Below are 44086 nucleotides of genomic sequence, written 5' to 3'. Positions count from 1 at the left end.
ACCCTGACCTCTAAATTTCTGGTTAAACCCAGTAGGGTTGGCGCTTCTCGAAAATGCATAACCACCATTTACACCAACTACCGGATAACGCTGTCCCTTTACCTCTTTTAAACTAAGTTCAGCCACCTTTTTATTAATAAAAGCATTCTGTAGATCAGGATTCAACTGTAACGTTTGCTCCTGCAACAGGGTATAATTCAGTTTGTAATCAATGTCCATATCCTCTTCCGCAGTAAATTTAGTATCAATAGCCCTGGCCATAACCTGATTAAGCGTAATCATTGATGTTTGCAAAAGGTTTTTTTGCTGTAAATAGGCAGATGTATCGGTATTGTAGTCAACCTGAGCAGCTAAAACATCAAGTTTCGAACCCTTACCCAGCTGCAGTTTGTTATCAGCAATGGTTAATCTAAATCTCGAAATATCCAATGCACTGTCATTGGCAACAACAAGCTGTTGCTGTTTTACCACTGCATAATATGAATTAATTACATCAGCAATTGTAGTTAATATAGCGGCTTTTGCATTTACCTCGCCCTGTTTTTGCAACTCCTTTAATTTATCATAAGTAGCAAACATCTTAAAGCCGTCAAAAATGGTCCAATCCAGCGCAACACCGTAGTTCATGCTTGTATTCCTAACACCATCGGCAACTCTCTCAGCACCAGTAGAAGTGGTTTGTACTGTATTTTGTCTACTCCCGTCCGTTGCAAAACTCCCTGTAACCCCAGGTAAAAAACCGGCATTGCCAATATTGGTGTTGTTCTTTGCAATCTGCAAATCATTGTTAACCAATTTTATGTCGTAATTATTTTGCAGAGCGATGGTAATTGCCTGTTGAAGCGTTAGTTTCTCCTGGGCAGCTGCATTTTGTACAAAGGCTGCAAGAAGTATGATCAAAATAAAATTAAGCTTTTTCATGTTTCTCTTTGTAAATGGCCACTTATACATTTTCCGTTTTCAACGCAGCTATTAAAGACTCTTTTAGTTCTGAATTTTCCTTGTGTTCTTTAGACCAGAACGAATAAATAGCAGGGATAACAAACAGCGTAAGAATCAGCGCGAATATAGTACCACCAACAATCACAATACCCATACCCATCCTGCTTTTTGCAGCGGCACCTAATGCCATTGCAATAGGAAGCGCACCAATGGCAATAGCCAAACTGGTCATCAAAATAGGTCTTAACCTCGATACTGAAGCCTCTCTGATTGCATCATGAACGCTCTTGCCCTTTTCTTTAAGCTGATTGGCAAATTCAACAATCAAAATACCATTCTTAGTTACCAGTCCGATCAGCATAATGGTGCCAATCTGGCTAAATATATTCCAGCTTTGGCCAAACAACCAGAGGGATAAAAATGCACCGGCTACAGCCATCGGTACCGTTAATATAATGATAATAGGGTCTTTAAAACTTTCGAACTGTGCTGCAAGAATGAGGTAAACCAACAATAACGCAAGGCCAAAGGCAAAAGAAGTATTAGATGAACTCTCTCTAAAATCTCTCGACTCACCGCCTAAATCTGTAGAAAACGTTTCGTCAAGTATTTTAGCCGATATCCTGTCCATTGCATCCAGACCTTCTCCAATACTTTTGCCCGGAGCCAACCCCGCCGAAACAGTTGCTGCGGTAAAGCGGTTATTTCGGAATAGCTGTGGCGGACTGCTCTCTTCTTTACTCGAAACCAGGTTGTCAATCTGAATCAACTCACCTTTATCGTTTCTAACATATACAGAACTAAGATCAAGTGGATCTTTCCTGTCGCCAACCTCAAACTGACCAATAACCTGATACTGCTTTCCGTTCATAAAGAAGTAAGAAAAGCGCTGACCGCTTAAGCCCAATTGTAAAGCAGAACCAATATCTGCAACAGAAACCCCCAGGTTTTTGGCCTTAGCCCTGTCAATAGTTAAGTCAATTTCGGGCTTATTAAACTTCAAATTCACATCAGAAGTTGTAAAAGTAGGATCCTTAGCCACCTCATCCATAAACAAAGGCACTTTTTCTCTTAGCTTTTCAAAATTCTGAGCCTGTATAATGTAATTGATAGGCAAACCACCCCTACGGCCAACCGAAATAGTAGGCTGTTGCGTTACAACCACTTTTCCTTCAGTATATTTTCTGGTAATCTTGGTTAAAGCATTAGTAATATCAGCCTGAGAACGTTGCCTTTCTCCCGGGTCACTTAAGCCCATTCTTACGAACCCGCTATTTGTAGATGCCGAACCACCAAAGCCCGGCGAGGTAACCGTAATAGCCACTTTCTTTTCAGGCACAGAATCCTGAACCATTTGGGAAACCTTACCCACAAAATCATCAGTATAGGCAAAAGAAGAGCCTTCAGGTAGAGTAAGGTTCATGTTAATCGCGCTTCTGTCGTCGTAAGGAGCGGTTTCTTTAGGCAATATCTTCCAAAACAAAACAATAAGACCCAAACAAACCAAAATAATAGGAATTGCCAACCACCTTCTGTCCAAAAACTTGTTTAGTTTTTCTTCGTACCAATCATTCATGGCCACAAAGTATGGCTCCGTCATGTCGTAGAATTTGGATTTTTTGTGCCCGCTTTTTTTCATCAGGTAAGCATTTAGCATCGGTGTTAAAGTAAGCGATACAAATGCCGATATGAGCACGGCGGCCCCAATTACCACCCCAAACTCCCTAAACAGCCGGCCTACAAAGCCCTGCAAAAATATAACCGGTAAAAACACTGCAGCTAAGGTTACTGAAATTGAAATAACAGCAAAAAAGATCTCGTTAGAACCTTTAATTGCGGCCTCAAAAGGGGAGTAGCCCTCTTCTACCTTTTTAAAGATATTTTCTGTAACCACAATACCATCATCAACCACCAAACCCGTTGCCAGTACAATTGCCAGCAGCGACAATACATTAATCGAGAACCCAAAAATGTACATGATAAAAAACGTAAACACCAGCGATACCGGAATATCTATCAGCGGCCTCATTGCAATTGCCCAATCCCTAAAGAATAGGTAAATGATCAGAATAACCAGAATCAGCGACAAGATAATCGTTTCCGCAACCTCAGTAACAGAGCTCTGGATAAACCTGGTTGTATCCAACGAAACATTAAGTTTTATATCCTGTGGAATATCTTTTTGCAGCTGCTCAAACCGCTTGTAAAACTCTTTAGAAATGTCAAGGTAGTTAGCTCCCGGCTGCGGAACCAAGCCAACAGCAACCATAGGCTTTCCAGATTCCCTTAAAACAGTTTCTTCGTTTTCAGAACCCAGAACCGCGTAGCCAACATCTTTTAACTGCACTACATTGTCCGAATCATTTTTCAGAATCAGGTTGTTAAATTCATCTTCGTCAGTTAATTTACCTAAGGTTTTTATCACCAGTTCCGTACTTGCACCCGTAATTTTACCAGATGGCAACTCTACGTTTTCCCTGTCTAACGCAGTAACAATATCTTGCGATGTTAAGCCATAGGCAGCCAGTTTATTAGGGTCTATACGAATACGCATGGCATATTTCCTTTGCCCCTGTATCTGTATACTACTAACCCCGGTTATGGTTTGCAGCCTATCAGAAATCACGTTTTCAGCGTAATCACTTAGCTGCATTACATTCCGCTTATCGCTTTGCACCGTCATCGTAATTACCGCATCAGAGTTAGCATCAGCCTTACTTACAACCGGATTGCCATCGATATCTTTAGGCAAACTTCTTGCCGCCTGCGAAACCTTATCGCGCACATCATTGGCTGCATCGTCTATATTTTTATCCAGATTAAACTCTATGGTAATATTACTACTACCCTGATTACTTGATGAAGAAATATTCCTGATCCCGTCAATCCCATTAATAGATTTTTCAAGCGGTTCAGTGATCTGCGATTCAATAATATCAGAGTTGGCACCCGGATAAGAAGTTCGCACAGAAACCACCGTAGGGTCAATATTAGGGAACTCCCTAACTCCTAAAAAGTTATAGCCGATAACCCCAAACAAAAGGATCATCAGGTTCATTACAATGGCCAAAACCGGCCTTTTTATACTCGTGGTTGAAATACTCATCCTGTCGCTCTTAGTTTTTAGTAACTGTTACATGTACCGGCGTCCCTGTTTTAAGAGCCATGGCACCTGTGGTTAAAACTGTATCTCCAACTTTTAGTCCCGAAGTAATCACGATAGCTTTTGCCGTACGCGTACCCGCCTCAACAGAAATCTGCTGTGCCTGTCCGCCCTTACTTACAAATACCGTTTTCCCATCAAGTACAGGAATTATAGCCTCATTAGGAATTAAAATAGCATCGTTTAAAGTGGTAAGCGCTAATTTAATCCTTGCAAAAGCACCCGGCAGCAACTCGTTATTCGGGTTAGCCGCCAATGCTTTAATCTGTAATGTTCTTGTTTGTGAATTTATTCCCGGTTCAATAGCAAATACCTTTCCGATGTAAGATTTTGCAGATCCATCTGTTCTAAATGAGATCTCAGAGTGTAATTTGATCTGGCCTACATACTTTTCAGGAACCGCGAAGTTTATTTTAATAGGATCTATGCTAAGCAGGTTTGCAATAACACTGGCAGGGGTAATATACTCTCCAACCGAAATAGAGCGCAACCCAATTTTCCCGCTAAAAGGGGCATATATAGATGTTTTTGCCAATTGTGCACGGACCAATTGCGTTTGCGATTTAAGCGACTGCAAATCTGCAAGCGAGGTATCATACTCTTCCTGACTAATTGCTCCCTTTTGCAAAAGCTGTTTTGCCCGGGCTTCGTTAGTAGCCGATAATCGTTCTTTAGTAAGTGCGTCTTGTAACTGAGCCTGTATATCCCTGTCGTTAATTTTTACCAGCAGCGTACCTTTACTTACGTTAGTACCTTCCTTAAAATTAATTGCGGTAACCAATCCAGATACCTCACTTTTTAAAGTAACAGCCTCGTTGGCCTCAACAGCCCCTGTTATTTCAAGATCATTGTTAAAAGCAGCAGCATTTACTACTACGCCATTCACATTCATTGTTGGCGCGCCGCCTTTGGCTCCCTTGCCTCCGCCTTTTCCGCCACCTGAATTTTCGATCGCCTTATTGGCCGAAATCCTGTAATAAATAAAATAAAGAAACCCTAAAACAATTAGGGCATAAACGATATACTTGAGCTTCATATTGGCTGTGTTGACTTTGTTAGCGTACAAAAATATTCAAATATGGCGCCTCACAAGGCTTGTATTAAGGATGTTACAGCTCCATTAACGTAATATTTTACTTACGAGCATATTAAACGGTAGGTAAAATATACACTATTTTAAGCACTTTTATCTAAGTTTGGCACAGCAAAAACAACTAACTTATATTAATAAAGAATTTTTGATGAAAACATCATTAGCAGGATTAATCGTATTACTATCAATAAGTATGACAGCTAAGTCGCAGGTAAAGATTGGGTTCGAGGTAAATTTCACTGAACCACAGGCACATTACGTTGAAATGGAAATGAACATTTCAGGATTAACTAAGGATTATGTAGACGTTAAAATGCCTGTATGGGCACCAGGATCATACTTGGTTCGCGAATTTGCAAAAAATGTAGAGGGCTTTTCGGCTACTGCAAACGATAAGCCTGTTAAGTTCGAGAAAGTAAGAAAAAACGCCTGGAGAATTTATTCCGCTAAAGCAAAAAACATAAAAATCAAATACCGCGTGTATGCTTTTGAAGTATCTGTACGTACCTCTTTTGTTGATGAAAGTCATGCTTTTTTATCAAGCACCGGAATATTTATTTATCCTGATGGCATGCTAAACTTACCAAGCACTGTTAAAGTGAACCCGTTTAAAGGTTGGGAAAAGGTATCTACAGGCTTAGAGCCGGTAAGCGGAAAACCGTTTACTTATACGGCATCGAACTTCGATCTTTTGTTCGATAGCCCTATTGAAGTAGGTAACCAGGATGTTTTTGAATTCACTGCATCTGGTGTTAAACATGAAGTGGCTATGTATGGAGGTGGTAATTACGACAAGGAAAAGCTACAGGTTGATATGGCTAAGGTTGTTGAGCAGGGAACCGCTATTTATGGCGAGAACCCGAATAAACACTATACTTTTATAGTACACAACCGCTCCGTTGGAGGTGGTGGTCTGGAGCATTTAAATTCTACCGTACTTGGCGCATCCAGAGATAAATATGCTGATCCAAAAGGATATAAAGATTTTTTAAATCTTGTTGCACACGAGTATTATCACCTTTGGAACGTAAAACGCTTACGTCCGGTAGCCCTGGGTCCATTTGACTACGATAATGAAAATTACACTACAAACCTTTGGGTTGCCGAAGGTTTTACATCGTACTATGAGAATAAACTAACGCATCGTGCTGGCTTTTTTACTGTTGATGAGACCGCACAGGCGCTAGCAACAGCTATTGCCAATGTGGTAAACACACCGGGCGCAAAAGTTCAGTCGGCCGCCGAAGCGAGTTACGATGCATGGATTAAAGCATATCGTCCTAATGAAAACTCTAACAACGCCACCATTTCTTATTACAGTAAAGGTGAGGTTGTTGGTATGCTTATGGACATTGAAATTGCCCATGCTACTAAAGGAGCCAAGAGTTTGGATGATGTAATGAAAAGCATGTACCATGAGTACTATAAAAAATTAGGCAGAGGTTATACTGATGCTGAATTTAAGGCTATGGTAGAGAAAATTAGCGGCATCAGCTTTACTGATTTCTGGGCCAGATATGTAAATGGAACGGATGCTATTGAGTACAAAAAATACTTTGGCTATGCGGGTATTAGTGTTGTAGACGAAAATGAAGGTAAAATTATTCCGTATTTAGGTGTGGCATCTAAAAAGGTGGAGGGTGATATTATTGTATCGGCTGTTTCGCGTAATTCTGCTGCCTGGGATGGTGGCTTAAATGTGAATGATCAGATTGTAACTGTTGATGGCGTGCCTGTTGAGGTTGCTATTGAGAAAATGCCGGTAGTTACCAGTAAAAATGTTGGCGATGTGATTACCGTTACTATTAGAAGAGATGGTTTGGTAAGGGATATTAAACTTACCTTAAAGGCTAATCCGAATGTTAAATTGATAACTACGGTTAATGAGAATCCAAGCGAAGGAGAAAAGGCTGTAAGAAATCGTTGGCTTTTGGGAAAGAAAGGTTAAAAAACACTTACTATTCAGCGTCTGGAATAAATGCGCTGAAAAAGCGCAATGATTCCTAGACCTCTTCTTAGCAAGCATTTTTTAAGGGAATTGGGCGCATAATATGGAGCACATCCCCGTCCTCGACGACAGGAGAGATCTCTTGATTATGTGAATCGTTTCGTCGCTACTTCTTGGTCGAGAGACTCCTGTTTAATTACATATAAAAGCAAGGGCTGCGAATTCATATTCGCAGCCCTTGCTTTTATATGTAATTGCTTAATAGTGTACTAGTTAAAAAAAGTTAAATGATCTTTGTCATTTAAGTAAATGTTTATCTTGTGGATTATTAACCAATTATAACCAGAAATTATGCGCTCATTCTCTTGTTATCTTATAATGATCTTTTATTTGTTTGCTATGTGTCTAACTGCATTTGGCCAGAGCAAAGACCGTTCAATACCTTCAACAAAGCTGTCTATTGAAGCGCAAAAGAACATCACGATAACAGGCAATATTAAGCAGTTTGCTAAAAACGAAGGTTTAGCAGATCAATATGCATTTCAATACATAGATCTGATTACAGGCAAGGATGTCATTATACCAATTAGCAAAGATAGCATGGGGAATTACAGTGTTACTTTCCCTGTTAATGGTTATCAGGAAATACAGCTCACTCAAGGAGTTAAGTCTGGAGATGATATCCGCTTCGGTTTGTATTTCACGGGGCGTTTTTTTGCAAAGCCGGGAGATGTGATGGACTTCGATTTTAAGCGATTAGAGGATTATACATCTAAGCAAACGTTTAAAGGGAACATGGCTAATGCCAATAACCAGCAAGACGAATATTATAATTCATTGAGAGAAGCACAAGGTTCAACTGATCTCTTTTCTTTTGATTCCCTGGATTCCTTAAAGCCAGGCGGTTATATTCAATTTAAACAATCATTAACGGCACAATTGAAAAAAGTACTTGACTTTAACGCTAAATATTTCAGTGCTCTTAATGCCGATCCATTCCTGAAAGCACAATCGGATCTTGAATCAAAATATTTTGTAGCTAGCCATCTATTGATGGCATTACTTAAGACAAAAGAAAAAGACCCAAACCTATTACAATTTCTCGATTCAATAGGAGCTCCATTAAACAATCAGAAAGCTTTCGGAAACTTTAGGTATAAGAGTTTTTTAAATAGTTATTATCAATTTTTGGAAAGGGAAACATTTGCATCTGGTAAGGAGGTCACTATTCTGTTTACAGATTTGGTCAGGTACCTCCTAAAAGAACATATTGAGTTTTCGGAGGATGAAAAAGCACTTTGCCGGAAAATCCTTGATACAGTGAACAAGGCCTCAGAGGCAGATAGACAGTATTTTATAAACACATATTCAACCAGATTTGACCAGGAATACCTGATGACATTTAAAACAAAGGCGACTTTTGATCAGATAGCATCTAATAAAAATCGTTTTGTAAAGGATGTATTTCTGACAAGATTTCTGAGGGAAAGATTGGATAAGAATCAATTAGTAAATATCAACTCATTAATCTCCAATTATAAATCAATAGTTAGTGACAATCCGGTGAAGAAGCTGTTTTTAAAGGATTATCAACTGGCGTATGACAGGCTTTATAAAAGCAAGCTCTCTGCTAAGTCTGTTTTAAATGATGCCAAAAAGCTGCCCCCTGATGCGCTGGTTAAAACGATTCTTGAGAAATATAAGGGAAAAGTAGTTTACCTGGATGTTTGGGCAACCTGGTGTGTTCCCTGTCTTTCAGAAATGGCCAATTCGAAAAAACTCCGCAATCAGTTCATCGATAAAGACGTTATTTTCTTGTATTTATGCATCAGCTCACCAACTGAAAGCACGTGGCAAAATTTGATTGCCGGTCATAACATAGAAGGAGAGCATTATTTCCTGAATAATGCACAAAGCGCCGAATTGGGTAGAGAGTTCAATATTAGTTTCATTCCCAGGTATTTGATTATCGATAAAGAGGGGAAGGTTGCTAATGCTGAAGGCCCCTCTAGTGCTAAAACGGTAGCGGAAATTGGGGCGCTGTTACTTAAATAGAATGAGGTATATATAAAACAAGGGCTGCGAATTCATATTCGCAGCCCTTGCTGTTTTTCAATAAGGAAGATGTGTAGTTTTATCTAGAACGCGTAACGTAATGAAATGCCGAAACGCGCTGCGGTAAATTCTGTTCCTTGATTAAGGGTAAACATTGGGCGCCAGTCAAATGCAAAGTCAATTGGTGCATTTGGGATTTTAAAATCTAAACCAGCGGTAGGTCTAAGTTGAACTGCAGTTGAGTGTTTTCCAAACAAGAAATTCGGACCAACACCTAAGTACCAGTCTAATCCTCTTGCACCTGCAATTGGAGCCTGATATTGAAATTCTGCACCTAAACCAACAACGTTTCCGTCAAAAAAGATAAGGTTGGCATCAACTGCACCGTTTCTAGAGAAGAAGTGTTTTACATTAAAACCAACACCGGTTGAACCGTCGCCAGCGTCAATACGCATACCTAGTGCAGTTTTATAACTTTGAGCATTAGCCACATTTGATGTTAATGCTAGCAATGCAGTGCAACAAAATAGAGTAAAGATTAATTTTTTCATAATGTCATGTTTAGCTCAGGAAAAGAAAATTTGGAGAAATCTATCAGATGATCTTGAATGATTTATATCATACTCCGACATCGCGAACGAGCAGAGAGATAACAGTGCGGTCTGAATTGGGAAGAATGTTGAGAGCTGCTCTAATCATGAATTGTTCTTTATCCGCCTCCTAAAAATGACCCAAATCACACTGCAATTGTAAAATAATATTGATTATTTTTAGTTAAGTTTGGAAAACAAGGGGCGTAGAGGGAGAATATATGGGCATATCCTTTGTGAACCAAATTCCTATAATATAAATATTAAGCGAAGTACCATGGCTGTAACGATAACAAGAGTATTCGACTTGCTTCAATACAATTTAGAGAAATTTCCAAAGGAAGAATTTGTTAGTGGTAAAATAAACGGAAAGTGGGTAAAATACAGTACCCAAAAGTTTTGTGAGACTGTGGATGCATTGAGCCGCGGATTAATTGGTATCGGGTTGGGAAAAGAATCCAGAGTGGCAGTGATTTCGCCAAACAGACCTGAGTGGAACATCACCGATTTCGCTATTATGCAAATAGGCGCCTATCAGATACCACTTTACCCAACGCTTGCAGAACACGATATCAAATTTATTCTTGAAAATGCAGCCGTTACGGTTGTGTTTGCAGCCGATGAAGCCCTTTATAAAAAATTAAAAAACGTATGTGCAGAACTGGCTACTGATATAAAAGTATATACGTTTAATGACGTGCCGGGTGCCAATAATTGGTCTGCATTGTTAGATGATGGTGCAAAACAAACTCATAATCTTGATGAGTATCGAAATCAAATAAAACCAGAAGATATTTTAACTCTTATTTATACTTCGGGAACAACCGGAACGCCCAAAGGAGTGATGCTTACGCACGATAACCTGGTTAAAAATTTCGAGAACTCCGCGGTGCTTTTGCCAGAAGGAATTACAACGGGTTTGAGCTTCCTGCCCCTGTCTCATATTTTTGAGCGAATGGTTGTTTACCTGTACATGTATACCAACACATCTGTTTATTATGCCGAGAGTATGGATACCATTGTGGCCGATATTCAGTTTGTAAAACCTACGGTTTTCTCTACCGTTCCAAGATTATTGGAAAAGGTATACGAAAAGATCATGGAAAAGGGTAAAGCGCTTACCGGTATTAAAAGGGGAATCTTCTTTTGGTCGGTAGCCCTGGCAGAGAAGTATGAAATTGAAAGCGGTTGGTTCTATAATTTTAAATTAAGCATTGCCAGAAAACTCGTATTTAAAAAATGGCAGGAAGCCTTGGGGGGCAACATTATCGTTATTGTTTCGGGCGGTGCGGCATTAAATCCGCGATTGGCAAGAATCTTTTGGGCTGCGGATATGCCAGTATTTGAAGGTTACGGATTAACGGAAACATCACCGGTAATTACAGTAAACCACTTTGGTAATACCATGTTTGGTACTGTGGGGCCCGCAATTAAAGGGGTAGAAGTAAAGATTGCCGAAGACGGAGAAGTTTTGGCGCGTGGCCACGACATTATGAAAGGCTATTATATGCGCGATGACCTGACTGCCGAAACTATAGATAAAGATGGTTGGTTCCATACCGGAGATATTGGCGAGCTTGTGGGTGGCAAGTTTTTGAAAATCACAGACCGTAAAAAAGAGATATTTAAAACTGCAGGCGGCAAGTATGTGGCACCTCAAATGATAGAAAATAAATTTAAGGAAACACCTTTGGTGGAGCAGGTGATGGTATTGGGCGAAAATCGTAAGTTTCCATCTGCCTTAATTGTTCCTAATTTTGTGGCGTTAAAGGCCTGGGCAGCGAAAAAGGGAATTGGCTATACCACCGATGCTGAAATGGCAAAGGATCCGAACGTAGTAGAAAAGTTCCAGCAAATTGTAGAGCTGTCTGGTAAAGAATTTGGTAAGTGGGAGCAGGTTAAGCGCTTCGCCTTGCTGGCAAAACAATGGAGTATTGATGGTGGTGAGCTTACTCCTAAGCTTAGTTTGAAAAGGAAAGTTATTCTGGAAAAGAATAAAGATATTATAGAAAAAATTTATGCCGACGCAGAGAATTACAAAGAAGAGAAACACGCATAGGAACATTGTATTAGCTTTAATTACAGGGTTAATGCTATCTGGGTGTGTTGGAGGACAGCTTGGAAAGCATAACAGCAACGAGTATAGAAACGGAATGGTGGTTTCTGCAAGTCCGCTTGCCTCTAAGGTTGGCCTGGGTATTTTAAAAAAAGGTGGTAACGCGGTTGATGCTGCGGTTGCCGTACAGTTTGCCCTGGCAGTAGTTTATCCGAATGCCGGTAATCTTGGTGGCGGGGGTTTTATGGTTTATCGCGCTGCTTCTGGAGAAACCAATAGTTTAGATTTTAGAGAAAAAGCAGCGGCATTGTCATCAAGAGACATGTATTTGGATTCTGCCGGTAATGCCATTACCGATAAAAGTTTATACGGCCACCTGGCTGCCGGTGTTCCCGGCTCTGTAGCCGGAATGGTCGAAGCACATCAAAAATATGGTAAACTGAAATGGGCTGATTTAATTGAGCCATCTATAGAATTGGCAAGAAACGGTTTTAAAGTAAGTGCCAGACAAGCCAGAGAGCTTAACGGATTAAAGGAAACGTTTACCGAGTTCAATCCAGATGGTACCGCATTTTTGAAAGCAGGCGATTGGACAGAAGGTGATGTTTTACAGCAGCAAGAGCTGGCCAATACTTTGGAGCAGATTAGAGATCATGGTCGCGCCGGGTTTTATGAAGGTGCTGTTGCCGATAGTTTAATAGCCGAAATGCAACGCGGACAAGGCATTATCTCTAAAGAAGACCTTAAAAACTACAAGGCAGTTTGGCGTAAGCCCACCATAGGTAACTACAAAGAATATAAAATTATTACAATGCCTCCGCCATCAAGTGGTGGCATTGCTTTGTTGCAGTTGCTTAAATCGGTAGAGACTTATCCTTTAAAAAGATGGGGTTTAAATGCTGATTCCACAGTTCAATTGGTGGTTGAGGCCGAACGCAGGGTATATGCCGATAGGGCTGCCTATCTTGGAGATCCTGATTTTTTTAAAGTGCCGGAACAGCAGCTTTTAGATAATGCTTACATCAAAAACAGGATGAGCAATTTTAGCTGGAACAAGGCTACCCCAAGTGCACAAGTTAAAGAAGGGAATTTAAATGGCAGGGAGCATGAGGAAACCACACACTTCTCTATTGTAGACAGGGATGGAAATGCGGTATCTATAACTACCACATTAAACGGGTCGTATGGTGCGGCTGTAGTTGTAAAAGGAGCGGGTTTCTTGTTGAACAACGAAATGGACGATTTCTCCGTAAAGCCCGGAACACCTAATATGTATGGGTTAGTTGGTGGCGAAGCCAATGCCATTGCACCAGGCAAGCGGATGCTAAGCTCTATGACCCCAACTATTATCGAAAAAGATGGTAAACTATTTATGGTTGTAGGCACACCTGGTGGTTCTACTATTATTACTTCGGTTTTTCAAACGATATTAAATGTAATAGAGTTTGATAAAAGTATGCAACAGGCGGTATCGGCTAAAAAGTTTCATCACCAATGGTTGCCCGATGAGGTTTATACTGAAGAAAACACACTCGATAGTTTAACTATGTTAAAACTTAAGGCTAAAGGGTATAATATTATCCCTCGCGGCTCAATTGGCAGAGTGGATGCGATATTGAAAACCAAGTGGGGATATTATCAGGGTGGTGCCGACCCCCGCGGCGATGACAGCATTGCAGCATGGTAGTTTTGTATAGTATATAGCACAGTGGCTTTACCTCTTAAACATTGTTAAAGGTGGTTTTGGCTGTTTGGCCTGAGTATTGAATAATTGAACAGGAATTAAAAAGATTCTGATAATTATTTAAAAACTCGATCTATGAAACTAAGACTATTTAAATGTTTACCCGTAGCTGTTGCAGCACTGCTTGTTGGTGGTGTAGCCCAGGCTCAGGATTCTACAAGGGTAACAACTAGCGATGCAAATAAATTAAATACGTGGTCTATTGGTATAAATGGCGGTGCATTAGCTCCAATTTCTCCTTTGGGAGGAAAAAATGATTTCTCTAACTGGAAAAGCAACTTCGGTTACGGATTATATATTAAAAAACAATTTACGCCATATTTCTCATTGCGTTTAGATGGGGTAAGAGGTAAATTGACTGGTGATAATTCAGAACCATACAAAAGTGGTGCAGTAAACGATAGTCCTATCAGTGCTTTCGAAACTACTCTGGATTATTCAGCAAGCTTAAATGCTGTAGTGAATTTGTTTAATATTGATATGTTCAATAAAAACAATGCATTGCAGTTATATGCATCAGCTGGTGCTGGTGTTGCTGGTTACAAGGTTAAAACCTCTACCGGTAGTGCTGGTTTAACCGACTACAAAAATGGTGAAACACTTAATGAACTGGTTATTCCGGTTGGTGTTGGTGCTAAATTTAAACTGTCTGACAGGATAAACCTTGATTTGGGCTGGACTATGAACTATCTTGATAATGATGATCTTGATGGTTACTTCCGTGGAAGCAATGATAAATACTCATACGCTTATGGTGGTTTGGAATTTGCTTTGGGTAGCGGTCAGAAACAACTTGCATGGCATAATCCTGTAGCTTTAACTTATGATGAGGCTTTACAGGCTAAGCAAACTGCCAATGCTTTGAAAGGCGATCTTGAAGCTCAGAAAGCTGAGAACCAGAAATTAAGAGGCGAAATGAACGATCTGTTGAAAGATACAGATGGTGATGGTGTTGCCGATAAATTGGATAAATGTCCGGATACTCCTTCAGGAACTGTAGTTGATGGATCTGGATGTCCGTTAAAAGTACCGGCTCCGGTGGAAAAAGTTGTTATTACAGAAGCAGATCGTAAGGTTGTTGCTGATGCAATTAAAAACTTAGAATTTGATTTGGGTAAAGCTACAATCAGATCTAAATCATATGCTACATTGAATCGTGTTGCGGCACTGTTGGTTGAGAAAAACTTTAGTTTGAAATTAGCAGGTCATACTGATAATACAGGATCTGATGCGTTAAATATGAGATTATCTAAAGATAGAGCGGAATCTGTAAAAGCTTATTTAGTGTCTCAGGGAGCTAATGCTTCTCGTATTGAGGCAACTGGATATGGCGAGAGTCAGCCTATTGCAAGCAACAAAACTGCAGCAGGCCGTCAGAAAAACAGAAGGGTAGAGTTTACGCTTTACTAGTCTGAAACAGTATTAAGTTTAAAAACCCCACTCTATTGTTTTAGAGTGGGGTTTTTTATGATATAATATTTTGCAAATTATACTTGCAAACTAATTATTATTTCAATAGCTTTGTTATGCAAGCATAGTATTTAATGAAACAACAGGAGACAATAGACTATTTTTTAAAGGTAGTGTGGCAAAACATGGCCAACACCTATAACCAGATCGCATCCGGATTCGGAATAACGCAGGCAATTGGTTATGTATTAATTAATATAGACAAAGAGGGGACGGCGGTGTCCCAGCTTGCAGGTCTGCTTGGGGTCAAGGCAACGAGTTTGTCCAGGATGCTAAACAATATGGAAGAACTGGGGTTAATATACAGGGAAACTTCTGCCGGGGATAAGCGATCGGTTAAAGTTTATCTTACTGATTTTGGCCGCGAGAAAAGACAGCTGGCAAAAGGGGTTGTGATTTCATTTAATGAGTATTTAAATGAAAACCTAAACTCTCACGAGAAGAACAATTTGATATTATCCTTACAGAAATTAAATAAACTGACTTTAGCTTATAAAATACCTGAAGAAAACAGGGAAAATAAAGGCTAACCAGGTAACAGCTTGACAATCATTAAAAGCAAAAATATACTGATGGAAATGATAAACAAGTAAAAACCAATCCCTCGCCAGTTTATTCCAAAAAAGTACTTAACAAAATTACTACTGGTAATTTTGATGATGATATGTCTAAAATTGCAGGTTGTGATTGGATAATAGAGGTTGTTGTAGAAAATCTGGATATTAAGAAAAAAGTATTTGAGCAGGTAGAACAGCACCGTAAACCGGGTACTTTGGTTACTTCCAATACTTCTGGAATTCCTATTCATATGATGGCCGAGGGCAGAAGTGACGATTTTAAAGCGAATTTCTGCGGCACGCATTTCTTTAATCCTCCTCGTTATTTAAGGTTACTTGAAATTATACCTACTCCACATACCAAACCTGAACTGGTAGATTTTCTGATGCATTATGGCGATAAGTTTTTAGGTAAAACGACCGTTTTATGTAAAGATACGCCTGCATTTATAGCAAACAGGGTTGGCGTGTATTCTATTATGGCCTTGCTACATCTGGTTGAAAAGATGGAGCTGACGGTAGAAGAGGTAGATAAATATACTGGTCCGGCTTTGGGCCGACCAAAATCGGCAACTTTCCGTACTACCGATGTAGTAGGGCTAGATACCATGATTAAAGTTGCCAAAGGACTTTATGATAATTGTCCGGATGATAAAGCACACGATCTTTTTAAGCTTCCGGCTTATGTAGAAAAGATGGAAGCCAATAAATGGCTTGGTGATAAAACCAACCAGGGTTTTTATAAAAAAACAAAGACTGCAGATGGCAAAACAGAGATTCTTGCCCTTGATTTAAAAACACTGGAATACAGACCGCAGGTAAAAGTTAAATCGGCTACACTGGATTTGACCAAACCGATTGAGAACGTAAGAGACAGGATGAAAGTGTTTGCTGCAGGTAAAGACAAAGCAGGCGAGCTTTTCAGAGCTTCGTTTTTTGGTTTGTTCGAATATGTTTCTGACAGGATTCCGGAGATATCTGATGAACTATACAGAATTGATGATGCCATGCGTGCCGGTTTTGGATGGGATTTAGGTCCGTTTGAGGTTTGGGACGCTGTAGGCATAGCAGAATCTATTGAGGACATGAAAAAATATGGACACGAGGCTGCGGCCTGGGTTCATGAGATGCTTGCTGCCGGTAATACATCGTTTTACAAGGTAGAGGATGGGGTTCGAAAATATTACGATATCCCTACCAAAAGCTATAAAGCAGTTCCGGGTACAGAGGCGTTCATTATTCTTGATAATTTAAGGGGCAGCAAGGTGATCTGGAAAAACTCCGGTGCATCGATTATTGATTTGGGCGATGGAATTATCAACGTAGAGTTTCATTCTAAAATGAATACCATTGGTGGCGATACTTTACAGGCCATTAATAAAGCAATTGATATGGCAGAGAAGGATTACAGAGGGGTGGTGATTGGAAATGATGGTGCAAATTTCTCGGCCGGTGCCAACGTAGGGATGATCTTTATGATGGCGGTTGAGCAGGAGTGGGACGAGTTGAATATGGCGATAAGGACGTTCCAGAATACTTCTATGCGCATCAGGTATTCTTCTATCCCGGTAGTTGTCGCGCCACATAACCTTACACTTGGTGGTGGTTGCGAGTTCAGCTTACATGCCGATCATGTGCAGCTTAATGCCGAAACCTATATGGGTTTGGTTGAGTTTGGTGTAGGAGTTATACCCGGTGGGGGCGGTACCAAAGAATTTGCTTTAAGGGCATCTGATGAATATAATGATGATCAGATTGTTCAGAATGTGCTTAAGGATAGGTTTTTAACTATCGGTATGGCTAAGGTTTCTACCTCGGCTGTTGAGGCTTTTGAGCTGGGTTACTTGCAAAAAGGTAAATATTCTATTTCTATGAACAGGAGCAGGCTAATTGCTGATGCTAAGGCTAAGGCAATTGAACTTGCCGATGCGGGTTACACACAGCCAGTTAGACGAAAAGATATTAAGGTATTGGGTAAACAGGGTTTAGGTATTGTTTACGCAGGTGCTAATACCATGTATTCGGGCCATTACATCTCCGAGCATGATAAAAAGATCTCTGAAAAATTAGGTTGGGTGATGTGTGGAGGTGATCTTTCATCGCCAACAGAAGTAACCGAACAGTATTTACTGGATTTGGAAAGGGAAGTGTTTTTATCGCTTTGCGGTGAAAGGAAAACGCTTGAACGTATCCAAAGTATTGTAACTAAAGGCAAGCCATTAAGAAATTAATTTTTTGATTAAAAAAGATAAGACATGCAAGAAGCATATATTATAGCAGGATATCGTACCGCAGTAGGCAAAGCCCCTCGTGGTGTATTTCGTTTTACGAGGGCAGATGATCTGGCAGCTGAAGTAATCAGACATTTGGTGGCATCCATACCCAATCTGGATAATGAGCAAATTGATGATGTGATTGTAGGTAATGCTACGCCTGAAGCAGAACAGGGACTAAATATTGGTCGTATGATATCGCTGATGGGTTTAGATACGGATAAAGTACCGGGTGTTACCATTAACAGATATTGTGCTTCAGGCCTGGAAACTATTGCCACGGCGGTTGCTAAAATTAAAAGCGGTATGGCCGATTGCATTATTGCCGGTGGGGTTGAAGTGATGTCGGGTATGCCTTTTGGTGGTTGGAAAGTTGTTCCGAATGCCGAGGTTGCCAGGGTTAATCCGGATTGGTATTGGGGGATGGGCTTAACAGCTGAGGCGGTTGCGCGTGAGTATAATGTGAGCAGGGAAGATCAGGATGAATTTTCTTATCAGTCGCATCAGAAGGCTGTTGAAGCGATTAAAAATGGTCATCTGAAAGATGGGCTTTTACCAATTACGGTAAATGAAAACTATCTGGATGCTGATATGAAAAAGAAAACCAGAAGTTATGTGGTGGATACTGATGAAGGGCCAAGGGCCGATACTTCGATAGAGAAGCTGGCTAAATTAAAACCTGTATTTGCAGCTGATGGTTGTATTACTGCCGGTAATTCTTCGCAAACATCAGATGGTGCTGCGTTTGTTTTGGTGGTTTCTGAAAAGAAAATGAAAGAGCTGGGTGTTGAGCCTATTGCACGTTTGGTTAGCTATGGTATAGCTGGTGTTCCGCCGCGTATCATGGGAATTGGGCCTATCTATGCCATCCCTAAAGCTTTGAAACAAGCGGGTATGACGCTTGATCAGGTTGAATTGATTGAATTGAATGAGGCCTTTGCTTCTCAGTCGCTTGCGGTTGTTAGAGAATTGGGTATCAATAAAGATATTTTAAACGTTAACGGAGGTGCTATTGCACTTGGTCACCCACTAGGGTGTACTGGTGCCAAGCTATCTGTGCAGTTGTTTAATGAATTAAAAAGAAGAAAACAAAAATACGGTATGGTAACTATGTGTGTGGGTAGCGGACAAGGTGCGGCCGGTATTTTTGAAATGCTTTAATCTTATAGGTATTATGGAAACTACAGACAAAAAGACTATTAAGGGCGGAGAGTTTTTGATAACAGAAACCGCTTATCAGGATGTATTTATTCCTGAAGAATTTGATGAAGAGCAAAAAATGATTGCGCAGACTTGTCGTGATTTCCTTGCTGCAGAGGTATATCCAAATCTTGATCGTATTGATACGCAGGAGGAAGGATTAATGCCTTCGCTAATGGATAAAGCAGGAGAGCTGGGGATTCTGGGTGTATCTATACCTGAAGAATACGGCGGTTTTGGGAAGAATTTTAATACTTCGATGCTGGTAGCTGATGTTATTGGTGCCGGTCACTCTTTTGCTGTTGCGCTTTCTGCACATACCGGAATTGGTACTCTGCCTATTCTGTATTATGGAAATGCTGCTCAAAAAGATAAATATATTCCTAAGCTGGCAACTGGCGAATGGAAAGCAGCTTACTGCTTAACTGAACCAAATTCTGGTTCTGACGCCAACTCTGGTAAAACAAAAGCCAAACTAAGTGCTGACGGTAAACATTATTTGATCAATGGTCAGAAAATGTGGATCACTAATGGTGGTTTCGCTAATGTGTTTATTGTGTTTGCCAAGATTGATGACGATAAAAACCTAACCGCATTTATTGTTGAGCGTGAGTTTGGTGGCATTACCATGAACCCTGAAGAGCATAAAATGGGTATTAAAGGTTCTTCGACCAGACAGGTGTTTTTTAACGACTGCCCTGTACCTGTTGAAAACATGTTATCTGAGCGCGAAAACGGGTTTAAAATTGCTGTAAATATCTTAAACATTGGAAGGATTAAACTGGCAGCTGCGGCTATTGGTGCCTCTAAATCTGTAATAGATACGGCTATTAATTATTCGAATGAGCGTATTCAGTTTGAAAGACCTATCTCTAAATATGGAGCTATTCGTCATAAACTGGCCGAGATGGCTTCTAAAGTTTATGCTGTGGAGTCGGCTAATTACCGTGCAGGTCAGAATATCGATGATGCATATGATACCCTGGTTGCGGGTGGCATGGATGCCGGTAAGGCGAAATTAAAATCTACAGAACAGTTTGCAGTTGAGTGCGCCATTTTGAAGGTATGGGGATCTGAAGCGTTGGATTATGTTGTTGATGAAGGTGTGCAGATTTATGGCGGTATGGGATTCTCGGCCGAGGCACCTATGGACAGGGCTTATCGGGATGCGCGGATTAACAGGATATTTGAGGGCACTAACGAGATAAACAGATTGCTTACTGTTGATATGATGCTGAAACGTGCAATGAAGGGCGAACTGGATTTGATGACTCCGGCAACTGCTGTTGCAGGTGAATTAATGTCCATCCCTGATTTTGGTGAAGAGGATGATACTTTGTTTGCTGCAGAAAAGAAAATCATTAAAAACCTTAAAAAGGCTACTTTAATGGTTGCTGGTGCTGCGGTTCAGAAGTTGATGATGAGCTTGTCTAAAGAGCAAGAGATTCTGATGAATATTGCTGATATGGCCAGCTATGTGTATGTAGCTGAATCGGCAATGTTGAGAACGGAGAAACTGGTAAGTATCAGAGGTGAAAAGCAATGTGAGGGGCAGTTGAATTTAATGCGCATCTACTTTGTGGAAGCGGTTGATGCGGTTCAAAAGGCTGGTAAAGAAGCGCTATGGGCGTTTGCCGAAGGCGATGAACTGAGGATGATGATGGTTGGCTTGCGCAGATTTACTAAAGCAGAGCCGTTTAATGTTAAAAATGTTCGCCAAAGTGTGGCACAGCAGCTAATAGCTGCAAATAGGTACTGTTACTAACTTATTTTATACTAGGAGTAACATTTCATAAATAAACTGGGCGCCCCTAAAATATTAGGGGCGTTTTTTATGTCAATTGTTAAAATTGGTTAAAAATTGTTCTATCGCCAATAAAAGACTATTTTTGTGCATTATGTTAAGAAATAGGCTTTTATTAGGGATAGCTATCATTGTTGGTGTTTTAGCCGCGTGTACAAAACCTGAAGTCTATGATGAAAAAGCTCAGTTTGAGATTGATGAAACGATAATTAAGGACTGGGCAGTGGCAAATAAGGTTACTTTAACAAAAGATACGAGCGGGCTTTATTACAGAATTGATTCTGCTGGTACAGGAGCCGACGATCGTGCCCCGACTGATACTTTAACTGTAGAGTATGAAGGCCGCTTAATGACCGATTCAGTTTTTAGTCGGGCTACCGCTGATAATCCGTTTAAGTTTATTCGGGAAAGTGTAATGCCGGGCTGGAGAATAGGTTTGTCTTTAATTAAGCCAGGTGGACGGATAGAGTTACTGGTGCCTTCAAAACTGGCATATAAGAATTACCCTACTCCCGGAGTACCGGCAAATTCTGTATTATATTTTATTATTGATTATAAAAAAGTTGCTAAAAAAGTAGATAAACAAAAATAGTATGTTAAAAAAAATTACCTCATATACCTTTCTTCTAGTGGGTTTGATTCTTCTAAATTCTTGTAAAAAGGAATATGAGTCCATTCAAAGTATAGATGATACTAAAATAAAAGATTACATCTCGAGCAATAATATCACCGATGCAATAGAAGATCCTGATAAAACAGGATTTTATTATCAGATTAAGACACAAGGAACCGGAGAGCTTTTTAAGACTACCGATTCTGTTTTGTATTCTGTATCTGTAAAATCGTTATTGAACGGTACTAATTATCACACTACACCCGCTATCTCTAACTTAGGAACATATGTAGGGTATGCCAGTTCTTTTTCTTATTCTGGCGGTACTAGTGTTGGATCTGTGGGCATCCAGCTTCCAAGTTTAAGAAAAGTATTGCAGACCCTTAAGCCGGGTGGTGTTGCTAGAATTTTATTGCCTTCATACCTGGCCTTTGGTAAAAACGGAACAACTGTTTTAAATATTCCATCAAATGAAAATATTGAATTCACTGTTACTACTTACCCTGAAAAGTCTCAAAGGTTATTGGATGATAGAAGAATCAGAGAGTTCATACAATCAAAAGGTTTAACCGCTACAAAAGACCCATCTACCGGAGTTTACTATTCAGTTATACAGGCCGGTACAGGTACCGAAGTTATTGATCTTAATACTACTTTGAAAGCCAAGTATACAGGTCGCACATTTGATGGAACCTCATTTGATTCTAATACTGATGGAACATTTTCAACCACACTACTGCAAGTTATTTCTGGTTGGGAAGTGTTGACGAAATTTACAAAGGGCGCAAAAGTTAGGATTTTCATTCCATCTTCAGAGGCTTATGGAACTGCCGGTAGCTCAACTGGAACTATCCCTCCTAATGCCTGTTTAGATTTTGATATTGAAATTGTTGATGTTACCAACTAATTTGGTGTCTATTCATTTAGTGCATCCTTAAAAACTTTTAACACTCTTTCTCTTGCAAAAGCATGTTCAACAATAGGTTGTACATGCTTTTGTTGTTTATATTCAGGTAGCCAATGGTTGATATAAGCCTGATCCGGATCAAATTTTTTGGCCTGAAGTTCCGGATTAAATACCCGGAAGTATGGTGCGGCATCGTTTCCACATCCGCACGACCATTGCCATCCTCCAATATTGCTGGCCATTTCGTAATCCAATAATTTCTCTGCAAAATAGGCTTCGCCCCAGCGCCAGTCTATTAATAGATGCTTAGTTAAAAAAGAGGCTACTACCATGCGTACCCGGTTGTGCATATAGCCGGTTTGATTGAGTTGTCTCATTCCTGCATCTACCAGTGGGTAACCGGTTTTACCCTCACACCAGGCTTCGAAATCTGATTCATTGTTTAGCCATTGGATATTGTCGTAAGCAGGTTTAAAGGACTGATGCACGATTCTGGGGAAGTGCCAGAGGATCATCATGTAAAAATCTCTCCAGGCAAGTTCGGATAGCCACTTGTTTGCTTTTTGTTTTAATGCTTGTTGTGCAGCCTCGCGGATACTTATTGTGCCGAAGCGAAGATGCATGCCGATATGTGTAGTGGCATCAACAGCTGGGAAATCTCTCTTGTCTTCATAATCGGTAAGTTTGCTGCCGAAACGTTTTGAGGGGAACTTTTGGCTCGACTCTTTGAATCCGATTTCTGCTAAAGTAGGTAATGGAAGAGAGGCTATTTTAAGAAGATTGTTGAAGTAGTTGTTTATGGGATATGACTTAATGTAAAATTCATTAAGCTTTGCCCGCCATTGGTTGAAATAGGGAGTGAAAACGGTGTAAGGCTTTCCGTCGGCCTTTAAAATCTCGTTCTTTTCAAAGATGACCTGGTCTTTGAATGTTTTAAACTCAATTTGTTCAGATGCAAGATATTCTGCCAGTGCATCATCTCTTTCAATTGCATTGGGTTCGTAATCATGGTTGGTATAAACAGCTTTTACATTGTAGTTTTTTAAAATTTGAATCCATACCTCTTCAGGCGTGCCATATTCAACTGCTATGGTAGATCCCTGTGTTGCAAGTTCGGAATGAATTTCCTGTAAGGTGTGATGTATAAAGGTTACTCTTGGATCTTCCCGGTTTGAAAGTTTTTTGAGAATCTTTGTGTCAAAAATAAAAAGAGGCAGGACGGGGTATGGCCCTCTTAACGCCTCGTAAAGTGCTGCATTGTCGTCTAACCTTAAATCTCTTCTGAACCAGCAAACGCTTATTTCTTCTTTCACTACTTGTAAATATCGGTTAATGCATCTTCCAGGTGGGTATATTTAAATATAAAACCTGCATCCAGAAGTTTTTGTGCAGATGTATTTGTGCTTATGAGCGGGAGGATACTCATTTTTCCGAGAATCATTTCCAGTACTTTTTCCGGTACATGTATTGGCCATACCGGACGTTTTATTGTTTTTGCTATCGCTTTTGTTAAAGTTTCGTTGGTAACCGGAAAAGGCGCACAAGCGTTGTAAGCACCCTGGTATGATGGATTCTCTGCTGCCGTAAGAAACATATTTACAATATCATCAATGTGTACCCATGGGGTCCATTGCTTCCCGCTACCTAAGGGGGCGCCAACAAAATAGCGGATGGGCCTTTCTAATGCTGCCAGACCGCCTTCTGATTTACCAAGAACAAAACCAATTCTGAATTTAACTATTCGCAGATCTGGTGAGGCGCCTTCATCAACTGCCTCTTCCCATAATTTACAACACCTGGAAAGAAAGCCTGTGCTGCTTCCAGATTCTTCAGTTAATATTTCATCTCCACGGTTTCCGTAATAACCGATGGCCGAGGCTGAAATAAAGGTTTTTACAGGGGCCTGTGTTTCTTTAATGGTTTTATAAAGCAATTGGGCAGACATTACCCTGCTATCTATAATTTGTTGTTTACGTTCTTTTGTCCATTTCTTTTCTGCAATGTTTTCGCCTGCCAAATGAATAATGGTATCTATGCCTTGCAGGCAGTTTGGATCTATGGTCTGTTTGTAAACATCCCATAAATAAACAGTTGCGTTTTTTATGCTGGTGGCTTTCCTTGTTAGCACAGAAACTCTATGCCCGGATTCATGTAGCGCATTTATTAGTTTTTTGCCTAGCATACCGGTAGCTCCTGTAATCAAGATTTGGTTCTTCATACTTCAATAACCTATTGTTTTAACTTTAAGTTTTGCGAAAAGCGCTTTTTATGCCTTTGATTTGTTTCGCTAGTGTAAATATTGGGGTTGTGATTCTTATTCGGATAAAAAATCGTATATTTTTGTAAATAGTACACAAAACTCAGTTGCAAGTTAATGAAGTCTAAGAAAATATTGGTGTGGTTCAGGAATGACCTTCGCTTACATGATAATGAAATGTTAGTTGAAGCAATTGCTAAATCGGACTGTATTTTACCTATTTATTTTTTTGATCCCCGACATTTTGAGAGTACTTCGTTCGAAACAGAAAAAACAGGAGCACGCAGAGCGCAGTTTTTGTTAGAAAGTGTTTCATCATTAAGAACAGCATTTCAAAAATTAGGTGGGGACATATTGCTGATACAGGGTAAACCTGAAGAGCATATACCGGCTATTGTTGAGCAGTTAGAAATTTCTGAGGTTTATCATCACCGAGAAGTTGGTCCGGAAGAAACTATAATATCTACTTATGTAGAGGATGCCTTGTGGAAACAAAGGATTAATCTTAAACATTTTATTGGGCATACACTTTATAATAAGGAAGATTTGCCTTTTCCAATTAAAGATATTCCAGATGTATTTACTCAGTTTGATCAGATATTTATATCAAATATAGCTCAAAAGTTGCGGCGGATAAACAGGGGTTTTCTTCTAGGATTTCGGGATGGCTCTCGTTCGGTTGTCTTTCGCCAAGAAAGGTTTATTGGATGGTTAAAGAGGCCGAGGCGAGCTTTGGTGCCAATCCTAATTTTAATCAGATCTTATTGGGCTTGCTTTGGCGCGATTACTTTAGATTTATGTTTAAAAAACATGGGATTAAGTTTTTCCAGGAGCCAGATTTTGAAGAACTGATTTTATCGCCTGTTGAGGTTGATGAGACTTTGGTGAAAAAATGGAAAGATGGGGAGACGGGGCATTTGCTTGTTGATAAATACATGAAAGAGCTAAATGACTCTGGATTTATTCCTCATGCAGGCCGCTTAGTTGTTGCTACTTTTCTGATTCATGTTTTAAAAATTCATTGGACAATTGGGGCTGCATATTTTGAAGAAAAGCTAGTGGATTATGCTCCTGCGAGTAACTGGGGTAATTGGGCAAATGTTGCAGGCGCTGGTCTTGACCTTAAATCAAAGAACACATTTGACCTTGATAAACAAATGAAAATTCTGGATGTAGTATCTCCTGATGCTGCCTCTCTTGTCTGATATTCTTGTTTAATAAATGCTGCTTTTGGACAGTTAATAAAAAAAATGTTAAACAAAAATTGTTTTTTAAACAAACTTGTTTAACATTTGTTGTTCAATATAGTGTGAAAAAATTCTCAATTAGTGATATAGAAGGCCTTATAGGCATAAAGGCGCACACCATCAGGGCGTGGGAAATCCGGTACAATCTTGTACCGCCTAAGCGGACATTAACCAACATCAGGTATTACGACGAGGAGGATTTGAAGTCCCTTTTAAATATTGTTGCGCTTAATGAGAATGGCTACAAGATTAGCAAAATAGCTAAAATGAGTAAGAAGCAGATTTCTAATCTGGTTACTCAGCTTAAGGCAGATTGGAACAATGATTCGGTTCAGATGCTTAGTCTTTCTAACGCGACTATCGATTACGATGAAGAAGTTTTTTCTAATACTTTAGCAGGCTGCATTGATGAAATGGGATTGATTAAAACCATGGATCTTGTGCTGTTCCCTTTTATGAAGAAGGTTGGGATGCTTTGGCAAACGGGCGCAATCGATCCTTCTCATGAGCATTTTGCTTCTAACCTGATAAGGGATCGTATAATTGTTGAGATTGATAAAGTTGAAAAACCACATAGAGAAGAGCCGAAACGATTTCTGCTTTTTTTGCCTGAGGCAGAGATGCATGAAGCAGGTTTGTTATTTGCCCGATATTTATTGAAAAGCTGTGGGCAGGAAACTCTTTATCTTGGTTCGGAGATACCATATTCTGATCTGAAAAAAATTGTTGCAGCGTATAAACCAGATTATTCGTTTATTGTGCTAACCTCCTTAAATTTAGGCAAGGATATTAATAAAGTTGTAGGAAAGGTGATGGATAATTTGAACGTGCCGTTGTTAGTGGCAGGGAGTTTGATATCAGAATTTGATATTCTTGTGAAGGATCAACTGACACCATTGAAAAATGTTTGTGATATGGTTGAATTTCTTGAAGATTTATAAGGGAATTTACCTGTTTATTAAGGTAAAAAAACCTAATTTTGCAACACTTATAGCAATTCACACATAATGGATAATTTATCTTATCTCAACGGCGCAAATGCCGAATACATAGAATCCGTATATCAGTCTTATAAACAAGATCCTAATTCTGTTGAGTTTGGTTGGCAAAAGTTTTTTGAAGGCTTTGATTTTGGAAGAGGGTCTTCCGGAACATCGGTTAGTTCAGAGACTCCTGAGCATTTTTTAAAGGAAATTAATGTTCTTAATTTAATCAATGGCTATCGTCAGCGTGGCCACTTATTTACCCAAACCAATCCGGTAAGAGAAAGACGTCATCATTTGCCTACTTTGGACATGGAAAACTTTGGATTAACAAAGGCAGACCTGGACACTGTATTTAACTCTGGAATTGAGATTGGTATTGGAGCAGCTAAGCTTAGTGATATAATTGCTTTTTTAAAACAAACTTATTGTCGCTCTATTGGTGCAGAATATAAGTATGTACGTACGCCTGAAATCCTTTCATGGATTGAAGAGAAAATGGAAAGCGCACGTAATACTCCAAACTTCTCTATTGATGAGAAAAGAAGGATATTAAAGAAATTGAATGAAGCGGTTAGCTTTGAGAATTTCCTTGGAACTAAGTTTCTTGGTCAGAAGCGTTTTTCTCTTGAAGGTGCTGAAGCTTTAATTCCTGCCCTGGATTCGGTAATTGAAAAAGGAGCGGAACTTGGAATTGAAGAGTTTGTAATTGGTATGGCACACAGAGGACGTTTAAACGTTCTTGCCAATATCATGCAGAAAACCTATAAGGACATCTTTGCTGAATTTGAAGGCAAGGGTTATAGTGCGGAATCTCCTTTTGGAGGTGACGTGAAATACCATCTGGGTTACTCAACTGATGTTACTACGAATAATGGTAACAGTGTGCATTTGAGTTTATGCCCTAACCCTTCTCACCTGGAAACAGTGAATGGGGTAGTAGAGGGTATGACCAGATCTAAAATTGATTTTAAATATGGTGGCGACAATGCACGCATTGCTCCAATTTTGATACATGGTGATGCTTCTGTTGCAGGACAGGGTATTGTTTATGAAGTAATTCAGATGGCTGGTCTGGATGGTTATAAAACCGGTGGAACAATTCACTTGATTATAAACAACCAGATTGGTTTTACTACCAATTATAAAGATGGCCGTACCAGTACTTATTGTACTGATATTGCTAAAGTAACATTGTCGCCAGTATTCCATGTGAATGGTGACGATCCTGAGGCTTTAGTTTATGCTATTAATTTGGCAATGGAATATCGTCAGAAATATAAAAATGATGTGTTCATTGATATTTTATGTTACCGCAGATTTGGCCATAACGAGGCCGATGAGCCTAAGTTTACTCAACCGCTTCTATACAAAAGCATAGAGAAGCATGCTAATCCACGCGATATTTATATTCAGCAGCTGATTGGTGAGGGTAAGCTTGAAGCAAGTTTAGCCAAGGAAATGGAAAAAGAGTTCCGTGGTATATTACAGGAACGTTTGAATGAAGCTAAAGAAATAACTTCTACTTATCATGAGGTGAAATTTGGCGGTGCATGGTCAGACATGCGTTTAGCTACACCTAAAGATTTTGAAACTTCTCCAAATACTTCTGTTAAAAAATCAACGCTGCTTGAGGTAGCTAAAAGAATAAGTACGCTTCCATCAAATAAAAAGTTCTTTAAGAAAATAGAGAAGCTTTTTGAAGAACGTAGTAAAATGGCAAATACTACTCATGTGTTCGATTGGGCAATGGGTGAGCAATTGGCATATGGTACTATCCTTGCTGAGGGAAAAAGAGTACGTTTAAGCGGACAGGATGTAGAGCGTGGAACATTCTCTCACAGACATGCGGTTATAACTCTTGAAGATTCTGAGGAAGAATATATCCCATTGGCAAACATTTCTGACCAACAAGCTCCATTTGATATTTACAATTCGCATTTATCTGAGTACGGTGTACTAGGTTTTGAATATGGTTATGCAATGGCTAATCCTAATGCGCTTACCATTTGGGAAGCTCAGTTTGGTGATTTCTTTAACGGAGCGCAGATAGTGGTAGATCAGTATATTGCAAGTGCTGAAACGAAATGGCAACGTGAGAACGGTTTGGTAATGTTATTGCCTCATGGTTATGAAGGACAAGGTCCGGAACACTCATCAGCAAGGATTGAGCGTTTTATGGAACTTTGTGCTGATTACAACATGCAGATAACCAACTGTACTACTCCGGCTAACTTTTTCCACGCATTACGCAGACAGTTTAAACGTGATTTCAGAAAACCTTTGGTAGTGTTTACGCCTAAGAGTTTATTGCGTCACCCTCAGTGTGTTTCGAAACTTACTGAGTTTACTGATGGTAAATTCCAGGAGGTTATTAATGATGAAAATGTTAAAGCAGCTGATGTTAGAAGAGTATTGTTCTGTTCTGGTAAGATCTATTATGAGTTGTTAGAAAAACAACAGAAAGATCAGATCAAGGATGTTGCTATTGTTCGTGTTGAGCAGCTTTATCCAACTCCATTGGAGCAAATGGAAACTGTATATGGGAAATACAAAAATGCTAAAGAAGCAGTTTGGGTACAGGAGGAACCTGAGAATATGGGCGCATGGCCATATTTGTTGCGTAAATTAAGAAGAACTATCTTTAGTGATATTGAACTGATTTCAAGAAAAGAAAGCAGTAGTACTGCCACAGGATTTGCAAGACAACACGCAGATCAGCAGGCTTATATTTTAGCTAAAGCTTTTGAAGCTCCTGTTACTGAAACAGAGAAAAAGATTGCTAAAAAATCAGTGAATAAAGTTTATAATGTAGATTAGAAAAAATAATACATCAGTTATGAGTATAGAAATAAAAGTTCCGCCAGTAGGCGAGTCGATAACCGAAGTTGTTTTATCACGTTGGGTAAAAAACGATGGGGATGTAGTTGAGATGGACGAAGTAATTGCTGAATTGGAATCTGATAAGGCAACGTTTGAATTAACTGCAGAACAAGCCGGAACTTTAAAAACAGTAGCTACCGAAGGCGATACACTTGCCATTGGTGCTGTAGTTTGCAAAATTGAAGATGGTGGCGCTGCACCTAAAGCTAAAGAAGAACCTGCTAAGGAAGAAAAACCTGCTGCAGCTGCAGATAAGGCTGCTGCCCCGGTTGCCGAAAAAAGTGGTGAGAATTATGCTACAGGAACTCCTTCTCCTGCTGCCGGAAAAATCCTTGCTGAAAAAGGCGTTGATCCTGCTTCTGTAAAAGGAACAGGTGTTGATGGAAGAATTACTAAGGAAGATGCTGTTGCTGCAGAGAAATCTCAACCAAAAGCTGCGGCTCCTGCTGCTAAAGCTACTCCTGCGGTTACTGCTGTTGCAGGTTCTAGAAATGAGCGCAGAGAGAAAATGTCGCCATTGCGTAAAACGGTTGCTAAGAGATTGGTAACGGTTAAAAACGAGACTGCAATGTTAACTACGTTTAACGAAGTTAATATGAAGCCGATAATGGATTTGAGAGGCAAGTATAAAGATCAGTTTAAAGAGAAATTTGGTGTAGGCTTAGGCTTTATGAGTTTCTTTACTAAAGCTGTTTGTGAGGCATTAAAAGATTTCCCTGCCGTAAATGCTAAAATTGATGGTGAGGAAATAGTTTATAATGATTTTGCTGATATCTCTATCGCTGTATCTGCTCCTAAAGGATTGGTTGTTCCGATCATTAGAAATGCAGAAAGCATGAGCCTTGCTCAGATCGAGAAAACTGTTATTGAGCTTGCTACTAAAGCACGCGATAGCAAATTGACTATTGAGGAAATGACTGGTGGTACATTCACTATAACTAACGGTGGTGTGTTTGGATCTATGATGTCTACTMCAATTATTAATGCTCCTCAGTCTGCAATTTTAGGTATGCACAATATCATTGAGCGCCCGATTGCTGAAAAAGGAGAGGTTGTAATTCGTCCGATGATGTATGTGGCTTTATCTTACGACCACAGAATTATTGATGGAAGAGAGTCGGTAGGCTTCCTTGTAAGGGTTAAACAATTGTTAGAAGACCCAGCCAGATTATTGTTAGGCGTTTAATAGCTTAAACTATATAGAAAAACCCCAATGTTTTTAAGCATTGGGGTTTTTTATTTATTTGTGTGTGTTTATATTTTTCTTACGCCACCAGATCCTGATACAGTTTTTTGAACTGTAGGATTGCCTGAGTAGCTTATATTTCCTGACCCGCTTATCGCTGCATCAATGCTTTTTTGTGCATTAATATAAATATTTCCAGAGCCGCTTACATGTGCTGAAATGGTTTCTACTGAGAAATCCTTTCCAGAGAATGTACCTGATCCACTAATGGCAACTTCTGAACTCTTGGCTTTTCCACTAATTGACAACCCACCAGAACCGCTGATTGCGCCTTCGAAATTATTTACACTTGCTGATGCTTTGATATTGCCAGAACCGCTTACGGCAACACTCAATGAAGAAGAATTGATCATTCCTTCAACATCTATACTTCCGGAGCCGCCCAATCCTAATGACGTGATCTTTTTTGCGGTAATATAGGCTGTGATTTTTGCGTTTTTGAATTTTTTAAACCAATCGTTCCATTTTGTTTTTGGTTTAATGGTGAGCACGCCATTTTTTACCTCGGTAATAAGGTTATCTATGGCCTCTTGATCTCCTTCTAATCTAAGACTTTCTGTATTGCCGAGCTTAACTTTTGCATTAATAGAACCACCAATCTCGATACCTGTAAAATTGCTTACTTGTCTCTGTTGATTTGAGTAATATGTGGATTTGCTGCTTAGATTGGAAGCTTGGCTTGCTGTTCCCAATGCCAGGAATGCAAGGATTAATATTGAACTTATTTTTTTCATTTTGTTTAGGTTTTTCTATATGACGCACAGAACTTCAATTAGTTGCACCATCTTAAAAAAAAATCTATGATTTTTTAAGTTTAATATAAAAGTTCCGGTCTGCTTTGAAAGTATTTGCCGTTACGCCTTTGCCCAATTCAGCTGTTTTCCATTGAGTAGTTGGGTGGAGGAGGGAAAAGGTGTCTTCTTTTAGGCTTACCTTAACCGGCATATCAAAATTCTTTACATCGGCAAGCCATCTGTATGATAGTTTTGAGCCTACAATTTTATACTCTAAAGTTGGAATATTCGCATAACGAAGGTATTGGTCAAATACCTTATCCAGTTTTAAACCACTTTTCTTTGCTATATAATTCTCAACTTCTTGAGTGGTAACAGTTTTATGATAGAATGTTTTATTTAATCCCCTTAATATGCTTCTGAATTTCTCATCATTATTGATCAGCTGACGGATAATGTGGATCATGTTTGCACCTTTGTAATACATATCACCAGATCCTTCTTTATTGACATCATATTGTCCAATAATTGGAATATCGTTCTGGATGTTATGTCTTATCCCCACAACATAATCTGATGCAGCTTGTTTTCCATGTTCTGATTCTGTGAACAGGGTTTCAGAGTAGTTTGTGAAGGCTTCATGGATCCACATGTCGGCTATATCTTTTGAGGTGATATTGTTMCCAAACCATTCATGCCCGCTTTCGTGAACAATAATGAAGTCGAACTTTAAACCCCAGCCTGAGGCGGACAAGTCTTTTCCAAGGTAGCCCATTTTAAACTGATTACCATATGCAACGGCACTCTGATGCTCCATGCCAAGATGTGGTGCCTGAACAAGCTTATAGCCGTCTTCATAAAAAGGGTAGGGGCCAAACCAATGCTCAAAAGATTTTAGCATGGGTTTCACATCCGTATCCCAATGGGGATGGGCTTTTAAACTGTCCTCTTTAAGTGCCCAGTAATCAAGAGATAATTTGCCTTTTTCGCCCTGATACTGATCAGACCAATGCGCGTATTTGCCAATGTAAAAGGTTACGTTGTAGTTGTTTATTGGGTTGGCTACAAACCAGTTGTATTGCGTGTAGCCATCTGGTTTTTGAACAGTGCTTCTTAAGCGACCGTTTGAAATATCCTGAAGGTCTTTCGGTACAGTTATACTAATAAGCATGCTATCCACCTCATCGCTTTGATGGTCTTTGTTGGGCCACCAGCAGCTGGCGCCAAAGCCCTGACAGGCTACAGAAACCCATGGATTTCCAGACTTATCTTTGGTAAAGATAAAGCCTCCATCCCAGGGTGGGTTCTTTGCAATAACAGGATTGCCTGAATAATATACAGTAAAGCTTTCCTTAGCACCTTTTTTAATCTCAGTAGGGAAAGTTACAAATACTGCATTGAATTCTCTCTTGTAAGGAAGCTCGGTACCTTTAAATACAATTTTATCAACCTTAAGGTTATCGAACAGGTCAAATTGCAGTTTGCTGAAGTTTTGAGTAGCCGTAAATTTAAATTCATTGCTGCCGCTGATGAATTTGTTATCGATGTTAATTTTAACATCAAGGTGGTAGTAATTGATGTCGTAGCAGGTTCTTAACGGGGTAAGCGCACCTCTGAGGCTATCAGCCCTGAAAGATTTTTCGGCTCCGGTAAGTAATTGTGCCTTTGCAAAATTTATTGTACACAGTAACGCAATCGCACTGAATAATAGCTTCTTCATTAAATTATTGTTTTAGAACGGTTACGGTTAGTGAGGAAGAATTGTGTACATCGTGAAAAATGCGGTGTGTTGCCTTTTGGAAATCACTTGGCTCAGCCTGGTAAATATCCATGAATTTTTGAGGGTTTCTATCTGCTAATGGGAACCATGAATTTTGTATCTGTATCATAATCCTGTGACCTTTTTTGAAAGTGTGGGCAACATCAGGCAGGGCATAATTAACCTTGGTGATTTCGCCTGGATTGATGGCCTCAGGTTTCTCAAAGCTATTACGATATTTCCCACGCATAATCTCTCCGCGTACCAGCATTTGATAACCACCCATAATCAGGTTTTTTGGGTTTGTTGTGGGATTTGGAGTGTTTTCAGGATAAACATCAATTAGTTTTACCACATAATCTGCATCTGAGCCGGTTGTAGACACAACCAGATTGGCCAATACTGGTCCGGTTAGTGTGATATCCTCAGTTAACGTATCAGTTTGGTATACCTTAACATCAGGTCTGCGGGCAGCGAAGCGTTGGTCATCAATCATATATTCGCGCGTTCTTTTAGCTTGAACTCCATCCTGATAAGGAACTGGATTATTAGGGTCAGTTACGTATTCGTCCCAGCTATCTGTTCTCTTAACTTTTTCAAAGCTTAGTTTCCCATTGGGTTGCAAATACAGCGTTTTAGTTTCGGTATCTTTAGGCGGCCATGTACTAAACTTTTTCCATTCGTTGCTGCCAGTTACAAAGATGTTTGCTTCTGCGGCATTAAAATCACCCTGACCTTTAAGGTAGTGCTTAAAGAAAGGCAGCTCAAAGTTTTCCTGATAGTATGTGCTGGTTGGCTGTCCGAATTCAATATCACCAAAGCTGCTTCCGGTACTGCGTACCCAGCCACCATGGAACCATGGCCCCATAACCAGAATGTTATTTGCTTTTGGGTTTTGTTTCTCGATGCTTTTATAGGTTGCAAAGGTACCATAGGCATCTTCTGCATCAAAGAAACCACCAACAACCATAACGGCAGGTTTTACATTAACTAAATGCGGCTGGATGTTTCTTGCCTGCCAAAAGGTATCCAGATTAGGATGGGCAAATAAGTCATTCCAGAATTTAATGCTATCGGCAAAGTATTTATCTTTTAAGTTTTTAACTGATCCGGCTTCCAGGTAAAAACGATAGTTGTCTTGTATTGGAAATTCGAAACCTTTAGGTCCTTTGTCTGGAGTGATGGGCTGCGGTCTTGGAACACCGAATGTGCTCATAAAACTGAACGCGTCCATTAAAAACAGACTTCCATTGTGGTGAAAATCGTCGCCACGGAACCAATCGGTAACAGGGGCCTGTGGAGAAACAGCCTTTAAAGCAGGATGTGCTCCCGGTAAAGATGTGGTAGAGTAAAATCCTGGATAAGAAATGCCGTAGATACCAGCTGTGCCATTATTGTTTTCTATATTTTTTATAAGCCAATCAATGGTATCGTAGGTATCAGTGCTCTCATCAATGTCTTTTTTAGTTTTTTTGTTGGCTACCTGTGGTCTTATATCATCGAACGTACCCTCACTCATCCACTTGCCTCTCACATCCTGATAAACGAATATGAATCCTTCTCTCATCATTGCAGGGAAGTTGCCCAAACTGGTTTTGTATTTGTCTGCTCCGTAAGGTGCAACAGTGTATGGGGTTCTATTAATTAGAAAAGGGTACTTTTTTGTCTTATCTTTTGGGATATAGATTGAAGTAAATAATTTGACACCATCTCTCATGGTAATACTACGTTCAATCTTAGTGTAATTTTCTTTTACATATGCCGAATCGGATTGCTGTGCAAAAACAGCTGAAAATGTAAAAATGTGGATAGCAACAAGCCAAAGGAATTTAATACGGGCCATTATGGGTTAATAAGTTATAAATAGTAAATATAGTAAATGGAAATGTTTTAGGCTAATAAGTGTCAGATTTTGCCTCAGGTTTACTAACTTTGTTTAATAAAAAAAACCTTTAATATGCAATACGATGTAGTTGTAATTGGCTCGGGCCCGGGCGGTTATGTTGGAGCAATAAGATGTGCCCAATTAGGCCTAAAAACGGCAGTTATAGAAAAATATAAAACTTTTGGTGGAACCTGCTTAAATGTTGGTTGCATTCCATCTAAAGCATTGTTGGATTCTTCAGAGCATTATCATAATGCTGCTCATACTTTTAAAACCCATGGTATTGATCTTAAAGATTTAAAGGTTGACATGCCTCAGATGATTGCGCGCAAGAATGATGTGGTTGCTCAAAATACTGCAGGGATTCAATATCTTTTCAAGAAAAATAAAATTGACACATTTGAAGGTGTAGGTTCATTTGTTGATAAGAATACCATAAAAATTACCAATGCTGATGGTAAATCTGAGACGATAACTGCTAAAAATGTAATTATCGCATCGGGATCTAAACCAACAGCTCTTCCATTTTTACCTGTAGATAAAAAACGCATCATTACTTCAACTGAAGCTTTGACCATTACTGAAGTGCCTAAACAAATGATTGTTATTGGTGGTGGGGTAATTGGTTTGGAGTTAGGTTCTGTATATGCTCGTTTGGGTACTAAAGTATCAGTTGTTGAGTTTATGCCATCTATTATTGGTACTATGGATGCTGGTTTGGGCAAAGAACTACAACGGGTGTTAAAGAAATCTTTAGGGATGGAGTTTTACATGGGCCATAAAGTTACCGGTGCAACTACAAAGGGCAAAAAAGTTACTGTAACGGCTGATAATGCTAAAGGCGAACAAGTGAAACTTGAGGCTGATTACTGCATTGTTGCTGTAGGACGTACCGCTTATACTGCTGGCTTAGGTTTAGAAAACATTGGCATCACTACTGAAGAGAGAGGAAATAAAATTCCAGTTAACGAGCATCTTGAAACTTCGGTACCTGGAGTATATGCCATCGGCGATGTAATTAAAGGCGCTATGCTTGCGCATAAAGCAGAAGATGAAGGCGTTTATGTAGCAGAGAGATTAGCCGGACAAAAACCACATATCAACTATAACCTTATCCCTGGTGTTGTTTATACATGGCCTGAGGTTGCATCTGTAGGTTATACTGAAGAGCAATTAAAAGAAAAAGGTGTTCAATATAAAGCAGGTTCATTCCCTTTTAAAGCAAGTGGAAGAGCTAAAGCAAGTATGGATACTGATGGTTTTGTGAAAGTATTAGCGGATGCTAAAACCGACGAGATTCTTGGGGTTCATATGATTGGCCCTCGTGCTGCTGATATGATTGCTGAAGCGGTGGTTGCGATGGAATTCCGTGCTTCTGCTGAGGATATTGCAAGAATTTGTCACGCACACCCAACATACACCGAAGCCCTTAAAGAAGCGGCTATGGCAGCTACAGAAAACAGAGCAATACATATTTAATTGCAATGACATATTATAAAAGCAAAGGCCTTAGATTATTCTAAGGCCTTTGCTTTTAAAGCTGGATAGGTTTCGTATAAGACCTTTATGGCTATTTCAATAAGTCTTAAATTTTCTTCCTGATGGCCGTGCTGTACTTCTACATTTATGTAAGGAATATTTTTACTCATAGCATAAACGGATAAAGAACCATCATCAGGTGCTTCTGGAGATTGGAGTATTACATTTACCTTTTCTTGCTTTAAGCGATTAAATAATTTTAAGTCGGTTACTAGAATCAGATCATCATTATCCATTTCGAAATTGATGTACACAGAATCTGCAGCGCTTTCTAGCTCATAGCCCTCTAGATACGACGAAATACCAAACGCACCATCTCCATTATTATGTAAGGTGAAAATGTACCCAAGTTTTTTAGGATTGTAAAAGTCGAGAATCAGCTTGCCGGTTCGTTCTAGTTGCATTAGAACTTCATCATTATCTACATTTCCGTACTTTTCAAGGCCCATAATAATGCCTTCCTGCGTATAAATGCTGTTAGGATCTGTTTGGAAATTAAAGCCATCCTTTGCGAATTTAAAATTCCTTACACCGCCATACTGGCAATCAATGATGTTGCCCCCATTAAATTGTATGTATTCAAAAGCTGCTTTTACTCCAGTATCTTCATCATCATGTATAGCAAGGAAACTGATCTTTGGTTTCCCATAACTATATTTTACAAGATTGATGTTTAAATCATTTAATGCAATAGTACTTGTATCAGTCAACATTCCCTCAAAAACAGGAGGATGCTGTGCTTTTATCCCGAATGAAAAGCCGCATAACAGCAGCAGTAATATCATGTGTTTCAACATATTCCCTGTAAATACAACAAAACAATTATAATTGTTTTTAATTATTAAAACAAAAAGAGGAACTTTTCAGGGTTCCTCTTTTTATTATTATCTATTTGAAATACTACTCTGCAAGGTCATATTCCAGAACATCTTTATGTTCGTATGGCTCTTCCAATAATTCGTCTATTGTTTTGCCTTTTTTGTTAAAGCCTAATTTATCTAACATCATATCAAAAATCAGGTAAACAACCGGTACAACAATTAATGTTAAAAATAACGAACTGGTTAAACCACCTACAATAACCCAGGCCAGTCCATTTTTCCATTCCGCACCGGCACCACTTGCAAGGGCAATTGGAAGCATACCAAAGATCATGGCTATGGTTGTCATTAAAATTGGACGCAAACGTGCATGGTTAGCTAAAATTAATGCTTCTATTGTAGACTTTCCCTCTGCTTTCATGTGATTGGTAAAATCGACTAGTATAATCGCATTCTTCGCCACCAAACCCATTAGCATAATTAAACCTAAAATGGTGAAAATACCGATAGAGTTATTTGTTAAAGCAAGCGCCAGAAAGGCACCGATTAACGCAAGTGGGAGAGAGAACATTACCACTAAAGGATAAACAAAACTATCATATAGCGCCACCATAATTAAATAAACTAGAATAACAGAAGCGAGTAAGGCAATACCCAGGGTACCAAAGCCTTCGGACTGATTCTCCTGGTCTCCTGCCCATGCATAACTTACACCTATAGGGGCTTTTAACTTTCCATTTTTTTGCATTTGTTCCAGTTTTGTCTGAAATTCAGCAACAACAGTTCCTGTAGGTCTACCAATAGATTGTGCTTTAACAGATACTGAGGTCGATTTATTTAAACGCTCTAACTGACTTGGTCCGGAACCTTCGGTAATTGATGCAAACTGCGAGAGTTTAATTTGCTCGCCATTAGCGTTTACAAAGATAAGGTTACGTACATCGTCAACATTTTTTCTGTTGAAATCCTGGTATTGGATATTAATGTCATATTCGTATTCACCTTTTCTGTATTTACCATCTGTGTTGCCAGCAAAGGCAGTTTGCATGGTAGAACCTACCGTTTGCAATGTTAAGCCCAAAGCCGACATTTTATCACGATCAACCTGAACGTTAATTTCGGGAGTTCCTTTTTCTACAGATAATTTGATCTCCGTTGCACCTGGGATCGTTGCAAGTACTTTTTGGGCACCTTCTGCATATTTTAATGCACTATCCAGGTCAGAACCCATTACTACTAATTGTATCGGAGCATTTTCTGCAATACCCAAAATACTAATTGGTACAGTTTTAACCTTAGCACCTACCAATTCTTTAGCAAGTGCACGGCTCATTTTGGTTGCGAAAATGTCTGACGAGACACCCTCGCGCTCATTACGCTCAACCAGCTTTACATTGATCTCCGATTTATAGGCTGTTGCCTGAGTTCCACCGAAATCTCCACTGGCTTGACCAACAGTAGTAATTAGCTGAGTAATTTCCGGCTGTTTGTCCAAAAATGCTTCCGCTTTTTGTGTGTAAAAGTTAGTTTGTTCCAGAGGTGCATCTTTTGGCAATTCAATTTGAATTAAAAACTCACCTTTATCAGATTTAGGGAAAAACTCAGAACCAATAAAACCAGCTCCAGCTAACCACATTGCCCCTACAAACAGTACCACAACGGCTGCGATGGTGCGTCTTTTATGATTTAACGACCAGGTCAAGATGTTTGTAACCCATAATGTGAATTTTTTTAATTGTTTTTCAAACCAAAGGATAAAACGGCCAAATATGTTTTTGCCTTCAATATGTTCTAATTTACCGTATCTAGAGAAAAGGAGAGGTACAATGGTAAATGAAGCAACCAACGAAAGTAATGTTGCAATAATTACAACCACACAGAACTGACGTAGAATGTTCGACACAAGACCTGTACTAATGGCGATAGGGAAAAACACAACCACAATTACCAGGGTAATGGATACAACTGTAAAACCAATTTCTCTTGTCGCATCAGAAGCTGCTCTTACTTTATTTTTACCCATCTCCATGTGTCGCTGGATGTTTTCCAGAACCACAATCGCGTCATCCACAAGGATACCTACCACGAGCGACAAACCTAATAATGACATCAGGTTCAAGGTAAAGCCAAATAAACTTATACCAATAAATGTTGCAATTAATGATGCCGGAATGGATACCATTACAATTAATGCATTACGTAAACTATGCAGGAAGAATAGCATTACAAATGCTACCAGTACAACTGCCAGAATTAAATCGTGAATAACGGCATCTGCAGATTCTAAAGTGAAGATGGAGCTGTCGTTAACAATTTTAATGTTGAGTTTATTAGCGGCGTATTCTACTTTTAATTTCTCTATAATTTTATGTACACCTTTACTTACTTCTACCGCATTTGCATCACTCTGTTTAATAATTTGGATGGCAATAGCACCTTTTCTATCAATACGAGCAAGCTTTTCGGTTTCTTTTTGAGAATCTTGTACATCGGCAACGTCACCCAAACGAATTTGAGCGCCAGCTTTTGATGTTGTTAAAACAAGGTTTCTTAACTCCTCAAGGTTTCTGTATTTTCCAGATAAACGGATCAAAACATCCTGATTCTCTGTTTTAACACTTCCGGTAGGGAAGTCTAAGTTTGAGCTTAAAATCATTTGTTGTACCTGAGGCACAGAAAGATTATAGCCCTGTAATTTATCTGCATCTAAAGAAACCTGGATTTCTCTTTCAGATCCACCAATTAGGTTAACCTGAGCAATCCCGCTTACTCTGGAAATAACCGGAGCAATCCTTTGGTCAATTAAATCATAAAAGCTAATATCATCCATATCTGCAGAGGCCGACATGGTGATAACCGGTAAATCATCTAATGAGAATTTACTTAATGAGGGTGTTTTCACATCCTCAGGTAAATCTGAAAGGATGGCATTTACCTTACGTTGAGCATCATTTAATGAAATATCAATGTTGGCTGCATCAGTTAAAGTAATCGTAACTGTTGATAAACTCTCAAATGATACCGAGTTTATTTTTTTGATATTTTCCATTGATGATACCGCATCCTCAATTTTCTTAGTTACGGTATTTTCTACCTCAGCGGGTGAAGCTCCAGGATAAATGGTTGAAATAGATACTACGTTGTTTGAGAATTTTGGTAATAACTCATAGCCCAACGAAAAGTAACTTAATAGCCCTAATAGAGTAAGTGCAGTAAATACTACAATTACCAGGGAGGGCCTTTTTATCGATATGTCTGTTATCTTCATTTTCTTTTTTTATTGCGTATTGCGACTGGCATATCGCGATCATTAACTGCCGGGATTGACCTATTTTACTATGCTGACAGGAGTACCTTCAGCCAAGTTAATCTGTCCGCTTGTAATTACAGTTTCTCCTTCGTTTAGTCCGTCAAGGATTTCAACAAAATCACCTAAAATACGGCCAGCAACTACTTTACGAATTTTAGAAGTGTTATTTGATTTATCTAACATAAATACCTGGTTGCTACTTACACTACCCACAAAAGAAGTACGCGGGATTAAAATGCTTGGCGCTTGCTTAGGGAAGTTAAATACCGCTGTTCCATACATACCTGCTTTTAGGCTGTTTTTGGTATTGTTGTCTACTTCAATTTCAATCGGGAAGTTTAAAGTCGCATCAGCTTTTGCTGCAATGAATGTAACCTTGCCATTGAATTTTTCTGTTGGGAAAACAGAAGATTTGATGTCAATTTTATCACCGATTTTTAGATTAGCAACTTGTGATTCGTTAACGTTTACTCTTAACTTTAATTTAGAAACATCTACAATTTCAAATAACTGAGTTCCTTGTGTGTTTACAAACGCTCCAACTTCAATGTATCTTTTATTAATTATACCATTGATAGGCGATTTAAGATTTGCATCGCTTACTTTGCGCTGTGAAGCTTGCAGGCGTAATTTTGCGTTTTGAGTTGTTAATTTAGCCTGATCTAACTGCTGTTGTGTTACACCACCAGTTTCGTAAGAACTCTTGTATCTGGCCTCATCTCTCAATGCATTTTGATAGTTTGCTTCTGCAGTTTCTTTGTCGGTATTGATAATTTCAGCGTCAACACGAGCTAGAATTTGTCCTTTGGTTACGCGATCACCTTCATCAACATAAATTTTGCTTACCCTGCCAGCATTTTCTGAAAGGAAGTTTAATTCTTGTTTAGGCACAAAGTTTCCATTGGCAGCAAAATCCAGATCAACTACTTTCTTATCTACATTTGCAATTCGAACAGCAACAGCACCACCGCCTTCTGCAATAAAGGCTGTTTTTGCTTCGTTTTTCTTCTTATTGTTGCTTAAAACATAAGCTATTGCGCCAAGGGCGACAACGATTATAACAATTATAATAATTACTCTTTTCATTTCTATTTTGCTAGCGATTTAATATTTCCGTTCGATTTGATTAATTGTATTTCGGCTATTTTGTAATTCAATAGCGCCTGGATGTAGCTGTTTTGAGCTTCAGTAAGTGAATTTTCTGTGTCCAGTAGATCAGTTAGGTTCGCCAAACCATTGTTGTAATTGTTTTGCGTACTTCTGTAAATCTCATCTGCCAGTTCTGCATTTTTCTTTTGTGCATTAATTGTGTTTAAGTTATTGCGCAACTGAATTTTAGCATTCTCATAAGCCAAGTTTAATGAGTTTGTTGACTCTCTTCTGTCCTCTTTTGCTTTCTTAATATCTACGTCGGCCTGGCGTACCTTTGAACGAGTCAGGAATCCGTTGAAAATTGGTATTTTTAAGGTTAGACCCACAGCTGAGGAACCATAACCAATAGCCTTACTGCTTGTCTTTAAGAAGTCGAAACCTTGATTTTGACTGGAGTAAGTGTAGTTTCCACTTAAAGATAAGTTAGGATAATACTCTGCTACGTAAGCCTTACGCTGCAGCGATAAAAGTTTGTCCTGAATATCCAAAAGTTTAATTTCTGTTCTGTTGTCTAAAGAAATAGAATCTGCAAGTTCAGGTAATTGGGTTACTTCAGTAAGTTCTGTTTTAGGCAATGTAATGCTGGTGCTTACTGGCATTCCCATTGAAAATTTCAACTGGTTTTCCAATTGTGTAATAGCATTTAAAGTTTGCGAACGCTGTGTTTCCAAATTGGTAAGGTTAACCTTGATACGATCAACGTCAATTTTTTTAGCCAAACCATTTTTGTGCTGATTGGAAATGATATTTTCAATAACTTTTACATTCTTAATGTTGGTGTCGATTACATTCATTTGCTGTCTGTTTACCAACACCTGATAATAATTGCCTGCAACTAATTCTATTAACTGCTCTTCTGTAAGCTGGGCAGTAAGATTATAATACTCCTCACTGGATCTTGCAGCCTGTAAGCCTGTAAAAACCTGTTGATTGAATAGTTGTTGTGAAAGTTGGACTCCCGCAGATGAATTCCATTTTTGACCGAATTTAAGCGTCTGTAATTGTCCTCCAAAATCAACCACCTGCTGGCCGATTATAGGATTGTAAGTTAAGCCTGTATTACCTGTAATTTGTGGTAAAGCCTGAGCCCTAACTTCCTGGGTTTTATATTTTCCCCCATCAATATCAAGTTTTGCTTTTCGCACATTTGCGCTATTCTGGATGGCGTAATTTAACGCATCTTTTAAGCTAAGCGTTTGTTGTGCACTAACCGTATTTGATAATACCAAACCCAGTAATAATAGTGGGATTGTTTTTATCTGTTTAATAATAGTGTTCATATAATATAATTAGTCGTCTGTTTATTTTAATCCTTTAAGGAAGATATTCGAGAGGTTTATTTGTTTTTCAAGCATTGCCTTCATTTCTTTTTTACTTGGGAACAGCTCCTTGTTGCCATGTAAAATACATAGAGAGGTTATTCCTGCTAAACTCTCAAGATACAATTCTGCAATTTTGTCAGCATCGTCTTTGGCAAGTTCCCCTCTGTCCATTGCTGCTCTGAAGATATCGGCATGGAAATGTTCATTTTTCAATTTCATTTTCATGAAATGTTCTCTTAATTCATCAGAATTTAAGGATGAATCCGGGCTGCCTCCAGATAAGTGAAGCATATAGTACTTCTGAAAGAAGCGGTGTTTAACTTCAATAAAGCCAGTTAAGCGTTCTTCAATAGACATCTCGGTTGATTTGTCTTTTTCGATAATTTCAAAATAATCAGAGAATATCTTATCAATAACACCAAATACCAAACTGTTTTTATCTGGGAAATAATAGTATAATGAAGGTTTTGATACTGATAGATCCTCAGCGATCTCATTCATCGTGGTTTTGTTAATACCATAGTGAATAAAAC

At 39.2% G+C, this 44086-nt stretch carries 30 protein-coding genes and 1 pseudogene; 17 read left to right on the top strand and 14 right to left on the bottom strand.

Annotated features, from left to right (window positions below; all coding sequences use genetic code 11):
• The 3 genes from AC1DDX_RS06345 to AC1DDX_RS06335 form a co-directional block, all read right to left on the bottom strand.
• Window positions 1-921: TolC family protein (locus AC1DDX_RS06345; protein ID WP_477621876.1), on the bottom strand; the 921-nt coding region annotated here is incomplete at its 3' end.
• Window positions 922-943: 22 nt separating this feature from the next.
• Window positions 944-4048, bottom strand: coding sequence for an efflux RND transporter permease subunit (locus AC1DDX_RS06340; protein WP_172660453.1), 3105 nt, complete (start codon window positions 4046-4048; stop codon window positions 944-946).
• 10 nt (window positions 4049-4058) lie between these two features.
• Window positions 4059-5141 carry an efflux RND transporter periplasmic adaptor subunit gene (locus AC1DDX_RS06335; protein ID WP_172660454.1) on the bottom strand — a complete coding sequence of 361 codons (1083 nt, stop codon included), beginning with the start codon at window positions 5139-5141 and terminating at the stop codon, window positions 4059-4061.
• Window positions 5142-5346: 205 nt separating this feature from the next.
• Between AC1DDX_RS06335 and AC1DDX_RS06330 the strand changes: the two genes are divergently transcribed.
• Together AC1DDX_RS06330 and AC1DDX_RS06325 are read left to right on the top strand one after the other, a co-directional pair.
• A complete protein-coding gene (locus AC1DDX_RS06330) occupies window positions 5347-7146 on the top strand; it encodes a M61 family metallopeptidase (protein ID WP_337718258.1) in 1800 nt (599 codons plus the stop codon).
• Between the two features lie 399 nt (window positions 7147-7545).
• A complete protein-coding gene (locus AC1DDX_RS06325) occupies window positions 7546-9201 on the top strand; it encodes a TlpA family protein disulfide reductase (protein WP_337718256.1) in 1656 nt (551 codons plus the stop codon).
• 83 nt (window positions 9202-9284) lie between these two features.
• Here the strand turns inward: AC1DDX_RS06325 and AC1DDX_RS06320 are convergent, their stop codons facing one another.
• The gene (locus AC1DDX_RS06320) at window positions 9285-9752 is read right to left on the bottom strand and encodes a hypothetical protein (protein WP_099439747.1); all 468 of its coding nucleotides are present in this window, start codon (window positions 9750-9752) and stop codon (window positions 9285-9287) included.
• Between the two features lie 316 nt (window positions 9753-10068).
• Between AC1DDX_RS06320 and AC1DDX_RS06315 the strand changes: the two genes are divergently transcribed.
• The 9 genes and pseudogenes from AC1DDX_RS06315 to AC1DDX_RS06275 all read left to right on the top strand — a co-directional run bounded on the left by AC1DDX_RS06315 (window position 10069) and on the right by AC1DDX_RS06275 (window position 22415).
• Entirely contained in the window at window positions 10069-11850 is a 1782-nt protein-coding gene (locus AC1DDX_RS06315) for an AMP-dependent synthetase/ligase (protein ID WP_337718254.1), read from the top strand.
• Entirely contained in the window at window positions 11810-13534 is a 1725-nt protein-coding gene (ggt, locus tag AC1DDX_RS06310) for a gamma-glutamyltransferase (RefSeq protein ID WP_337718253.1), read from the top strand. Before AC1DDX_RS06315 ends, ggt begins: the two co-directional genes overlap by 41 nt.
• A 132-nt stretch (window positions 13535-13666) precedes the next feature.
• Window positions 13667-15001: a DUF6089 family protein gene (locus AC1DDX_RS06305; RefSeq protein WP_172660456.1), complete on the top strand. Its 1335-nt coding sequence runs from the start codon at window positions 13667-13669 to the stop codon at window positions 14999-15001.
• Window positions 15002-15135: 134 nt separating this feature from the next.
• On the top strand, window positions 15136-15591 hold the full coding sequence (locus AC1DDX_RS06300; protein WP_172660457.1) for a MarR family winged helix-turn-helix transcriptional regulator: 456 nt from the start codon (window positions 15136-15138) through the stop codon (window positions 15589-15591).
• A 59-nt stretch (window positions 15592-15650) separates the two neighbouring features.
• A pseudogene (locus AC1DDX_RS06295) lies at window positions 15651-17849 on the top strand (3-hydroxyacyl-CoA dehydrogenase NAD-binding domain-containing protein); the annotation flags it as partial.
• A 24-nt stretch (window positions 17850-17873) separates the two neighbouring features.
• Window positions 17874-19052 carry an acetyl-CoA C-acyltransferase gene (locus AC1DDX_RS06290; protein ID WP_172660458.1) on the top strand — a complete coding sequence of 393 codons (1179 nt, stop codon included), beginning with the start codon at window positions 17874-17876 and terminating at the stop codon, window positions 19050-19052.
• Between the two features lie 13 nt (window positions 19053-19065).
• The gene (locus AC1DDX_RS06285; RefSeq protein ID WP_288883722.1) at window positions 19066-20856 is read left to right on the top strand and encodes an acyl-CoA dehydrogenase family protein; all 1791 of its coding nucleotides are present in this window, start codon (window positions 19066-19068) and stop codon (window positions 20854-20856) included.
• Window positions 20857-20989: 133 nt separating this feature from the next.
• Window positions 20990-21487, top strand: coding sequence for an FKBP-type peptidyl-prolyl cis-trans isomerase (locus AC1DDX_RS06280; protein WP_172660460.1), 498 nt, complete (start codon window positions 20990-20992; stop codon window positions 21485-21487).
• A gap of 1 nt (window position 21488) precedes the next feature.
• The gene (locus AC1DDX_RS06275) at window positions 21489-22415 is read left to right on the top strand and encodes an FKBP-type peptidyl-prolyl cis-trans isomerase (protein WP_172660461.1); all 927 of its coding nucleotides are present in this window, start codon (window positions 21489-21491) and stop codon (window positions 22413-22415) included.
• Between the two features lie 8 nt (window positions 22416-22423).
• Here the strand turns inward: AC1DDX_RS06275 and AC1DDX_RS06270 are convergent, their stop codons facing one another.
• Both AC1DDX_RS06270 and AC1DDX_RS06265 read right to left on the bottom strand, forming a co-directional pair.
• Window positions 22424-23728, bottom strand: coding sequence for a cryptochrome/photolyase family protein (locus AC1DDX_RS06270; protein WP_337718250.1), 1305 nt, complete (start codon window positions 23726-23728; stop codon window positions 22424-22426).
• Window positions 23728-24633 (bottom strand): TIGR01777 family oxidoreductase, encoded by a 906-nt coding sequence (locus AC1DDX_RS06265; RefSeq protein ID WP_172660463.1) that lies wholly within the window; start codon window positions 24631-24633, stop codon window positions 23728-23730. The genes AC1DDX_RS06270 and AC1DDX_RS06265 overlap by 1 nt, the downstream gene beginning before the upstream one ends.
• Before the next feature lie 156 nt (window positions 24634-24789).
• Here AC1DDX_RS06265 and AC1DDX_RS06260 point away from each other — a divergent pair, with 156 nt between their 5' ends.
• The 5 genes from AC1DDX_RS06260 to odhB all read left to right on the top strand — a co-directional run bounded on the left by AC1DDX_RS06260 (window position 24790) and on the right by odhB (window position 30971).
• A complete protein-coding gene (locus AC1DDX_RS06260; RefSeq protein WP_477621875.1) occupies window positions 24790-25524 on the top strand; it encodes a deoxyribodipyrimidine photo-lyase in 735 nt (244 codons plus the stop codon).
• On the top strand, window positions 25470-25877 hold the full coding sequence (locus tag AC1DDX_RS06255) for an FAD-binding domain-containing protein (protein WP_477621874.1): 408 nt from the start codon (window positions 25470-25472) through the stop codon (window positions 25875-25877). The genes AC1DDX_RS06260 and AC1DDX_RS06255 overlap by 55 nt, the downstream gene beginning before the upstream one ends.
• A 104-nt stretch (window positions 25878-25981) precedes the next feature.
• Complete coding sequence (locus tag AC1DDX_RS06250) at window positions 25982-26860, top strand: MerR family transcriptional regulator (protein WP_288883719.1); 879 nt, start codon at window positions 25982-25984, stop codon at window positions 26858-26860.
• A gap of 66 nt (window positions 26861-26926) precedes the next feature.
• Window positions 26927-29722, top strand: coding sequence for a 2-oxoglutarate dehydrogenase E1 component (locus AC1DDX_RS06245; RefSeq protein ID WP_172660466.1), 2796 nt, complete (start codon window positions 26927-26929; stop codon window positions 29720-29722).
• 19 nt (window positions 29723-29741) lie between these two features.
• The gene (gene odhB, locus AC1DDX_RS06240) at window positions 29742-30971 is read left to right on the top strand and encodes a 2-oxoglutarate dehydrogenase complex dihydrolipoyllysine-residue succinyltransferase (protein WP_477621873.1); all 1230 of its coding nucleotides are present in this window, start codon (window positions 29742-29744) and stop codon (window positions 30969-30971) included.
• Window positions 30972-31039: 68 nt separating this feature from the next.
• Here the strand turns inward: odhB and AC1DDX_RS06235 are convergent, their stop codons facing one another.
• The 3 genes from AC1DDX_RS06235 to AC1DDX_RS06225 form a co-directional block, all read right to left on the bottom strand.
• Complete coding sequence (locus tag AC1DDX_RS06235) at window positions 31040-31765, bottom strand: head GIN domain-containing protein (protein WP_288883716.1); 726 nt, start codon at window positions 31763-31765, stop codon at window positions 31040-31042.
• Window positions 31766-31829: 64 nt separating this feature from the next.
• On the bottom strand, window positions 31830-33485 hold the full coding sequence (locus tag AC1DDX_RS06230) for a M1 family metallopeptidase (RefSeq protein WP_172660469.1): 1656 nt from the start codon (window positions 33483-33485) through the stop codon (window positions 31830-31832).
• Between the two features lie 4 nt (window positions 33486-33489).
• The gene (locus AC1DDX_RS06225) at window positions 33490-35367 is read right to left on the bottom strand and encodes a CocE/NonD family hydrolase (RefSeq protein WP_172660470.1); all 1878 of its coding nucleotides are present in this window, start codon (window positions 35365-35367) and stop codon (window positions 33490-33492) included.
• Between the two features lie 114 nt (window positions 35368-35481).
• On the opposite strand from AC1DDX_RS06225, the gene lpdA reads away from it, so the two are divergent.
• Window positions 35482-36888, top strand: coding sequence for a dihydrolipoyl dehydrogenase (gene lpdA, locus AC1DDX_RS06220; RefSeq protein ID WP_172660471.1), 1407 nt, complete (start codon window positions 35482-35484; stop codon window positions 36886-36888).
• A gap of 35 nt (window positions 36889-36923) precedes the next feature.
• On the opposite strand, the gene AC1DDX_RS06215 is transcribed toward lpdA, so the two are convergent.
• The 5 genes from AC1DDX_RS06215 to AC1DDX_RS06195 form a co-directional block, all read right to left on the bottom strand.
• A complete protein-coding gene (locus AC1DDX_RS06215) occupies window positions 36924-37733 on the bottom strand; it encodes a hypothetical protein (RefSeq protein WP_337718248.1) in 810 nt (269 codons plus the stop codon).
• A gap of 115 nt (window positions 37734-37848) precedes the next feature.
• Complete coding sequence (locus AC1DDX_RS06210) at window positions 37849-41037, bottom strand: efflux RND transporter permease subunit (RefSeq protein ID WP_172660473.1); 3189 nt, start codon at window positions 41035-41037, stop codon at window positions 37849-37851.
• Window positions 41038-41097: 60 nt separating this feature from the next.
• Window positions 41098-42165, bottom strand: coding sequence for an efflux RND transporter periplasmic adaptor subunit (locus tag AC1DDX_RS06205; RefSeq protein ID WP_172660474.1), 1068 nt, complete (start codon window positions 42163-42165; stop codon window positions 41098-41100).
• Between the two features lie 2 nt (window positions 42166-42167).
• Window positions 42168-43511: a TolC family protein gene (locus tag AC1DDX_RS06200; protein WP_172660475.1), complete on the bottom strand. Its 1344-nt coding sequence runs from the start codon at window positions 43509-43511 to the stop codon at window positions 42168-42170.
• Window positions 43512-43532: 21 nt separating this feature from the next.
• On the bottom strand, window positions 43533-44086 hold a 554-nt coding region (locus AC1DDX_RS06195; RefSeq protein ID WP_477621872.1), incomplete at its 5' end, for a TetR/AcrR family transcriptional regulator.

The organism is Pedobacter sp. 10L46_2, from assembly GCF_056395165.1.
Note: the sequence above shows the minus strand (reverse complement) of the source record. Positions and strands in the feature narration are given on the sequence as shown.

Excerpts from the sequence above, each read along its gene's own strand:
- AC1DDX_RS06340 (WP_172660453.1), bottom strand. The coding sequence starts at position 4,048 with ATGAGTATTTCAACCACGAGTATAAAAAGGCCGGTTTTGGCCATTGTA.
- AC1DDX_RS06335 (WP_172660454.1), bottom strand. The coding sequence starts at position 5,141 with ATGAAGCTCAAGTATATCGTTTATGCCCTAATTGTTTTAGGGTTTCTT.
- AC1DDX_RS06330 (WP_337718258.1), top strand. The coding sequence starts at position 5,347 with ATGAAAACATCATTAGCAGGATTAATCGTATTACTATCAATAAGTATG.
- AC1DDX_RS06325 (WP_337718256.1), top strand. The coding sequence starts at position 7,546 with ATGTGTCTAACTGCATTTGGCCAGAGCAAAGACCGTTCAATACCTTCA.
- AC1DDX_RS06320 (WP_099439747.1), bottom strand. The coding sequence starts at position 9,752 with ATGAAAAAATTAATCTTTACTCTATTTTGTTGCACTGCATTGCTAGCA.
- AC1DDX_RS06315 (WP_337718254.1), top strand. The coding sequence starts at position 10,069 with ATGGCTGTAACGATAACAAGAGTATTCGACTTGCTTCAATACAATTTA.
- ggt (WP_337718253.1), top strand. The coding sequence starts at position 11,810 with ATGCCGACGCAGAGAATTACAAAGAAGAGAAACACGCATAGGAACATT.
- AC1DDX_RS06305 (WP_172660456.1), top strand. The coding sequence starts at position 13,667 with ATGAAACTAAGACTATTTAAATGTTTACCCGTAGCTGTTGCAGCACTG.
- AC1DDX_RS06300 (WP_172660457.1), top strand. The coding sequence starts at position 15,136 with ATGAAACAACAGGAGACAATAGACTATTTTTTAAAGGTAGTGTGGCAA.
- AC1DDX_RS06290 (WP_172660458.1), top strand. The coding sequence starts at position 17,874 with ATGCAAGAAGCATATATTATAGCAGGATATCGTACCGCAGTAGGCAAA.
- AC1DDX_RS06285 (WP_288883722.1), top strand. The coding sequence starts at position 19,066 with ATGGAAACTACAGACAAAAAGACTATTAAGGGCGGAGAGTTTTTGATA.
- AC1DDX_RS06280 (WP_172660460.1), top strand. The coding sequence starts at position 20,990 with ATGTTAAGAAATAGGCTTTTATTAGGGATAGCTATCATTGTTGGTGTT.
- AC1DDX_RS06275 (WP_172660461.1), top strand. The coding sequence starts at position 21,489 with ATGTTAAAAAAAATTACCTCATATACCTTTCTTCTAGTGGGTTTGATT.
- AC1DDX_RS06265 (WP_172660463.1), bottom strand. The coding sequence starts at position 24,633 with ATGAAGAACCAAATCTTGATTACAGGAGCTACCGGTATGCTAGGCAAA.
- AC1DDX_RS06260 (WP_477621875.1), top strand. The coding sequence starts at position 24,790 with ATGAAGTCTAAGAAAATATTGGTGTGGTTCAGGAATGACCTTCGCTTA.
- AC1DDX_RS06255 (WP_477621874.1), top strand. The coding sequence starts at position 25,470 with ATGTTTAAAAAACATGGGATTAAGTTTTTCCAGGAGCCAGATTTTGAA.
- AC1DDX_RS06245 (WP_172660466.1), top strand. The coding sequence starts at position 26,927 with ATGGATAATTTATCTTATCTCAACGGCGCAAATGCCGAATACATAGAA.
- AC1DDX_RS06235 (WP_288883716.1), bottom strand. The coding sequence starts at position 31,765 with ATGAAAAAAATAAGTTCAATATTAATCCTTGCATTCCTGGCATTGGGA.
- AC1DDX_RS06225 (WP_172660470.1), bottom strand. The coding sequence starts at position 35,367 with ATGGCCCGTATTAAATTCCTTTGGCTTGTTGCTATCCACATTTTTACA.
- lpdA (WP_172660471.1), top strand. The coding sequence starts at position 35,482 with ATGCAATACGATGTAGTTGTAATTGGCTCGGGCCCGGGCGGTTATGTT.
- AC1DDX_RS06215 (WP_337718248.1), bottom strand. The coding sequence starts at position 37,733 with ATGATATTACTGCTGCTGTTATGCGGCTTTTCATTCGGGATAAAAGCA.
- AC1DDX_RS06210 (WP_172660473.1), bottom strand. The coding sequence starts at position 41,037 with ATGAAGATAACAGACATATCGATAAAAAGGCCCTCCCTGGTAATTGTA.
- AC1DDX_RS06205 (WP_172660474.1), bottom strand. The coding sequence starts at position 42,165 with ATGAAAAGAGTAATTATTATAATTGTTATAATCGTTGTCGCCCTTGGC.
- AC1DDX_RS06200 (WP_172660475.1), bottom strand. The coding sequence starts at position 43,511 with ATGAACACTATTATTAAACAGATAAAAACAATCCCACTATTATTACTG.